The 57396-nt window shown below is 67.8% G+C and carries 46 protein-coding genes (1 of these 46 only partly in view); 23 read left to right on the plus strand and 23 right to left on the minus strand.

All coding sequences use genetic code 11. The annotated features are described in order from the left end of the window. Positions 1-177 precede the first annotated feature (177 nt). From AC1RQC_RS32625 to AC1RQC_RS32665, 9 genes are all read left to right on the plus strand, one after another. Complete coding sequence (locus tag AC1RQC_RS32625; RefSeq protein WP_492375713.1) at positions 178-1776, plus strand: 3'-5' exonuclease family protein; 1599 nt, start codon at positions 178-180, stop codon at positions 1774-1776. Positions 1777-2063: 287 nt separating this feature from the next. After that, positions 2064-3587 carry an amidase gene (locus AC1RQC_RS32630; RefSeq protein WP_492375714.1) on the plus strand — a complete coding sequence of 508 codons (1524 nt, stop codon included), beginning with the start codon at positions 2064-2066 and terminating at the stop codon, positions 3585-3587. Between the two features lie 62 nt (positions 3588-3649). Continuing rightward, positions 3650-4993 carry an MFS transporter gene (locus tag AC1RQC_RS32635; protein ID WP_492375715.1) on the plus strand — a complete coding sequence of 448 codons (1344 nt, stop codon included), beginning with the start codon at positions 3650-3652 and terminating at the stop codon, positions 4991-4993. 82 nt (positions 4994-5075) lie between these two features. After that, a complete protein-coding gene (locus AC1RQC_RS32640) occupies positions 5076-5507 on the plus strand; it encodes a hypothetical protein (RefSeq protein ID WP_492375716.1) in 432 nt (143 codons plus the stop codon). A gap of 468 nt (positions 5508-5975) precedes the next feature. Further along, complete coding sequence (locus AC1RQC_RS32645) at positions 5976-6971, plus strand: ABC transporter substrate-binding protein (RefSeq protein WP_492375717.1); 996 nt, start codon at positions 5976-5978, stop codon at positions 6969-6971. A 49-nt stretch (positions 6972-7020) separates the two neighbouring features. Then, on the plus strand, positions 7021-8058 hold the full coding sequence (locus tag AC1RQC_RS32650; RefSeq protein ID WP_492375718.1) for an aromatic ring-hydroxylating dioxygenase subunit alpha: 1038 nt from the start codon (positions 7021-7023) through the stop codon (positions 8056-8058). A 45-nt stretch (positions 8059-8103) separates the two neighbouring features. Further along, positions 8104-9030, plus strand: coding sequence for an ABC transporter ATP-binding protein (locus AC1RQC_RS32655; RefSeq protein ID WP_492375719.1), 927 nt, complete (start codon positions 8104-8106; stop codon positions 9028-9030). 42 nt (positions 9031-9072) lie between these two features. Next, the gene (locus AC1RQC_RS32660) at positions 9073-9867 is read left to right on the plus strand and encodes an ABC transporter permease (protein WP_416051465.1); all 795 of its coding nucleotides are present in this window, start codon (positions 9073-9075) and stop codon (positions 9865-9867) included. Further along, a complete protein-coding gene (locus AC1RQC_RS32665; RefSeq protein ID WP_492375720.1) occupies positions 9864-11312 on the plus strand; it encodes an amidohydrolase family protein in 1449 nt (482 codons plus the stop codon). Before AC1RQC_RS32660 ends, AC1RQC_RS32665 begins: the two co-directional genes overlap by 4 nt. A gap of 118 nt (positions 11313-11430) precedes the next feature. Here AC1RQC_RS32665 and AC1RQC_RS32670 read toward each other — a convergent pair whose 3' ends face one another. Then, the gene (locus AC1RQC_RS32670; RefSeq protein WP_492375721.1) at positions 11431-12609 is read right to left on the minus strand and encodes a citrate synthase family protein; all 1179 of its coding nucleotides are present in this window, start codon (positions 12607-12609) and stop codon (positions 11431-11433) included. A gap of 133 nt (positions 12610-12742) precedes the next feature. On the opposite strand from AC1RQC_RS32670, the gene AC1RQC_RS32675 reads away from it, so the two are divergent. The 3 genes from AC1RQC_RS32675 (at position 12743) to AC1RQC_RS32685 (ending at position 14900) form a co-directional block, all read left to right on the plus strand. Next, the gene (locus AC1RQC_RS32675; RefSeq protein WP_492375722.1) at positions 12743-14143 is read left to right on the plus strand and encodes a CoA transferase; all 1401 of its coding nucleotides are present in this window, start codon (positions 12743-12745) and stop codon (positions 14141-14143) included. A gap of 95 nt (positions 14144-14238) precedes the next feature. Continuing rightward, the gene (locus tag AC1RQC_RS32680) at positions 14239-14511 is read left to right on the plus strand and encodes a type II toxin-antitoxin system Phd/YefM family antitoxin (protein WP_492375723.1); all 273 of its coding nucleotides are present in this window, start codon (positions 14239-14241) and stop codon (positions 14509-14511) included. Beyond that, entirely contained in the window at positions 14508-14900 is a 393-nt protein-coding gene (locus AC1RQC_RS32685) for a type II toxin-antitoxin system VapC family toxin (protein ID WP_492375724.1), read from the plus strand. The genes AC1RQC_RS32680 and AC1RQC_RS32685 overlap by 4 nt, the downstream gene beginning before the upstream one ends. Before the next feature lie 52 nt (positions 14901-14952). On the opposite strand, the gene AC1RQC_RS32690 is transcribed toward AC1RQC_RS32685, so the two are convergent. After that, positions 14953-15954 (minus strand): Bug family tripartite tricarboxylate transporter substrate binding protein, encoded by a 1002-nt coding sequence (locus tag AC1RQC_RS32690; RefSeq protein WP_492375725.1) that lies wholly within the window; start codon positions 15952-15954, stop codon positions 14953-14955. 276 nt (positions 15955-16230) lie between these two features. Here AC1RQC_RS32690 and AC1RQC_RS32695 point away from each other — a divergent pair, with 276 nt between their 5' ends. Both AC1RQC_RS32695 and AC1RQC_RS32700 read left to right on the plus strand, forming a co-directional pair. Then, the gene (locus tag AC1RQC_RS32695; protein WP_492375726.1) at positions 16231-17544 is read left to right on the plus strand and encodes an MASE1 domain-containing protein; all 1314 of its coding nucleotides are present in this window, start codon (positions 16231-16233) and stop codon (positions 17542-17544) included. Continuing rightward, complete coding sequence (locus AC1RQC_RS32700) at positions 17541-18776, plus strand: alpha/beta fold hydrolase (RefSeq protein WP_492375727.1); 1236 nt, start codon at positions 17541-17543, stop codon at positions 18774-18776. The genes AC1RQC_RS32695 and AC1RQC_RS32700 overlap by 4 nt, the downstream gene beginning before the upstream one ends. On the opposite strand, the gene AC1RQC_RS32705 is transcribed toward AC1RQC_RS32700, so the two are convergent. From AC1RQC_RS32705 to AC1RQC_RS32720, 4 genes are all read right to left on the minus strand, one after another. Beyond that, a complete protein-coding gene (locus tag AC1RQC_RS32705) occupies positions 18773-21100 on the minus strand; it encodes a patatin-like phospholipase family protein (RefSeq protein ID WP_492885799.1) in 2328 nt (775 codons plus the stop codon). The two genes, AC1RQC_RS32700 and AC1RQC_RS32705, sit on opposite strands and share 4 nt — an antisense overlap. Positions 21101-21474: 374 nt before the next feature. Further along, positions 21475-22947: an efflux transporter outer membrane subunit gene (locus AC1RQC_RS32710; protein ID WP_492375728.1), complete on the minus strand. Its 1473-nt coding sequence runs from the start codon at positions 22945-22947 to the stop codon at positions 21475-21477. Positions 22948-22953: 6 nt separating this feature from the next. Beyond that, positions 22954-24501, minus strand: a complete 1548-nt coding sequence (locus tag AC1RQC_RS32715; protein ID WP_492885751.1) for a DHA2 family efflux MFS transporter permease subunit — start codon at positions 24499-24501, stop codon at positions 22954-22956. Between the two features lie 55 nt (positions 24502-24556). Further along, complete coding sequence (locus tag AC1RQC_RS32720) at positions 24557-25714, minus strand: HlyD family secretion protein (protein WP_492827854.1); 1158 nt, start codon at positions 25712-25714, stop codon at positions 24557-24559. A 90-nt stretch (positions 25715-25804) separates the two neighbouring features. Between AC1RQC_RS32720 and AC1RQC_RS32725 the strand changes: the two genes are divergently transcribed. Next, positions 25805-26542, plus strand: a complete 738-nt coding sequence (locus tag AC1RQC_RS32725; protein ID WP_492813677.1) for a CerR family C-terminal domain-containing protein — start codon at positions 25805-25807, stop codon at positions 26540-26542. A 77-nt stretch (positions 26543-26619) separates the two neighbouring features. On the opposite strand, the gene AC1RQC_RS32730 is transcribed toward AC1RQC_RS32725, so the two are convergent. From AC1RQC_RS32730 to AC1RQC_RS32755, 6 genes are all read right to left on the minus strand, one after another. Continuing rightward, positions 26620-27618 (minus strand): Bug family tripartite tricarboxylate transporter substrate binding protein, encoded by a 999-nt coding sequence (locus tag AC1RQC_RS32730; RefSeq protein WP_492827856.1) that lies wholly within the window; start codon positions 27616-27618, stop codon positions 26620-26622. Beyond that, entirely contained in the window at positions 27615-28973 is a 1359-nt protein-coding gene (locus AC1RQC_RS32735; protein ID WP_492885753.1) for a DUF1254 domain-containing protein, read from the minus strand. Before AC1RQC_RS32735 ends, AC1RQC_RS32730 begins: the two co-directional genes overlap by 4 nt. Positions 28974-28997: 24 nt before the next feature. Further along, positions 28998-30299: a DUF1254 domain-containing protein gene (locus AC1RQC_RS32740; protein WP_492387291.1), complete on the minus strand. Its 1302-nt coding sequence runs from the start codon at positions 30297-30299 to the stop codon at positions 28998-29000. A gap of 27 nt (positions 30300-30326) precedes the next feature. Beyond that, positions 30327-31337 (minus strand): Bug family tripartite tricarboxylate transporter substrate binding protein, encoded by a 1011-nt coding sequence (locus AC1RQC_RS32745; RefSeq protein WP_255503236.1) that lies wholly within the window; start codon positions 31335-31337, stop codon positions 30327-30329. Between the two features lie 98 nt (positions 31338-31435). Continuing rightward, entirely contained in the window at positions 31436-33592 is a 2157-nt protein-coding gene (locus AC1RQC_RS32750) for an acetate--CoA ligase family protein (RefSeq protein ID WP_492885755.1), read from the minus strand. Positions 33593-33705: 113 nt separating this feature from the next. Beyond that, the gene (locus AC1RQC_RS32755) at positions 33706-34512 is read right to left on the minus strand and encodes an IclR family transcriptional regulator (RefSeq protein ID WP_150985276.1); all 807 of its coding nucleotides are present in this window, start codon (positions 34510-34512) and stop codon (positions 33706-33708) included. Positions 34513-34668: 156 nt separating this feature from the next. Between AC1RQC_RS32755 and AC1RQC_RS32760 the strand changes: the two genes are divergently transcribed. The 3 genes from AC1RQC_RS32760 to AC1RQC_RS32770 all read left to right on the plus strand — a co-directional run bounded on the left by AC1RQC_RS32760 (position 34669) and on the right by AC1RQC_RS32770 (position 37384). Next, positions 34669-35361, plus strand: coding sequence for a TetR/AcrR family transcriptional regulator (locus AC1RQC_RS32760; RefSeq protein ID WP_492374215.1), 693 nt, complete (start codon positions 34669-34671; stop codon positions 35359-35361). A gap of 134 nt (positions 35362-35495) precedes the next feature. Further along, entirely contained in the window at positions 35496-36494 is a 999-nt protein-coding gene (locus AC1RQC_RS32765; protein ID WP_492374214.1) for a Bug family tripartite tricarboxylate transporter substrate binding protein, read from the plus strand. 203 nt (positions 36495-36697) lie between these two features. Further along, positions 36698-37384 (plus strand): histidine phosphatase family protein, encoded by a 687-nt coding sequence (locus AC1RQC_RS32770; RefSeq protein ID WP_492885757.1) that lies wholly within the window; start codon positions 36698-36700, stop codon positions 37382-37384. A gap of 922 nt (positions 37385-38306) precedes the next feature. On the opposite strand, the gene AC1RQC_RS32775 is transcribed toward AC1RQC_RS32770, so the two are convergent. From AC1RQC_RS32775 to AC1RQC_RS32785, 3 genes are all read right to left on the minus strand, one after another. Continuing rightward, a complete protein-coding gene (locus AC1RQC_RS32775; RefSeq protein ID WP_416051448.1) occupies positions 38307-39485 on the minus strand; it encodes an acetyl-CoA C-acetyltransferase in 1179 nt (392 codons plus the stop codon). Positions 39486-39658: 173 nt separating this feature from the next. Further along, positions 39659-40123: a PaaI family thioesterase gene (locus AC1RQC_RS32780; protein WP_492374211.1), complete on the minus strand. Its 465-nt coding sequence runs from the start codon at positions 40121-40123 to the stop codon at positions 39659-39661. A gap of 12 nt (positions 40124-40135) precedes the next feature. Then, the gene (locus AC1RQC_RS32785; RefSeq protein ID WP_492374210.1) at positions 40136-41110 is read right to left on the minus strand and encodes an NAD(P)H-dependent flavin oxidoreductase; all 975 of its coding nucleotides are present in this window, start codon (positions 41108-41110) and stop codon (positions 40136-40138) included. Positions 41111-41295: 185 nt separating this feature from the next. On the opposite strand from AC1RQC_RS32785, the gene AC1RQC_RS32790 reads away from it, so the two are divergent. Further along, positions 41296-42183, plus strand: coding sequence for a crotonase/enoyl-CoA hydratase family protein (locus AC1RQC_RS32790; protein ID WP_492885759.1), 888 nt, complete (start codon positions 41296-41298; stop codon positions 42181-42183). A 39-nt stretch (positions 42184-42222) separates the two neighbouring features. Further along, the gene (locus AC1RQC_RS32795; protein ID WP_458764515.1) at positions 42223-42894 is read left to right on the plus strand and encodes a nitroreductase; all 672 of its coding nucleotides are present in this window, start codon (positions 42223-42225) and stop codon (positions 42892-42894) included. Positions 42895-43066: 172 nt separating this feature from the next. On the opposite strand, the gene AC1RQC_RS32800 is transcribed toward AC1RQC_RS32795, so the two are convergent. Both AC1RQC_RS32800 and AC1RQC_RS32805 read right to left on the minus strand, forming a co-directional pair. Then, complete coding sequence (locus AC1RQC_RS32800; RefSeq protein ID WP_492827866.1) at positions 43067-45838, minus strand: winged helix-turn-helix domain-containing protein; 2772 nt, start codon at positions 45836-45838, stop codon at positions 43067-43069. 218 nt (positions 45839-46056) lie between these two features. After that, positions 46057-47601, minus strand: a complete 1545-nt coding sequence (locus AC1RQC_RS32805; protein WP_492885761.1) for an AMP-binding protein — start codon at positions 47599-47601, stop codon at positions 46057-46059. 308 nt (positions 47602-47909) lie between these two features. Here AC1RQC_RS32805 and AC1RQC_RS32810 point away from each other — a divergent pair, with 308 nt between their 5' ends. Next, positions 47910-49055, plus strand: coding sequence for an acyl-CoA dehydrogenase family protein (locus AC1RQC_RS32810; RefSeq protein WP_492885763.1), 1146 nt, complete (start codon positions 47910-47912; stop codon positions 49053-49055). 47 nt (positions 49056-49102) lie between these two features. Next, positions 49103-50338 (plus strand): acyl-CoA dehydrogenase family protein, encoded by a 1236-nt coding sequence (locus AC1RQC_RS32815; RefSeq protein ID WP_492827872.1) that lies wholly within the window; start codon positions 49103-49105, stop codon positions 50336-50338. 6 nt (positions 50339-50344) lie between these two features. Here the strand turns inward: AC1RQC_RS32815 and AC1RQC_RS32820 are convergent, their stop codons facing one another. The 6 genes from AC1RQC_RS32820 to AC1RQC_RS32845 all read right to left on the minus strand — a co-directional run bounded on the left by AC1RQC_RS32820 (position 50345) and on the right by AC1RQC_RS32845 (position 55628). Next, positions 50345-50659: a DUF7696 family protein gene (locus AC1RQC_RS32820; RefSeq protein ID WP_492374204.1), complete on the minus strand. Its 315-nt coding sequence runs from the start codon at positions 50657-50659 to the stop codon at positions 50345-50347. A 27-nt stretch (positions 50660-50686) separates the two neighbouring features. Next, positions 50687-51397: a helix-turn-helix transcriptional regulator gene (locus AC1RQC_RS32825; RefSeq protein WP_492813655.1), complete on the minus strand. Its 711-nt coding sequence runs from the start codon at positions 51395-51397 to the stop codon at positions 50687-50689. Positions 51398-52188: 791 nt separating this feature from the next. Then, the gene (locus AC1RQC_RS32830) at positions 52189-53766 is read right to left on the minus strand and encodes a fatty acid--CoA ligase (protein ID WP_492885801.1); all 1578 of its coding nucleotides are present in this window, start codon (positions 53764-53766) and stop codon (positions 52189-52191) included. 64 nt (positions 53767-53830) lie between these two features. Next, a complete protein-coding gene (locus AC1RQC_RS32835; RefSeq protein WP_043357193.1) occupies positions 53831-54613 on the minus strand; it encodes an SDR family NAD(P)-dependent oxidoreductase in 783 nt (260 codons plus the stop codon). Between the two features lie 321 nt (positions 54614-54934). Further along, positions 54935-55180: a GlsB/YeaQ/YmgE family stress response membrane protein gene (locus AC1RQC_RS32840; protein WP_441639843.1), complete on the minus strand. Its 246-nt coding sequence runs from the start codon at positions 55178-55180 to the stop codon at positions 54935-54937. A 31-nt stretch (positions 55181-55211) separates the two neighbouring features. Beyond that, positions 55212-55628, minus strand: coding sequence for a signal protein (locus AC1RQC_RS32845; RefSeq protein ID WP_492374202.1), 417 nt, complete (start codon positions 55626-55628; stop codon positions 55212-55214). Between the two features lie 395 nt (positions 55629-56023). On the opposite strand from AC1RQC_RS32845, the gene AC1RQC_RS32850 reads away from it, so the two are divergent. Further along, a protein-coding gene (locus AC1RQC_RS32850; RefSeq protein ID WP_492885803.1) for a mechanosensitive ion channel family protein crosses the window boundary here: on the plus strand, positions 56024-57396 show its 5' portion. It continues 907 nt past the right edge of the window; the window shows 1373 of its 2280 coding nt (coding positions 1-1373); its start codon is at positions 56024-56026; the stop codon falls past the right edge of the window.

A 57396-nucleotide genomic window follows, 5' to 3' on the forward strand; every position in this document is an offset into this window, starting at 1 on the left:
GTCTGCTTTGCAGCGGTGTTTCGTGTTGCGAGGGGGCGAATCATAGGGGACCCCCTCGGCCTTGGCAAGCGTTTTCTTGAATTTGTTCAGAACGGTCTGTGACACGGTGATGAAGCAGGCTTCCATGCCCCGGCGCAGGGTCGCGCAGTTGCTATCTCTATCTATTAGAATCGACGGATGCCTGACCTTCCTATCTACCAGCCATCGCACCAGCCGGCGGATATGCCCCGGTATCTGGACGCGCAAGCGCTGGCAGCAGCACTTTCACGCCCGATTGTCTTTGTCGACCTGGAAACGACGGGCGCCGACGGCACCCGCGACCGTATTACCGAGATTGGCGTCGTGGAAGTGGGACCGGACGGTATTGTCGAATGGGACACCCTGATAGACCCGGGCATTGGCATCCCGCCCTTTATCCAGCAACTGACCGGAATCACTGACGACATGGTGCGCGGTCGGCCAAGCTTTGAGTCACTAGCGGAAACGCTCGCGGAGCGGCTGCAAGGCAAGCTCTTCGTGGCGCACAATGCACGTTTCGACTATGGCTTCCTCAAGAATGAGTTCCGCCGTGTCGGCGTCACCTTTCGCGCCGATGTCCTGTGCACGTTACGGCTCTCGCGCTCGCTGTTTCCCTCGGCCGCGCGCCACGGGCTGGATGCGCTGATCGCCCGGTTCGAGTTGCAACCCAAGGGCCGGCACCGGGCTCTCGCCGATGCCGAACTGTTGTGGCAATTCTGGCAGAAGGTCCACGAGCTCTACACGATGGACCTGGTCGAATCCGCAGTGCAGTCGCTGATCAAGCGGGCGAGCCTGCCCGCCGGGCTCGAAGAAACCGCACTGGACGACGTTCCCGACACCCCTGGCGTCTATCTCTTTTATGGCGACCAGGACATGCCTCTCTATATAGGGAAGAGCATCCACCTGCGCCAACGCATTGGCGCGCATTTCTCCGGCGATCATCGTGCCGCCCTGGAAATGCGGCTGGCGCGCGCGGTGCGCCACGTCGAATGGCGCGAGACTGGCGGTGAGGCTGGCGCACTGCTGCTGGAAGCGCACCTGATCAAGACGATGCAGCCGCTGCACAACCAGATGCTGCGCCAGAATGCAGGACTCTACGCGTGGGAACTGCCCCCCGGGCTGAGCGCGCCGATACTGCGCTCGGATCGCCACACCGATTTCAGCCGGCACCCTAATCTATATGGCGCCTTTCCCAGCCGGGCCAGCGCCCAGGCCCGGCTGGCAGAACTGGCCCAAACCCATCAGCTCTGCCAGGTCGCCCTCGCCCTGGAAAAAACCGCGCGGCGCGGCCTGCCCTGCTTCGCGCGTCAACTGCACCGCTGCCTGGGCGCGTGCACCGGCGACGAGTCCCTCGCAGCTCACCGCGAACGGGCGGTCACCGCATTGGCCAACCTGGCGATCCAGCCCTGGCCGTTCGCGGGTGCAGTGGCATGGCGCGAGCAGCACGGCGCCAAGGCGTGGTGGCATGTCCTGGAAGACTGGTGCTACCTGGGCTCGGTACCCACGCTGGAGGAGGCGCCAAGCTTGCTGTCCTCGCCCGCGCGCTTTGACCTGGACACCTATCAGATCCTGGCGCCACGGCTGCCGGCCTTGCTCGCCGCTGCCGTTCCGCTGGAAGCGGTGCGGCGATTCGAGCTGCAACCACCGGACGCGCCCCGGTCGAAAGCACAGCCGCAGACTGCATCGCCCACCCCGGCGCCCCACCGGCGCAAGCCACCAAGCCCAGACCAACAGACCTTGTCTTTCTTCGACCGCTAGGCGAGGCGACTGCTGACCAGCTAGCCCACAGATCACAAACGGTATACCAAATACCTCACAACTCGCGCACCGCCAAGGTGCGCGACGTCTAGCAATCCCTTCCCATGAGCCGCGAGTTTGTGCCGAAACCTGCTGCATTGCACCAGAACACGGCGAATTGCGGGCGCTCGAACATTTGCCTTGCTCTCGGCAATTCAATGAATATAGTATACCGATTCTAACGAAAAGCCCGATTCACCCCCAACCCTGGCGCCATAGCAACGGCCCCCACAATACGGAGCGAATGCGTGACGCGGCAAGACACAGCAAGCACCGACACCCAGCCGCCAGAGACGTGCTTCCTGCCAGTGTGGGAAGCCGCGGCGCTATTGGCCAAAGGCGACGCCAGCGCGCAGAACCTGGTGAACTGGTGCGAGGCAGCCTATGCCGCCTCGCATCGGGAGATCAACGCCCTCATCCTGGCGGATTTCACCGCCGCGCGCGCAGCAGCCGAGGCCAGCGACCAACGCCGGCGCCGCGGGGAGCCGCTTGGCTTGCTGGACGGTATTCCCTTCTCCATCAAGGAATCCTTCGACGTGGCAGGCTGGCCCACCACGTGCGGCAACCCGGCGCAGCGCCACAACATTGCCGCCAGCGACTCGGCCGTGGTCGAGCGCCTGCGCGCGGCCGGCGCGGTCCTGCTTGGCAAGACCAACGTGCCGATCGGGCTGCGCGACTGGCAAAGCTACAACGCCATCTACGGCACCACCCGCAACCCGCGCGACCTCAGCCGCACCCCGGGCGGTTCGTCCGGCGGCAGCGCCGCAGCGGTCTGCGCGGGCATGAGCTTCTTTGACGTGGGCTCCGACATCGGCTCGTCGCTGCGCAACCCGGCGCACTACTGCGGCGTGTTCTCGCACAAGAGCAGCCACGGACTGGTGCCGCTGCGCGGCCATGGCATCGGCCACGGCTACGGCGAGCAGGACATCAACGTGGCGGGGCCGCTGGCGCGCAGCGCGCACGACCTGGAACTGCTGCTGCGAGCGCTGGCTGGCCCGGACGGCATTGAAGCGCAGGCCTATCGCCTGACGCTGCCGCCCTGCGACAAGCGCGCGCTTGCCGACTTCCGCGTCGCCGTGCTGCCGAGCCATCCGCTGTGCGAGGCGGACGGGGAAGTCAGCGACGAAATCGAAAAGCTCGGCAGCTGGCTGGAGGGACAAGGCGCCCAGGTACGCTGGAACGCGCGCCCGGACTTCGATGCCTCGGCTCTCTGGCACACCTACGTGCTGATGCTGCGGGCTACCACGTCGATCCATATGGATGACGCTGGCTTCGATGCCGTGCTGGCCCGCGCCGCAGGCGCCGCGCCCGACGACCACGGCTACGCCACGCTGCAATTCACCGGCGCCGCCATCCGGCACCGGCAATGGCTGCAGTTGCAGCAAGCCCGGGCCACCTTCGCGCAGGCTTGGCAGCGCTTTTTTGGCGAGGTTGACGTGTTGCTGTGCCCGGCAGCCGCGACCACCGCCTTTGTGCTGGATGAAGCCGGCGAGCCGTGGCAGCGCATGCTCCAGGTCAATGGCCGGGCGCAACCGCTCACCAGCCAGTTGTTCTGGGCCGGGCACTCCGGCCTGTGCGGCCTGCCCTCGACGGTAGCGCCGATCGGCCCGGGCCGCAGTGGCCTGCCGGTGGGCGTGCAGATCGTCGCCGGAAGGTTCGAGGACCTGACCGCATTGCGCTTTGCCCAGTTGCTGGAAGCCGCGGGTTTTGCCTTCCGGCCACCGCCGGCCTCGGCTCAGTCCCAATCCCAATCCCGGTCCGACCCGGTGTAACGCGCACCGGCGCCAAAAAAACCAGCGCACCGCCCCCGAAGCAAAGACACGAAGGAGAGATCATGTTCACCTGGTTCAAGGATTTATCGACAATGGAGCGCAAGGGGTTTTACGGCGCGTTCCTCGGTCATGCGGTCGACGTGTTCGACTTCATGATCTATTCCTTCCTGATTTCAACGTTGCTCACCCAGTGGGGCATGAGCAAATCGGCCGCCGGCGCCATTGTCACCTGGACCTTGGTGTCCTCACTGGTGGGCGCCATCGGTGCGGGCGTCCTGGCTGACCGCTATGGCCGGGTGCGCGTGTTGCGCTGGACCATCGTGGTGTTCGCCGTTGCCTGCTTCCTGTGCGGGCTGGCCAACACCCCCGAGCAACTGCTGGCCTTTCGCATGCTCCAGGGCCTGGGCTTCGGCGGCGAATCCTCGCTGTGCATGGTGCTGGTGACGGAAATGATCCGCAACCCGGCGCACCGCGGCAAATACTCCGGCTTCACCGCCAGCAGCTACTCCTTCGGCTGGGGCGCGGCGGCCATTGCCTACGCCATCACCTTCAGCATCTTCCCGGCCGAAACCGCCTGGCGCGTCTGCTTCTTCATGGGCATCCTGCCGGCGCTGGTGGTGATCTACCTGCGCCGCAACCTGGAGGAGCCGGAAGTTTTCACCAAGAGCCAGGCCGAACGCGCCGCCGGTGGCGCCGGCAGCGGGCCCACCGCCTGGCAGCAGCTGGCGCGGCTCGGCCGCAGGCCGCTGCTGGGCAAGACCGTGCTGTGCAGCCTGCTGTCGGGCGGCATGCTGGGCGCCTACTATGCGATTGCCACCTGGCTGCCGACGTTCCTCAAGACCGAGCGCGGGCTGTCGGTGTTCGGCACCAGCTCCTATCTGGCGATGACGATCGTTGGCTCGCTGGTGGGCTATGTGGCCGGCGCCTATGCCACCGACCGTTGGGGCCGCCGCCTGACCTATATCGCCTTTGCCGCCGGCGCCTTTGTCATGGCGCTGGTCTATATGGTGATCCCGGTATCGAACACGTCGATGCTGTTCCTGGGCTTCCCGCTGGGCGTGCTGATGCAGGGCGTCTTCGCCGGCATCGGCGCCACCATCTCGGAGTCTTACCCCAATGACATCCGCGCCACGGGTTATGGCGTCTCGTACAACGTCGGGCGCGTGATCGGCTCGCTCTTTCCGCTGACGGTAGGCTGGCTCAGCACCGGCCGCACCTCGCTGCCACTGGCGATCGCCATCGTGGCCGGCGTCGGCTACATGATGGTGATGGGCGCCGCCTTGCTGCTGCCGGAAACCAAGGGCATGGACCTGGGCCAGGCCGGCGGCGATGACGACGGCGCGCACGAGCTGTCCCGGGATGCCAACAAGGCCGTGCTGGCGCCGACTGTGGGCAAGCCCGCATAAGGCGCCTGCGGCCGCTTGCGGCGAGGCCGGCGGCTAGGCTAGGCTGCACGGAGGGAGCATGCCTGCTCCCCCTGGAGTCGCCATGTCTGTCGTTCGCCGTCTCTCCATCTCCCCTCGCCTTTGGTTGACCCCACTCGCCGCCATCGCCCTGGGCGGCTGCGCAAGCGTCGAGCAATCCGCCATGCAGCGCATCCTGGATTCGTGGCAAGCCGCCCCGATCGAACAAGCCAAGGCACAGTGGGGCCCGCCGCAATCCGTGCAGGCCGTGCCGGGCGGCACCGCCTACTTGTGGACCGAGGAGGTGCCACCAGCGCGTGCGCCGGGCGGCGGCCCGCGCGATGCGCGCGCGCCCACGTCACCGGAGCCCCTGCTGGTGCCCGGCCTGTGCCATCGCCGCCTGATCGCTGGTCCCACTGGCCTGGTGATCGGTGGCGACTGGTCCGGCAACGCGTGCTGTGTCACCACCGCGCTAGGCCGCTGCAGCGGGCTGGTCAGGACCAGCACCAGCCCCTGATCGCACCGGCCACCGCGCCACTCACCGAATTGGTGCACATCGCGCGTCGAAGCAGGGGATCATGCACCAGTGCCACTCAGGGGCTTGCCACGATCCGGCGCATTTGGGGCGCGGCGTTCACCGCTGCCGTTGGCACACCTCTTGCTGAACAAACTATCGAGTAGAAGCGGTTAGCGCCGATGCGCCTCCCCCAGTGGGCAGGCGCATGCCGGCGCGGGACATTGCTCTCGCGACCATCCGGTCGCACGCCTGGCTGACTCGCATCGCGAGGCATCCGGGCGTTTGGATCCGGCCACCAGGCCGGGCACGAGAGAAAAGAGAGCGCCCACGATGTCCCCCATCTTCACGCCCTTATTCCATTTCGCGGACACATCTGCCGGCCATGGCGCCGCTTGCGTCCCGCGTCGTCGCCCGCCTGTCGCCGTGCCCATCCTGGTTTCCCCCGCAAACATCCGCACAGGAGCCCCCATGAAGACGCCTTCCCCATTGCGCCGCCTGTTGATTACCGGCGCCTGCGCCGCGCTGACGCTCGCCGCCATCCCCGCCCCCGCGCTAGCTGCCGATAAGGTGACGTTCCTCACCTCCTGGTATGCCCAGGCGGAGCATGGCGGCTTTTATCAGGCGGTAGCGAAAGGCATCTACAAGAAGTACGACCTCGATGTCACCGTGCGCATGGGCGGCCCGCAGGTCAATGGCATGCAGATCCTCACCAGCGGCCAGGCCGATTTCCTGATGGGCTATGACCTGCAGGTGCTCAAGAGCGTGGAGCAAGGCGTGCCGGTGACCACCGTGGCAACCTCCTTCCAGACCGACCTGCAAGGCATGATGACCCACGAGGACGTCAAGAGCCTGGCCGACCTGAAGAGCCGCACGGTGCTGGTCTCCACCTCGGGACGCACCACCTGGTGGCCGTGGCTCAAGGGCAAGTACAAGCTGGAGGAATCGCAGTCGCGCGTCTACACCTTCAACCTGCAGCCCTTCTTTGCCGATCCGCAATCGGCCCAGCAGGCGTATGCCTCTTCCGAAGTGTTCTCGGCCAGCAAGGCCGGTGCCAAGACGCGCTTCTTCCTGTTCGCCGACGATGGCTATCCGCCCTACGGCACCACCATCGTCGCCATGCAAAAGATGGTCAAGGAGAAGCCGGACGTGGTCGCGCGCTTCGTCAAGGCGAGCATGGAAGGCTGGAAGAGCTACCTGGCGGACCCCGCCCCGGCCAATGCGCTGATCAAGCAGGAAAACCCCAACATGAAGGACGACCAGCTCGCCTGGGGCGTGGACAAACTCAAGGAGTACCACATGGTCGGCGGTGGCGATGCGGCCCGCTACGGCATCGGCGTGATGACCGATGCACGCTGGCAGAAGACGCGCGACTTCATGGTGGGGGCCGGGCTGCTCAAGGCCGATACCGACTGGAAACAAGCCTACACCACGCAGTTCGTGAAAGACCTGAAGGTCATGCCCTGAAGCGCGCAGCTTCACCGTTCAAGCTCAACCCCATACAAGGATATTTGACATGCTGGTCACCCAACAGCCCGTATTGCGCCGTTTCTGGTATGCCCTGATGCCGATCTCGATGCTCGACGACGGCCCCAAGCCCTTTACCCTGCTGGGGGAGAACCTGGTGCTTTGGAAAGGCATCGACGGCAAGCCCGCGGCGCTGCAGGACCGCTGCTGCCACCGCACCGCACGCCTGTCCAAGGGCTGGGTCAACGAGCGCGGCGACATCGTTTGCGGCTACCACGGCTGGGAATACAACTGCTCGGGCAGCTGCGTGCGGATTCCGCAGGCGCCGGACAACGCCATTCCTTCTGGCGCGAAGGTGCAGGCCTATCACGTGCAAGAGAAATACGGCTACGTGTGGGTGGCGCTGGACGATCCGCTGCAGCCCATCCCCGATTTCCCCGAGGATGGCGACCCCACCTACCGCCGCATCTTCCAGTTCTACGAGAAGTGGAACACCAGCTCGCTGCGCGTGATGGAGAACGCCTTCGACAACTCGCACTTCAGCTTCGTGCACCGCGCCAACTTTGGTTTGTCCGAGCAGCCCAAGCCGCAGAAGTACGAGCTGCAGCAGCGCGAGTGGGGCTTCGAGGCGGAGACGCTGGTGCCGATCCGCAATATCGAGGCGGGCCACCGTGTTACCGGCACCACCGAGCCGATCACGCATCGCCATATGTTCAACCGCTGGGACCTGCCGTTCACGCGCCGCTTCGGCTGCACCTATCCGGCCAGCGGGCGCCATCACATCATCTACAACTGCGCCACGCCGATCGACGACAAGAGCGTGATGCTGTCGCAATGGCTGTACCGCAATGACAGCGAGGAAGACTGCTCGACCCAGGAGCTGATCGACTGGGACGCGCCCATCGTCGCCGAGGACCGCGACATCCTGGAAGCCACCGACTACGACGCCTGCGTGGACACGCGCCGCCGCGCTGAATTCCATATGGAATCCGACAAACCCGGCTTGCTGATGCGCAAGATGCTGATGGAACTGTTCACCCGGCATGGCGAGAAGGAGACCTTCCGCATTCCCGTGGTTCGCGCTTAGGCCGGACTTCGGATAGTCCCCGAACCATTCCATACGGAGACAGCCATGAGCGTCCTCTTTCGCAGTGCCACGCAAGCCCGCGCTGCAGCCCCGAGCCCCGGCGGCCTTGCGCCCAACGCCGGCGGCGAGCCCGCTGGCACCAGCCGGCGCGATGCCGACGCGCCACTGCTGTTCGCCAACCAGATCGAGAAGACCTATCCCAACGGCACCGTGGCGCTGGAGCGCGTCAAGCTGGCGATCAAGCCCGGCGAGTTCGTCTCGCTGCTGGGGCCGTCCGGCTGCGGCAAGAGCACCTTGCTCAAGCTGTTTGCCGGATTGGAGGCGCCGTCGGCGGGCCATATGCGCTGGTGGGGCAACCCCGCCCTTCCGAGCGGAACGAACGCCGGAACGAACGGCGCCACCAACAGCGCAGGCCGCACGCTGGCGATGGTGTTCCAGGAGGCCACGCTGATGCCGTGGGCACGCGTGGCCGACAACGTGCGGCTGCCGCTGGACCTCGCCCGCATGCCGCGCGCCGACGCCGACGAACGCGTGCGGCGCGCGCTGGCGCTGGTGGGGCTGGGCCGCTTCGCCGCGGTCTATCCGCGTGAGCTGTCGGGTGGCATGCAGATGCGCGTGTCGATCGCGCGGGCGCTGGCGACCAACCCGGACCTGCTGCTGATGGACGAGCCCTTCGGCGCGCTCGACGAGTTCACCCGCAACAAGCTCGACGCCGACCTGCGCGCGCTCTGGGCCGAGCGCGGCCTGACAGTGGTCTTCGTCACCCACAGCATCTATGAGGCGGTCTACCTGTCGAGCCGCGTGGTGGTAATGGCGGCGCGGCCGGGCCGCGTAATTGCCGACGTGGCCATCGAGGGCCCCGAAGTCCGCGATGAGGCCTTCCGTGTTTCGCCCGCCTTCATGCAGTACTGCGCGCAGTTGTCGGCGCTGCTCGCGCAGGCCAACACCGGCGTCGACCCCAACGAGCACTGAGCCCGGCAGCAGCATCGATCCCACAAACAACAAGGAGCCCCCATGAATCCCCCGCTACTGTCGCGCCCCGCCGTACAGCGCGTGGCCGCCCCGCTTGCCGTCGGCGTGCTGCTGTTGCTCGCCTGGCAGGCGACATGCACTGTGCTCGCCGTGCCCGCGTACCTGGTGCCCACGCCCACCGCCATCGGCCATGCGCTGGTGGAAGACTGGAGCCTGCTATGCGGCTCGCTATGGGTGACGCTGCGCATCACCATGCTGGCCTTTGCGCTGGCCGTGGTAGTTGGCACCGCCGCGGCGTTCATCTTCGTGCAGAGCCGCCTGATCGAAGCCAGCCTGTTTCCCTACGCGATCCTGCTGCAGGTCACGCCGGTGGTAGCGATCGCGCCGCTGATCATCATCTGGGTCAAGCAGCCGACGCTGGCGCTAGTGATCTGCGCCACCATGGTGGCCGTGTTCCCGATCATCTCCAACACGGTGCTGGGCCTGCGCAGCGTCAACCCCGGCTTGCTCAACCTGTTCCGCATCAACCGCGCGAGCCGCTGGGATACCTTGCGCCGCCTGCGCATTCCCAGCGCGCTGCCGTATTTTTTCGGTGGCCTGCGGATATCTTGCGGCCTCGCGCTGATCGGCGCGGTGGTAGCGGAATTCGTGGCGGGCACCGGCGGCACGGGCGCGGGGCTGGCTTACCAGATCCTGCAGGCGGGCTTCGCCCTCAATATCCCGCGCCTGTTCGCCGCGCTGTTCCTGATCACGCTGACCGGCGTCGCATTGTTCGGCGCCATGGTGGTGGTATCACGCATGGCACTGTCCCATTGGCACGAAAGCGAGCTGGCATGACGACCAACACCATCCTGATCCGCAATGCCACCGCCATCCTGACCGGCCTTCCTGGTAACGATAAGGGTGGGGGCGAGGGTGAAGGCGAACGCCATGCCGGCCCGGACCTGCGCGTGGCCGGCGGCACCATCGAGGCCATCGGCAAGCTGGCGCCGCGCCCCGGCGAACAAGTCATCGATGCCACCGACTGCGTGGTCTACCCGGCCTGGGTCAACACCCATCATCACCTGTTCCAGTCACTGCTCAAGGGCGATCCGCCGGGGCTGAACCTGACGCTCACGCCGTGGCTTGGAGCGACGCCTTACCGCTTCCGCGCCGCCTTTGACGAAAGCACCTTCCGGCTTGCCGCCCGCATCGGCCTGATCGAACTGGTGCGCAGCGGCTGCGGCACGGTGGCTGACCACAACTATCTCTACTATCCCGGCATGCCCTACGACAGCTCGGCCATCCTGTTCGAGGAAGCCGAGGCGCTGGGGCTGCGCTTTGTGCTGTGCCGCGGCGGCGCCACCCGCACGCGCCAGCTGGAGAGCGAACTGCCGCAGGCGTTGCGCCCCGAAACGCTCGACCAGTTCCTGAGTGATTGCGAACGGCTCACTGCGCGCTACCACCAGCCCGCGCCGGATGCGATGCGCCGCGTGGTGATGGCGCCCACCACGCCGCTCTACTCCATGTCGCCCGAGGAGTTGCGCACCTGCGCGCGCACCGCGCGCCGGCTTGGCATCCGGCTGCACAGCCATTTGTCGGAGACCGTGGAATACCAGAACGCCGCGCGAGACAAATACCAGACGACACCCGTGGCCTTCTGCGGCGAGCACGAGTGGCTGGGCCGCGACGTTTGGTTCGCCCATCTGGTAAAACTGGGCACGGACGAAATCCGCCAGCTCGGCGCAACCGGCACAGGTATCGCGCACTGCCCGCAGAGCAACGGCAGGCTGGGCAGCGGCATTGCGAACATCCCGGCGCTGGAAGCCGCTGGCGTGCCGGTGTCGATCGGGGTGGACGGCGCCGCCTCCAACGAAGCGGCCGACATGATTTCCGAAACGCATGCGGCGTGGCTGCTGCAGCGCGCGCGGCGAGGCCATGGCGCCCGCCCACGCGCCGAGGGTGGCGACCATGAGGGCGGCGCCGACGCCGCGCGTGTGGAAGACGTCGTGCGCTGGGGCACGGCGGGCGGCGCGGCGGTGCTTGGCCTGGATGCGGTGGGCACGTTGCAGCCGGGCAAGGCGGCCGACCTCGCCATCTACCGGCTCGACGACCCGCGCTGCTTTGGCCTGCACGATCCGGCCATCGCCCCCGTGGCCAGCGGTGGGCGGCCGGCTCTGCGCGCGCTGCTGGTGGCTGGCCGCGTGGTGGTGGAGCATGATGCGATTCCGGGGCTGGACCTTGGCGAGCTTGGCGCTGCCGCGCGCGACGCAGTGCTGCGCTTGCAGCAGCGCGCCGCATAGCCCGCGGCGCCACGTCGTTGATGCAGGAAGGCGCGAACCGGCAGCGGATTTTTTCTTGAGCCTGGCGCTCGTGGGGCTGATCGGCCTGCGGTTCGCCGAAACTGAGGCTTGATCCAGGCTAGCCGGGGCGCGGGCCGACGTACGCGGCACGCGGGCGGATCAGCTCGGCATCGGCACGCTGCTCCAGCGCGTGCGCGATCCAGCCGATGGAGCGGCCAAGCGCGAACATGCCGAAGGCCGCGCCGGGCGGCAGCCGCAGATGCCGGCGCAGCGCCACCAGTGCAAAATCGATCGATGGCCGCTGCCCCAGCAGCGCGAAAGCGTCGTCGATGATCGCTTGCCATTGCGGGTGATGCGGGAGTATCCGCGCCAGCAGGCCGGCGGCGCGGATGTCGCCGGCGGGGTAGAGATGATGGCCAAACCCCGGCAGGTTCTCGCCGCGGGCAAGCCGCTCGCGCAGCTTCGATGCGGGCGGCGCCTCGCCGAGCTCGTCCCAGAGAGCCTCCACGCGGGCGGTGGTCCCGCCATGCAGCCCACCGGTCAGCGCGGCCAGGCCCGCGACCACGGATGCGCGCAGGCTGGCGCCGGTGGACGCCACGCAGCGGGCCGTGAAGCTCGACGCGTTCAGCTCATGGTCCGCGCAGAGCACCAGCGCCATGCGGATCAGGTCCGCGCCTTCTTCGCCCACCTGCCAGGCGCTGGCGCATTGTCGATGGACCGGCGCGCTGGCGGGCGCCGTGTGCAGCAGGCAGGCCGCCAGCAGACGCACCAGCACGCCGCAGCCTTCGGCAAGGCGTTGCGGTGACCTTTGCCACTGCGCCGTGGGGTCGTCTTCGCTGGCGATGGTAAACAGCGGCAGCAGCGCCGCCTCGCTGCGGCGCCCGGAGAAGGCCGCCTGCATTGCCGCGAGGTGCGCCGGCGCAAGCGGCGCTGCGCCAAACGCCGCGTCCTGGGGGCACTGCCACAGCAATGCGGCCACCGCTTCCACGGTGTCCGACGCGGCCAACGCAACGGCATCCATGCCCCGGTAGTAGAGCCGCCCGTCCTCAATCAAGGTGATCCCCGATTCCAGCACCGGCAGACCCCAGCTCAGCGTGGCCTTGGCCACCTCGCGAGGCTTGCGGCCGCGCGTGCGCTGGCCAGCCAGGCGCGCAACGTCGTCGGCGAGATAGCGGCTTTCGCGGTGGGTTTCGCTATCGTGCGCGTGCAGCAAGCCACGGCTGACATAGGCATAGAGCGTCTGGCGGGACACGCCAAGCTGGGCGGCGGCTTCGGAGGAAGTCAGGTAGCGGGGCACGGGCGACGAAATCGATCAATAGGTTGATTAAGTTAATCAATATTGACTATTAAAACAAGGAGCCTATGCTGCAAAGCACGAATTCCCGACCCACCCCAACGGAGAACGCACCATGCCCGGCCCCGGAGAATCCATGCTTTCAGCCACGAGTCCCACGACAGCCGTCACCCCTTTCCTTGGTGAGATCTGGCGCAGCGTGCACGGGGACGCCGCGTGGCTCGAGCACATTGCCGTGGCCGGCACCGGTCACTTGCCCGCGGTCTTCCCCGTCACCGCCCTGGCCACCGCCGCCGTCGGCGCAGCCGCCCTGGCCATTGCCGAGTTGATCCACCGGGCCTGCGGGCATGCGCCGCATGTCCAGGCAGATCAACGTCTCGCTTCGCTATGGTTCGGCACTTCGCTGCGGCCACAGGGCTGGGAATTGCCGCCGCAATGGGATCCCGTTGCCGGCGACTACCGGGCCAAGGACGGCTGGATCCGTCTTCACACCAACGCCCCACATCACCGCGACGCTGCCCTCGCCGTGCTTGGCGTGGCGGCGCAAGCGGACAAGGCCGCCGTTGCCCGGGCCGTATCCGGATGGGAAGCCAGCGCGCTGGAAGCCGCCATCGTCGAGAACGGCGGCTGCTCGGCGGCCATGCGCACCGAGGCCGAATGGGCAGTCCATCCGCAGGGGATCGCCGTCAACAGCGAACCGCTGATGCACTGGACGACGTGCGCTGCTGGGCTTCGGCCAGCCTGGGCCATCACCCCGGATCGCCCGTTGCGCGGCATCCGCGTGCTGGACCTGACCCGGATCCTGGCGGGTCCGGTGGCCACCCGCTTCCTGGCCGGCTTCGGCGCCGATGTGCTCCGCATCGACCCACCCGGCTGGGAAGAGCCAGGCACAGTGCCGGAAGTGGTGCTCGGCAAGCGCTGCGCCCGGCTCGACCTGAAGAGCGCGGCGGACCGGCAGGTGCTGGAGCAGTTGCTGAGCCAGGCCGACGTGATGGTGCACGGCTACCGTCCCGAAGCCCTGGCGCGGCTTGGACTGGACGCGCGGCGGCGCCGCGAGATCAATCCCGCGCTGGTGGATGTGTCGCTCGATGCCTATGGCTGGAGCGGGCCGTGGAAGGGCCGGCGCGGCTTCGACAGCCTGATCCAGATGAGCACCGGCATTGCCGATGCGGGCATGCGCGCCGCAGGCCTGGACCATCCCAAGCCGCTGCCGGTGCAGGCCATCGACCACGCGACCGGCTACCTGATGGCAACAGCGGCCATCCGCGGGCTGGCGCAGCGCCTGGCGACCGGCGCCGGCTGCGAGGTGCGGGCCTCGCTGGCGCGCACGGCGCATCTTTTGGTGACGGGCGCGCAAGACGAAGCATCCCTGTTCCCGCCTGAAGCCCCGGCGGACCTGGCAGAAACGATTGAAGCGACTGCCTGGGGACCTGCGCGACGGCTCAGGTCCCCAGCAACTGTGCAGGGTGCGCCAATGGTGTGGGACCGTCCAGCGGACAGGCTGGGCGCGTCGCTTGCGCAGTGGTCCCTAAACTAACTGCTGGCCTGTGGCCGACCTTGATAGGGGCGTTGCCTTGCCTTGTCGGCCAGACTATACTTAGCCAACTGAATTAGCTAAGTCAGGATGACCACATGCTCACGATCAACATGCACGAGGCCAAAAGCCAATTGTCACGGCTAGTGGAGTCGCTGGAAAGCGGGGCGCAAGATGTCATTGTCATTGCGCGCAATGGCAAGGCCGCCGCCAAGCTGGTGCCCATCGGCGAGCCGGACGTTTCCAGGAGAATCGGCGGCGGGCTTGCGCTGCTCGGCCAGTTTCCGTCTGTCAGCCTGGAAGAATGGAATGCACTCGATGCAGACGTGGCATCGCTCTTTGAGAACGGGACAGAGAGTGACCACTCGTGAAGGTGCTGCTCGACTCGCATATCGCTATCTGGGCGAGCCTGAACGATCCACGTCTGTCGGCCAAAGCCCGGTCGATGATCGCGGAGCCTTCCAATGAGATTTATGTGAGCGCTGCCAGCGTGTGGGAGATATCCATCAAGGCAGGGTTGGGAAAGCTGGACATGTTCAACGGTGGCCAAGCCGCCGCTGTTTTCCGCTTGTGCGGCTACAAACTCCTCGACGTCACTGCCGCCCACGCGGGTGCGGTGGACAATCTGCCGGCCTTTGCCAACCACAAGGACCCATTCGATCGCATGCTGGTTGCACAAGCGCTGCAGGAGGCCATGGTGCTGCTCACCGACGATGCCAGGCTGCCGCAATACCACCCGATCCTGATCGTCGCCGCCTGAGCCCAGCCGCGCATCGGCCTTTTGCCACACCGGCCGATGCGTCAGGGCGCGCTTAGTCGATCTTCGCGCCCGAAGCCTTGATCACCTGTCCCCAGCGCTTCTGCTCGGCGGCAATGGTCTGGCCGAAGGCCTCCGGGCCCTGCCAGGCTGCCTCGGCGCCTTGCTGCTCCAGCTTGGCGCGGGTATCGGCCTCGCCCAGCACGGCCTGCAGCGCGCCAGACAACTTGGCCACCACCTCCTTGGGCGTGCCCGCGGGCGCCAGCATGCCGTAGAAGCCGACCACCTCGAAGTTCTTCAGCCCGGCCTCTTCCATGGTCGGCACGTCAGGCAAGGCGGGCGAGCGATGCTTGGATGTCACCGCCAGCGCGCGCACCTTGCCGGCCTTGATGTATTGCGTGAACAGCGGGATCGAGTCGGCCATCATCTGCGCCTGGCCGCCCATCACATCGGTCAGAGCCGGGGCGCTGCCCTTGTAGGGAATGTGGACGATAAACGTGCCGCTGGCCTGCTTGAACATCTCCGGCATCAGGTGGGAAATGCCGCCGTTGCCGCCCGAGGCAAAATTCAGCTTGCCGGGATTGGCGCGCGCATAGCCAATGAATTCCTTGAGGTTGCGGGCCGGCACGTTGTTATTGACCACCATGACCAGCGGAATCAGCGCGGTGCGGGCCACCGGCGCAAAATCCCGCGGCATCACGTACGGCAGCTTGGGATAAAGCGCGCCATTGATGGCCATCTGGCCGGTATTGGCCAGCAGCAGCGTGTAGCCGTCCGGCGCGGCTTTGGCGACGGAATCCGAGCCGATGTTGCCGGCCGCGCCAGCCTTATAGTCCAGCACCACTGACTGCCCCAGGATCGGCTGCAGCTTCTCGGCGAGGAGGCGGGCGTGAGTGTCGACCGGGCCACCCGGCGGGAAGCCCACCACCAGGCGGATCGGCTTTTCCGGCCACGCGGCGGTGGCTGGGGCTGCGCCCAGTGCCAGCGGCAGCGTGGCGCAGGCCAGCAGCACCGGCAAGCCGGGCAGGAATCGGTTATTTAATGTGTACTTCGCCATCAGGTCTTTTCTCCTCGTTTATATTGCGGCCTTGCGTTGCCGGCGTGCGCCGGGGCGAGTCCTGGCCGGACTCGTGGCCGGACACCCGCGAACACCCTTAATTGTGACGATTTTATTACATGGCGCCATGCTAGAAATCCCTGTGCAGGCTTATGATGCCCCTGCCCGGCCGCGCCATTGCGTCAGCCGCTTGCCGGCCTGGCGCGTTCAGATAACGGCTGGCCGCTGCGCGCCGGCCTCGCATCCGTGCCCGGGCATCAGCCAAGGAAAGCCAACGTGAAACCAACCAACCGAGCCGTCGTCCTGTTTTTGTGGGCGGCACTGTACTTCTGCTCCGGCTACATCTCGCACAAGCTGAACGGCCCGTTCTCCGCCACTGGCTATATCTGGCTGCCGGCCGGCGTGACCGTGGCCGCGTTCATGCTGACGCCGATGCCGCGCTGGCTGCCAGTAGGGCTGGCGTTCTTCGCCGCGCAGATGCTGCTGGGCTGGGTGGAGGGACGCGACACGCTGCGTCTGATGCTGTTCTCGCTCGACGAGATCGGCTTTGCGGCAGTAGGCGTGGCGCTGGTCAGGCGCACGCACTTTTCGCTCGAAGGGCTGGCCTTCGTGCGCGGCTTGCTGATCGCCGGGGTGGTCAGCAGCGCAGCCAGCGCCGCGGTGGGCGCGGGCTGGTTCACGATCATGCAGGACGTGCCGTTTTGGCGCACCGCGCGCGTCTGGGCCGCGGCCGACCTGGTGGGCGTGCTGATCGTCACGCCGGTGCTGGCGGGCTGGTCGCGCTTTCGCGCCATGCGCTCAGGCGGCATGAGCGGCGGCGATTTCCTGTTCGGCCTGGGCGCGTTCGCCGCGCTGGTGCTGACCACCTTCTTTATCTTTGACAACAAGAGCCTGGGCCCGCTGCCTGCCGGCGTGGTGTTTGCGCTGACCTATATCCCCCTGTTCTTCGCCGCTGTGGTGACGCTGCTGTGGGGGGGCCGGGGCGGCTCCGTGGCGGTGGCGATCCTGGCGCTGTTCGTGCTGGTCAATACCGGCCAGGGCGATGGCCCGTTCGCCGAAAGCGCGGCCCACCATGGCCGCTCGCTGATGGAGGCCCAGCTATACCTGGCCGTGGCCGCCTTGCTGACGCTGCTGATCAGCACGCTGCGCACCAGCCGCGAGCAACTGCACCTGCAGTCGGCGCAGCGCCAGAACGATGTCAAGCTGGCGCTCGCGGCCAGCGGCCAGCTGGTCTATTGCCTGGACCCGCGCAGTGGCACGCTGCGCTGGAGCGGCGACGTGGAGCGCTCGCTGGGGGTGCGAGAAGATACCTTCGGCAATCTCGACAATGTACTGGCGCACGTGCATGCCGACGACCGGTCCCGGGTGCGCGACCGCTGGCTGCGCGAAAGCGACGGCGACGGGGGTGGCGACGGGGGTAGCGCAGCCCGTACCGACCTGCTCTTTCGCCTGATGCTGCCCGCGGGCGACTGCACCATGGTGCTGGATATGAGCAGCCCGCTGCTGGACGGCGACGAGACCGTGGCGGTCATTGCCGGCGCATGGCGCCTGCAAGGCGCGGCTGTGATCGAGGAGCGCGACGCAGCATGACGGCTCTCAAGGGCAGCGGCACGGGGGCCCTGCTCATCCATGGCTTGGGCGGCACGCAGTTCGACCTCGGCCCGATGCACAAGGCCCTGCGGCGCGCCGGGGTGGAGACCCACGCGGTGACGCTGCCAGGACACGCAGGCACGCCCGAGGACCTGGTGCCCGTGCGGGCCGAGCAATGGCTCGACACCGTCACGCAGGCATACGATGAGCTGGCCGGGCAGTACGAAACCTTTCACATCATGGGCATGTGCCTGGGCGGGCTTCTGGCCCTGGCGCTGGCCGAGCGCCGCCAGCACACCAAGGGCCGGCTGATCGCGCTGGCGGCCCCGGTCTACATCGACGGCTGGTCCACGCCCTGGTACCGCGCGCTGCGGCACCTGGTCTATCACATCCCCACGCTGCCAGCGCGCATGCGGGTGGAGGAAGACGAGCCATTCGGCATCAAGAATGACCTGGTGCGCGCCATCGTCAAAGCCAAGTTCGAACGCGGCGACAACTTCCACTACCGCTGGGTGCCGCTGGCCTGCATCCGCCAGGTGGACCGGCTGCGCGGCTGGGTGCTCAACGGCGCCCACCGCATCGCCTGCCCCACGCTGGTGGTGAACGCGCGCGAGGACGAGTTGACCAGCCTGCGTTCGGCCGACTTCCTGGAAGCCACGGTCCCCGACGTGCGCAAGGTGGTGGTGGAAAACAGCTATCACATGATCTGCGTGGACAACGACCGCGAGCAGGTGGTCAGCAACGTGCTCGAGTTCCTCGGCTTCGACCCCGCGCAGGCGCGCCGCCCGGCGCGGGCCAGGGTGGAGGTGCCGATGACCGAGGAAGCCGTCGCCACCGTGGTGAACGAATACCTGCAAGCCCTCACCAGCGGACAGTTCGAAGCGCTGTTCCCGCTGCTGGAGCCCGGCGTGCGCTGGCGCCACCAGGGCGAGCATCCGCTGGCGGGAAGCTATGACGACCGCGACGCCGTCATCGACATGTTTGCCAAGCTGGAAGCAATCGCCGGCAAGACGGTACGCATCGCCGTCACCGCACCGCCGCGCATCGAGGGCGCCACGGCGCAGATCGACGTCGCGGCCTCCTCCGTCATGCATGGCGAGGCCCGGCACAGCCAGGGCACGCAAACCCTGCGCATGCGCAACGGGCGCATCTCCGCAGTGACCTTCCGGCCGGCCGACAGCGCTGATAACGCGGTGAGCGCCACCGAGCCCCTGCCGGCGCCCGCGGGCTAGAACACGCGGCCTAGCTGCAGGTACAGGTTCCACACCCCGTTCGGCGCTGCGGCAAAGCCGAAGTACAGCGGGCCAATGGCGCTGTTGCCGCCGATGAACAGGCTGGCGCTGGTCTTGAACGGCCCGTTGCCGAAGTTCTTGCGCCGCAGCCAGACGTCGCCAGCCTCCAGGCTGGCGCCCACCACGGTGGTGCGCAGCCCGGGCAGGATGAACTCGCGCAGGTCGTTCAGGTATGTCATGCGCCCGTACAGCAGGTAGTTGCCGGAGAACTGGTCCTGCGCGTAAGCGGAAAGATGCTGGAAGCCGCCCAGCGTGAAGCCAAGCCCGCCGCTGACGCTGTTGTCGCTGCGGTGATCGCCATAGGTGGCCGCGGCCTCCGCCGCCAGGTTCAGCGTGTGGCGGCCGTAGCTGGTGGCCCAGAGCGCCTTGGCGTGGGCATCGTTGAAGCGATTGTCGGTGCCACCGAAGGCCAGCTCGTTGGTCGCCAGCAGATAGTAGCCGGTGCGCGGGAAGAGCGGATCGTCGAGCTGGTCGATGGTGAGCTGGGCACGCATGGTGGGCTGGCGCACACGGGCCTGGGAGAATAGCCGGCCGGTACCGATGGGCAGGTTATAGACGGCCGAGTAGTTGACCTGCTGGTAGTTCACGCCCGCCCGGAACTCGCCCAGCCGGCCCAGCGGCACACCCAGGTCCAGGCCCGCGACGGCCGTGTCGATCCGAAAGGCGGTGATCGGGTCGGTATTGCGGTTGGGCGCGGTGTCGCCATAGAGATCGACGCGCTTGCGCCCGTATTCCACATAGGGCGCGACATAGAAGCCAAGCCGGTCGAATACCGGCTGGCGCAGCTCGGTGTGCCACTTGGCCTGGGTGCTGCCCAGCACGATGTCATTGCGCCACTCCAGCCCGCCGGGTGTGATCCACGGATACCGATGCCCCAGTTGCAGGTTGAACCCGCCCTGGCCATTGAAGGTGTTGGACACGCCGAAGCCGAACAGCAGGAACTGCGGGCCCCAGGATTTCTGCTGCGCCTCGACCTTCAGCACATTGCGCCCGTCCTCCGTGACCATCTCCTGCGTCACGCTCTCGAAATCGCCCGAGGTGGAGAGCTGCGCCATCTCGCGGTTAAGCGTGACCGCGTCGTAGGTGTCGCCTTCATTTACGCCCAGGTACTTGCGCACGAAGCTGGCCGGAATGCGGCCGTGCGACCGGATCTGGATGGCATCGATGCGCACCGGGCCCGCCACCGCCTGGCTGCCCTTGCGCGCCGCCAGGTAGCTTTGCCAGGCGTCCGCCGGCAGCGTCAGCGACGCGAGCTTGGGCTCGGCCGCCAGCACGGCGTTCCAGCCGCCCTGGATGCCGTCGTTGGCGCGCGAGAAGTCGGTGAAGGACAAGTCACCCAGCTGGGGCTCGATCAGCACGTCGCCCGGCTTGAGCAGCGCCTTTTGCGTGGCCACGTTCTGGTTGGTCAGGATGGTGACCATCTGCTGCGTCACCGCCGCCGGCGAGTCCAGGCTCTCGGGGTCATCCAGCGGCGAGGCAATATTGACGGCGATGATCACGTCGGCACCCATGTCGCGTGCAAGCTGCACCGGCAGGTTGCTGACCAGCCCGCCATCGACCAGCACGCGCCCGTTCACCTTGATCGGCGCGAACAAGCCCGGCACGGCCACGCTGGCGCGGATGGCGCGCGGCAGCGAGCCGTGGTCCAGCACGACGGGGGCCCCGGTGCCCAGGTCAGTGGCAATGGTGCGAAACGGCGTCGGCAGCTTGTCGAAGGCGCCGTCGGCCGGCAGATGCGGGGTCAGGTTCTGTAGCAGCGCCAGCAGGCGGTTGCCCTGTACCAGGCCGGTGGGCAGCTTGATCTTGCCGTCACCGTAGCCGGCCGAAATGCCGATTGGATATTGGAGGTCATCCTCGCGCTGCGCCTGCGGCAGTTCGGCGCGTTCGTTGCGGTCGAAGGCGATATCGCTCAGGTTGGTATGCGACAGCTTGGCCTCCAGCTCGCCCGCCGACAAACCGCTGGCGTATAAGCCACCCACCACGGCACCCATGCTGGTGGCCGCGATGCAGTCGATCGGCACGTGCATTTTCTCCAGCGCCCGGATCACGCCGATATGCGCGTAGCCGCGCGCGCCGCCACCGGACAGCACCAGGCACACGCGCGCTCGCTTACCCGGGACGGCTGGGGGGGCGGCTTCGTCGGCAACATCGGTGGCAACTTCGGTGGCAGCGTCGGCGGCGGATTGCCTGGCCGGCTGCGCAGGGTGATCCGCGGCCCTGGCGGGCTGCGGCGCCAAGGCTAGCGCCGCCAATGCAAGCAGCATCGGCAGCACCTGACAACCGGACACCAGCGTGCGCAAGCGGCGCGCGATGCATGATAGAGAGCGGGACATGGACAAACCTGGACAATCCGCGGCAAGACGGGACAAGACGGTGAAATCGCCGCGCAGAGTTGGCGGGGAAGGTCGTCACGATAGGGCAATTGCCCGTCCTTGAATAGCGGCGCATGCACCGGCGGAGTGCCGGTTGCCTAACCTGCGGGGCTGTCGCTGCCCCGTGCGCCAAGCGGCCGCGCGGGTTATCCGTGCAAACCCTCGGCGCAGAGCAGTTTGATCCACAATTTGCCAGGGTGGGTAAACGTATGCTGAATACAACAAAGGGAACGTGGCGGACTGAAACGCCACGGCCGCCGTCCGTCCTAGCCCTCGTTCTGCCAACCCAGTCCCAGTGCCTTTTGCAACGACACGAAGTCCTTGATCAGGTTGGCATCGCCGGCGATCCGATCCTGCTGCGCACGTACCCGGGTGCGTTCGACATCCAGCCAGTCAAGCATGCTGGCCGTACCGGCGCGGTAGCGCTGCTGGGTCAGCACGGCGGCGCGCTCGGCGGACGCCTCCACCCGGCGCAGCAGGACCACGTTCTCGCGCTGGTGCCCGTAGCGGGACAAGGCCACATCGGCATCGCGCAGCGCCTTCAGGACCACGCTCTCGTACCTTGCCTCGGCATTGTCGCGTCCTGCCTGCGCACCGTCCACGCTGGCGGCAACCCGGCCGAAATCCAGCGCGTTCCACTGCAGCCGCGGCAAGGCGAGCCAGGTGGCGTTGTCTTTGCGGACCAGGTGACCGGGGTCCATCGCGCTGTAGCCCAGGGAGCCGAACAGCGACAGCTTGGGGAACCAGTCAGCCTTGCTAGCGCCGATCTGCGCGTTCTGCGAGGCCAGGGTACGCTCCGCCGCGCGGATGTCCGGCCGCGCCTTGAGCAGTGCGGCTGGGTTACCGACGGACACCGTAGCCGGCAACGTGGGCAATGGCCGTTGCGGGCCGAGTTCGCCATCCAGTGCGCCGGGGGCGCGCCCCGTGAGTACGGCGAGTTCATCGAACGACTCCGTGATCTGCGCCTCGATGGGCGCGATCTGCGAGCGGGTGCCCTCCACCTGGGTCAGGAGCCGCTCCACTTCCAGCGCCGATGCCACCCCGCGTTCGCGCCGTTGCTGCGTCAGCTCCAGCATGTCGGCTTCGAGCTTTTCCGAGGCGCGCAGGTGTGTCAGGCGCGCCTGCTGCTCGCGCAGGCCGATGTAGGCTTGGGCGACCTCGGCTGCCAGTTGCACGTGGGCGTCCGCGAGCTGTTCGGCGGAAGCGTCCGCCTGCGCCGCGGCCGCCTCGATGGCACGCCGCGTCCCGCCAAACAGATCGATCTCCCAGCTGGCATCGAAGTTGGCAAGATAGAGCGCCAATGGTCCGCGGCCGCCAGACGTCGCGCCACCGGAAAACGACGACAAATTCGGCGAGCGCGTGCGCAGCGTGGCGGCGGTTGCCCCCACCTTGGGGAGTGCATCGGCTTGCTGCCCGCGCAGGCCGGCACGCGCCTGCCGCACGCTGGCCTGCGCTGCACGAATGTCCGGGCTATGCGCCAATGCGGTTTCTATCAGTGCATCCAGTTGGGGATCGCCCAGCGCGCGCCACCAGGTTGCGACGCGCGGCGCGGCCGGCTCGGTACTGTGCGGGGCATGGGGAAATGCCGTGGCGCGCATGGCGTCGGCCGCGACTTCAGGCGCGCCGTGATAGTCAGGCCCGACCGCGCAGCCACTCATGGCAAACGCCAGCGCGGCACTGAGGGAGACCGTGCGCAGCCGGCCAGGGCCCGGCAGCGTATTTGATTTGATGTCGTGCATGATCGATCAATGACCGGAGGACACCGGCGTGCCGGCACCCGGTTGCTTGAGAAGGAAGGCCAGCGGCACGCATAGTAGCAGCGCGATGCCCAGCACAAAGAAGGTCTCGGAGAAGGTGATGACGGCCGCCTGCCTGGCGATCTCCCCGGCCATCTGTGCCATGGCCTGGAGCTTCGCATGCGCCATATCGCCGTGCTGCGCGAAAAAGCCCGCCGCGCTGGACGAGATGTGTTCCTGCCCGATCGCGCTGTTGGCGCTGACCGATTCACGGATCACGGCGTCGTGATACGTATTGCGGCGGTCGATCAGCGTGCCGAGCAGCGCGAGCCCGACCGAGCCGCCCAGGTTGCGGGCCATGTTGTACAGGCCAGCCGCGTCGCCCGCCTCATGGGTGGCGACAGCCGCCATCGATGCCTGGTTGAGCGGCATCATCGCCAGGATCTGCCCGAAGCCGCGCAGGATCTGCGAGCCGATGAAGTCGTGCCCGACGCTTTGCGTGGTGAGCGAGATATCCAGCATGCAGCTGCCGAAGAAACACAACAACCCGGTGATCACGAGCCAACGGCTATCGAGCTTGCCAAGCATGCGGGGCAGGATCGGCATCATCAGGAATGCCGGAAGACCGGAGAGCAGCATGATCGAGCCCGCCTGCTCCGCGTTATATCCAGCGATGGTGGCGAGGAACTGCGGCAGCAGGTAGGACACGCCATAGAGCCCGGCGCCGACGGTTGAGACAATCAGGATGACGCTGGCGTAGTTTTTGTTGAGCAGCAGCCGCAGCCGCACGATCGGCGTGTTCGCCGTGAACTGGCCAACGACCATCATCAGGATGCCGGCTGCGGAAAGCAGCGATAGCCATGCGATCGTCGGCGATTCAAACCAGCGCTCGCGCTGCCCCTCCTCCAGCACCACCGTGAGCGAGCTCAGGCCGATGGCCAGCCCCGCGATGCCGAGCCAGTCCGCCTTGACGAACGCCTGCAGGTTCGCGCGCTCCGGCTTCAGGCCAAGATAGAGCAGCGTCACCAGCGCCACCGAGATCGGCAGGTTCAGGAAAAAACACCAGCGCCAGTCGGCGTTCTCGGTCAGCCAGCCGCCAACCACCGGGCCGAGCAATGGGCCGAGCAGGACGATCAGGCCGAACGCCGACATGCCGATCGGCATCTGGTGCCGGGGCAAGCGCGTGCGAATGATGGTCTGCGCGGTCGGGATCATGGCGCCGCCGGCGAAGCCTTGGCCGATGCGGCCGATGACCATCGCGGCCAGGCTGTGGGATAGCCCGCACATCATCGAGAACGCGGTGAAGAGGATCGCGTTCCACATCAGGAAGCGCCGCAGCCCGAACACGCGCGTGAGCCACGCGGCGAGCGGGATGATCACGATCTCCGACATCAGGTAGCCCGTGGAGATCCACGTGCCCTCCGTGCCCGCGGCGCCGATCTGCCCCTGGATCTGCGGCAACGCCGAGTTGGTGATCGAGATATCAAGCGTGGCGAGCAGCGCGCCGAGCGCGCCGGCCGCAACCGCGATCCAGTCAGCGGTGGAAGCGTTGGGCACTGCGGGCGCGGATGCCGGGTTGCCCCCGGACACGCCGGCACCGGACCGCGGCGCCTTAGCCACGCGCGCCCCCGGCCGCAGCGTGCGCTTGCGTGGGCGCCGCGTGGCGCGTGTCGACCTCCACCGTTACAGACAGCCCCGGCACCAGCGCCCTGCGCGCCTCGCCAGACACATCCAGGTGAATGCGCACCGGCACGCGCTGCACGATCTTGGTGAAATTGCCGGTGGCGTTCTGCGCGGGCAGCAGGGCGAACTGGGAGCCCGTGCCGGGCGACAGGCTTTCGACGGTGCCGTGCAGATCGGCATCCGGCAGCGCGTCGACATGGATTGTCACGGGCTGGCCCGGCACCATGTGGCCGACCTGCGTTTCCTTGAAGTTGGCGCTCAGGTAGAGATCCTGCAGCGGCACGATCGTCAGCAGGCGCGTGCCCGGCTGCGCGAACTGCCCGACGCGCACGGCGCGATCCGCGACGCGGCCGGCCAGGGTGCTGCGCACCAACGTATCCTGCAGGTCGAGCTGGGCGCGGCGCGCGCTCGCCTCGGCCACCGCCAGTTGCGCGCGTGCCTGTTGCAGCTTTGCCTGCAGCGTGAGCGTCTGGCTCTGGGCCGCGCGCAAGGCGGCCTCGTTCGCTTGCTGCGTCGTGGCGGCACGTGTCTGCGCGTTGCGCAACTCCGCGGTCCGCTCCTCCGTCTCGGCGCCCGACTTGACCAGCGGCGCATAACGATCCACCTGCGATGCCGCGTAGCGCACATTGGCCCGCGCTCCGTCGAGTTCGGCACGGGCCTGCGCGATAGTGGCCTGCTGCTGTGCAAGGTCCGCCTCGCTACGCGCCACGTCGGCCTGGCGCGAGGCAACGGTCGCCGTGGCCTCGTCCAGCGCTGCCTGGTACTGACGGCTGTCGAGCCTTGCCAACGCCTGCCCGACAACGACCGCCTGGTTATCGCGCACCAGGACTTCAGCCACATAGCCGCTCACCTTCGGCGCCACCGTCACGCTGTCGGCCTGCAGATAGGCGTCGTCGGTGGTTTCCATAAAGCGGCCCACCGTCCACCAGTGCCCGCCCCAGGCCGCCGCCCCCGCCAGCGCGCTGCCAGCCAGGAAAAGCAGCACCGTGCGGCGGCGATGGCGCACCGCAGGCTTCGCTGGGGTTGACGTGGCTTCGCCTCGCAACAGAGGGTCGGCTGGCGAATCGGCGGGCGCGGCGGTAGACATGGGGGCTCCAAATTATTCCAAACGGCACAATTATTCCAGTCGGACAAATTGTGTCAAGTGATATATTTCTCCCCTGGCACGATCTCAAGGATGGCGACGAATCCCATGGCACGACACCGACCGGCCGCCGAAGGCGGCTACCAGCGAGGCGAGGAAACGCGCCTGCGCATCGTCGAGGCGGCGCTGCGACTCTTCGGGGAACGGGGATTCGAGGGGGCGTCGACGCGCGACATCGCGAAAGAGGCCGGCGTCAATGCGCCTGCGCTGCAGTACTACTTCGACAACAAGGAAGGGGTCTACATTGCCTGCGTGGAGCACTTCGTCGCACGCGTCTGGGAGTACCTGGCCGCGCCGGTGAGCGCGGCGCAAGCGACATTGGCCAACCCCGACGCCGATGACTCGGACTTGATCGAAGCCTACATGGGACTCCAGGGCTGCTTCGTCTCGTTCCTGAGCGACTCACCCGAGGCGCGCGACTGGCAACTCTTCATGGCGCGCGAACGCGCGGGCCTTGGTCCGCCGTCGGCCTTCGCGGTGATCGACGAACGCCTCAACCGCCGCTTGTTCCCCGTGACCGCGTCGATCATCGGCCGGCTGACCGGACGCAAGCCGACCGATGATGTGACCAAGATCCGGACCATCGCGATAGACAGCCAGGTTGCCGTGTTCCGCATGTTTCGCCGGAACGTGCTCAGCGCCCTCGAATGGGAAACGATTGGCCCTAAAGAGATGGCCCAGCTTGGAGACGTGATTTTCGAGCAGACGAGGGTGCTGCTGCTGGCCTTTGTCGCGGCGCGCGACGCGCAGCAAGGCGCCGTCCGCGGCTAAATCCAGCAGGCAGCGAGCGGGCCGTTGCGCGAAAGCCGGTAGCGAACGCCGGAAACGAACGCCGCGCGCTACCCTATTCATTCCAGCTTGATCCCCGCCGACTTGATCAATGGCCCCCACTTGGCCACCTCGGCGTCGACGAAGCGCGCGAACGATGCACTGTCGCCCGCCTCCGGCTGCAGCCCGAGGCCGATCAGCTTGCTGCGCGTCTGCGCATCGGCCAGCACCGCGTTGGCGTCCCGGTTGAGCTGCTGCACGATGGCCGGTGGCGTGCCCGCCGGCGCCATCAGCCCGAACCAGCCGTAACCCACCACGCCGGGATACCCTTGCTCGCCGAACGTGGGCGCGTCCGGATACACCGGCGTGCGCTGCTCGGCGGACACCGCGATCACGCGTAGCTTGCCGGCCTTGATAAATGGCAGCGCGGTGGTGATGGCGGTCAACGTCGCGTCGACCCGCCCAGCGAGCAACTCAGTGTAGGCCGTGGAGTCGCCGCGGTAATGCACGTTGAGGCCCTTGAATTTCGCCTGGGCGGCGAATAGCTCGGCGGTCAGGTGCGGCCCCGAGCCGATGCCCGGCGAGGCGAAAGTCACGCCGTCCTTCTTATCACGCGCCATGCGCACGAAATCCGCCACCGTGCGCACCGGCGAATCGGCGTTGACGATCAGGAATATCGGCCCGAGCACGCGTGGCCCTACTGCCACGAAGTCCTTGTGGATGTCGTAATGCTGGGATAGCCCTGCTGCCGCGTTGATGGCAAACGGCGCCGCCGCCCACAACAGGGTGTAGCCGTCCGGCGTGGCGCGCGCGATCTGCTCGTTGGCCACGCGCGTGCCAGCGCCGGGCTTGTTCTCCACCACGAACTGCTGCTTGTACTTGCGGCTGAGCCCCTCGCTGAGCAGGCGCGCCGAGATGTCGTTGGAGCCGCCCGGGCCGTAGGGCGATACCAGGCGCACCGGATGCGACGGAAATTCCTCGGCCTGCACCGGCGCCAGCGCACCGCAGCCCGCGGCCAACAGCACGGCGTTGCCGGCCAGGCGCAGCACTTGCCTGCGCTTGTGCGAATTCAATGTCATGACAGCTCCTTGACCGAAGCAGCCGCAGCTGCCAGCGGGCGGATCGGCGGATAGACAAAGGTCTTGTCGAGATGCGCGGGCTGGGGCACGTAGAGCCGCAGCGTCACGTAGAACGGGCCTGCGGGCGCGGGCAGCCAGTTGCCTTCGTCCGCCGGGTCGGCCGGCGGCGTGGCCGACAGGCGCAGCCGCAGGCTGCCGTCCGGCCCGTAGCGCAGGCTCGGCGAGCGATCGCCCAGCGAGTAGCGCCCCAGCACGTTATCGACCAGCATGCAGTCGGCCTTGCCATACATGGTGAGCGACCAGAACGCACCCACCTGCGGCAGCCCATCGGCCGGGAAGACCAGCTCGTAGCCGGCGCGGCCATCGAGCGGCGCGCCTTCGCTGTCGCGGTCGGCCATCACGTACATCGCCTCTTGCACGCCGAGCGCGCCGATATAGTTGCGCGCCACCAGCGCGCGCTCGGCGAAACGCGTGCCGAACGATTCGCGGATTTCCACCGGCAGGGTCCAGCCGCCGCCGAGGTCGGACGGCAGCGGCGTCGCCAGTTCGGCAAGCACTGCCCGGATGGCGTCGCCCAGGCGGGCAAGCGCATCGTCGCCAAGCGCGGCCGCATCGCAATCCGCGCCAATGCCAAAAGGCGCAAAGGCTGCCACCAGCCCTGCCTCAGCCGGCGGCGGCGGGTTCTCGCGCAGCGCCTGGTTGACCACCTCGGCATAGCGGCGCGGATCGCCCAGATGCTCGCCAGGCTGCATGCGCACATCGAACGCCCGCGCGGCGCTCGCCCCGGCCAGCGTGCTCAGGCGGAACTGGTCCTGCAGCGCGTGCACGGCCGGCAGGTCGGCTTCGCCATCCACCAGCACGCGGCCGAGCAGCCACACCGCGTCCGTGGGGCAGGCGATGGCGGTAGCACCAGCCGGCACGTCGCCCTGCCAGCGCGGGCCATGCAGCAAGAAGCGGCCGCGCCCGTTGCCCGTGGTGCGGGTGCCGATATAGCCAAAGGGATTGGTATAGAAATCGAGCAGGCCGAGCACGTAGTAGCGGCCCAAGCTGTCGGGCACGTCCAGCAGCAGCGGCCCTTGCGACAGGTCCATCCAGGCGTTGCTGTAGAGCGTGTCGTTATTGGGCGTGACCACCTGGCGATGCTGCGGGCCAAGCAGCTGGCGCGTGTGAATGAAATGATTGATCCAGCGCACCGGGGCATCGGGCTGCTGCGCGGCAAACACACCGGCGCTATTGCGGCGCGGGCAGGTGGCGGCGCGCATGCGCGCCATTTCGTAGAGGGGCAGCGTGTAACGGATGGCGTCGAGGGCGGGCGCGGCGGGCACGGCGGGCACGGCGGATATGGTCTGGTACATGGTGGCTTCCATAATTTGGTTGACTCAATCGACGCGGCGCACGGCCGGGATGGTGTACTGGCCTTGCAGGAAAGACGGCGCGGGATGGTAGAGCCGCAGGATCAGGTAGAACGAGCCAGCGGGAGCGGGCAGCCAGTTCTCCTGCTGCTGCGCTCGCGCGTGCGAGATGGGGATCACCAGGCTGCCATCGGCCTCCATGCGCAAGCCCGGCGTGCGGTCGCCCACGGCGTAGCGGCCGATCTCGTTGGCGCTGAAGTAACGATCCTCGCCGTACAGCGACACCGACCAGAAGGCTTGCGCGGGCGGCAGCATGCCGGGCGCGAAGCGCAGCTCATAACGGCGACGGCCATCAAGCGGCGCGCCGTCGGCATCGAAATCGGCCATGGCGTAGATCGCCTCGTCCGCGCGCAGGGCGCCCAGGCCCTTCATCGCGGTGCAGGCGCGCTGCAGCCAGTCGTCGCCGTACATGCCCAGCTTCAGGCTGTAGCCCCAGCTCTTGCGGCCCTGGCTGCGGGTATGGGCCTCGATCACCGCCATGCCTTGCGCGTAAGCGCTTTCCAGCCCGGCCACGATGGCCGGGCGCAGCGCCGCGAAATCGGTCTCGTCTTCCAGCCGGATGCCGGCCTTGCGCAACAGCGTCAGGATCCCCAGTTCCTCGGCCGCCGGCGGGAACTCGCGCAGCGCGTTGAAGAGGTTGTGGAAGAAGTCCAGCGCGGGCCGGCCGCTGTCGTGCCACTGGTCCACGCAGCGCGGACGCGCCGCGCCCGGCGTGCGGGTCAGCGCGAAGCCCTGCTCAAAGGCACGCGCCACCGCCAGGTCATCCGGCCCCTGCACCAGCACGCGGCCGAGCAGCCAGACCAGTGAGCTCGGGCATGACACCGCATGCGCGCCGCTGGCCTTCTGGCCCGGGCCGACCAGCTCGATCTCGCCGCCTTCGGCAGCGACATTGCGTGGTCCCAGGTTCTCGAAGTTGTTGGTGTGCACGTCGAGCAGCTCGATCACGTAGTAGCGGCCCGCGTCGGGCAGCGGCGGAATGCGCAGCGTCACCGGGCCATCGGCCAGGTTGACCCAGCCGCAGAAGTACAGCAGGTCGTTGGCCGGGGTGACGATGTCGCGGTCCTTATGCGTCCACTGACGCTCGCTCGCCGACAACGTGTTCATCGGCGCGCGGCCATAGCCGGTGGCAGCGGCAACCGAGGTCTGCAGGCGGCAGGTGCGCAGCGTCTCGATGAGCGCATAGCCGTAGATCACCAGCGGCAGCGCTGCGCCGGCGACCAGCGCCTGCTGGGGGCTGGCGTGCGTGACGGGGGCGGCGGGAGGGTTCATGTTCATATGTGTTGGCTCCTGGCGGGATTATTCGAGGGCGGCGCCGCTCGACTTGACGAGGGCGGCCCAGGCACGGACGTCGTCCTGCATCTGGGCGGCAAAGACGGCGCGCGGCTGTGGGGTGAAGCGCATGCCCAGCGTGGCGGCCTGCGCCTGCATGGCGGGCTCGGCCATGATGGCGTCGACAGCGCGCTCAAGGCGATCGAGGATGGGGGCCGGCGTGCGGGCCGGCGCGAACAGCGCGTACCAGCTGTCGATGCGCAACGGCACGCCGGACTCGGCGAAGGTGGGCACATCGGGCAACGCCACCGAGCGCTCCGAGCCGGTCACCGCCAGCGCCCGGACCTTGCCGCTGCGGATCAACGGCAAGGTGCCGGCTAGGTCGGACATGGCCACCGGCAGCGTGCCGCCCATCACATCGGTCAGCATCGGGCTCACGCCTTTGTAGGGAATGTGGCGCAGATGGATGCCGCTGCTGACATTGAGGCTCTCGCCGGCCAGGTGGCCGCCCGAGCCGGGGCCCCAGGAACCGTAGGTGAGGTCAGCGCCTGGACGCTTGGCGGCTGCAATCAGCGCCGGCAGGTCCTTGCCCGTGAACGCCGGGCCTGCCACCAGCACGTTGCCGCCGTAGGCCAGCCGGCCCACCGGCACAAAATCGCGCACGGGATCGTAGGGCAGGCGGGGGAAGATCGCCGGCGCGATGGCATGCGTGGCGGAGATGCCGAGCAACAGCGTGTAGCCGTCCGGCGCGGCGCGCGCCACCTGGGCCGAGCCGATGGTGCCGGTGGCACCCGCCACGTTTTCCACCAGCACGGTGCCGCCCAGCGCGGTCGACAGCTTGGCGGCCACCAGCCGCCCGATGACGTCGGTGCCGCCGCCTGGCGGAAAGGGCACCACCAGGCGGATCGGCTTGTCAGGATATTTCGTGGCTTGCGGTGGTGCGGCGTGCGCCGGTGTGGCGGCCAGCGCCGTCAGCATGACGACGGCGAGAGCGCCTGCCGCCGGCGCGCGCGCGGTCCTTGCAGCTTGTAAATGCATGATGGTTGTCTCCAGTTGTGGTTCCCCATCCGCGCGTCCGGTCTGTGCCGGTATCGGATTGCGCGGTGGGGTCAAGCTTCGTTACTACGCCATCGCGGTCATGCCCTCGGCCCGCCCGTCGGCAGCAAGGTGATCACGGCGTCCGCAGCCACCGCGCCATCGGCGCCGATGATGAACGGGTTGATCTCCAGTGTGTCGAGCCGGGGACCCAGCGCCGCGGCCACCTTCGACACGCGCACCAGCAGGTCGGCTGCCTGTGCCAGCGGCAGCACCGGGTTGCCGCGATGGCCGGCGAACAGCACCGCCGCGCGGCTGCGCTCGAGCATGGCGCGGGCGCGCTCGGGCGACAACGGCGCCAGGCCGAAGGCCATCTGCCGGAAGATCTCCACCGCGGTGCCACCGATGCCGGCCAGCACCACCAGCCCGAAGACCGGATCGCGCCGCACGCCTACCATCAGCTCGCCCCAGCCGCGCACCATGCGGGCCACCAGCACGCCCTCGAAGGGCAGGCTGGCGTCGGCCCGGGCCAGCGCCGCCTGCATCGCGGCAAAGGCCTTGCGCACCGCGGCGTCGTCCGTCAGGTTGAGCGCCACGCCGCCTACGTCGCTCTTGTGCAACACCTGTGCCGAGCACAGCTTTACCGCCACCGGGTAGCCGATGCGCTGCGCCAGCGCCACGGCTTCATCGGCGTCACGCGCGAGTCCGTGCGCGGCCACTGGCACGCCGGCGTCCGCCAGCAGGCGCATGGCGTCGAACTCGGACAGCGCGCTGGCATCGTCCGGCACATCGCGCAGGAGCGCGGCGACCGGCGCCGCGGCCTCGGCAACCGGCGCGCTCGCGGCGGCTTCCCACGCTGCCGCGCGGGCCAGCGCGGCCACGGCCTCGATGGCGTGGGCAGGTTCGCGGAACACCAGGCAGCCATGCGCCTCCAGCCACGCCCGCTTGTCGTCGTCGACCACGCCGGAAAGCAGCAGCGGCGCGGCGCGCTTGTCCTCATGCAGCGCGCCGATGGTGCGCTGCAGTTCTTCCCACAAGCGCGGCGCGTTGGCGCCACCGGCGAGGAAGGCCACCACGCTGCCGTACTCGCCGCAGGTGGCCACGCCGGCCATCGCGTCGAGCAGCACGGCGGGCTGGGCCACCACCTGCCCCGTCACATCGATCGGGTTGGCGGTGCTGGCAAAGGGGATGCTCGTGCGCAGCGCCTTGGCGGCTGCCGCGGGCATGGGCGGCATGGGCATGCCAAGTTCTTCGGCGCGATCGGCCATCATGATGCCGACGCCGCCGGACACGGTGACGATGGCCACCGGCGCCACCGCGTCGGCCATCAACCCGCTCGGGCTGTCCCAGCGCGCCGGCCGGCGCCCGCGCGACAGCGTGTAGCCGAGGCGGAAGAAATCCTCGAGCGTATGGGCACGATGCACGCCGTACTCGTCGAACACCGCCTGATACACCGCGTCTTCTCCTGCCAGGCTGGCCGTGTGCGACTGCGCCGAACGCGCGCCTGCCTCGGTGGTGCCCACCTTGGTGATCACCACCGGCTTGCCGGCGGCACGCGCGGCGGCCAGCGCCTGGCGCAAGCGCGCGCCATCGCGGCAGCCTTCCATATACGCCAGGATCACGCGGGTATCTTTGTCCTGCGCCATCCACTCGATCACATCGGCCACCTGCAGGCCGGCCTCGTTGCCAGTGGTCACCCAATGGCTCAGGCCCAGCCCGGCCTCGCGCGCCAGCGCAAAGGCGTAGGCGCCAAACGCGCCGCTCTGGCTGACCAGTCCCACGTCGCCCGCAGGCGGCACGCCAGTCAGCGGGATCGGCGAGAAAGTGGCAAACATGCGCTCGCGCAGATTCATCACGCCCAGGCAATTGGGGCCGAGCAGGGCCACGCCGTGGCGGCGCGCGCTCTCGGCCAGCGCCACTTGCATGGCCAGGCCCTCATCGCCCACTTCGGCAAAGCCCGAGGTGAAGAAGATCGCGGCGCGCGTGCCGTTTCGCGCCAGTTGCGCCATCACGGATTCCGTCGCCACCGCCGGCACCGCCACGATGGCCAGGTCGACGGGCTGGCCAATCGCGGCCAGCGTCGCGTAAGCGGGCAAGCCCTGGATCTCGCTGGCGGTGGGATGCACGGGAAATATTCGCCCGGCGTAGCCGAGCTCGCGCAGCAGGCGAATCGGCATGCCGCCGACCTTCTCGGGCTGCGTGGATGCGCCGATGACCGCGACCGAACGCGGTTTCAGCAGGAAATCTAGATTGGGCATGGCGTTGTCTCCGGATGGCCTCGAATGGCTTGTCTTGTTTGCGCCTGTACCGGCGCTGTGTGTGGCTTCGTATGCGTTCGTGTAGCTTCGTGTTTCTTGCTCTGCCGGCGCTGCTATTGCCGCAGGCCCGTCATGGATTCGATGGTGCGGGTCATCTCCATCAGCAGCGGCGCGATCTTCTTTTCCAGCATGCCGCGCCGCATTTGCGAGCCGGCGATCGCGCAGTTGAACAGCAGCGGGCGGTTCAGGTAGACGATGCGCGAGTACACGCCCACGCCATGCACGCCGCTGCCGGCGTCGCCTTCATTGATGGCAAAGCCGCGCTTGGGGTAATGCGCCACGTTGTGGCAAATGGTGTCGTAGCAGGCGGCATACTCCTCGGCGCGTTCGTGGCGCGCGGCCTGCATCAGCTGCTCGAACTCGCTCTTGGAAAGCGTGCACAGGAAGGCACGGCCCATCGCTGTGCTCAGCACCGAGCGCACCGCGCCCACGCCGGGGCGTGCCGCCGTGCCCTCGTGATGCGTGCAGCTCTGCAGGTAGGTCACGTCGAGCCGATGTGCCACGCCCATCGATACGGCACCCTCGATACGATCCGCCAGCGCCTGCATCAGCGGGCGTGCCACGTGACGCACCGGCAGCCCGGCCAGGTAGGGATAACCCAGGGCCAGCACCTGGGCGCCGACGAAGTACTTGTCGAGCTTGGGATCCCAATCCAGGTAGCCCAGCTCGAACAGCGTGCGGCAGATGCGCGACACCGTGGCGCGTGGCATCTGCAGGCGCTCGGCGAGCTCGCCGTTGCCAAGCGGACGCGGCTCGTCGATGAAGCAGCGCAGCAAGGCAAAGCCCTTGGCCAGCAAGCCACCGAAGGACGGGTCCTCTTTCCTGCGCTCGGCTATGAACTGTTCGACCGACGTGTTCATCTTGTCTCCTTGCACCGCAGTGTGGGCGGCGTCATTTTCTGTGTCAAAGAACGGAATGTATTTCCACATATTGGAAATGTAGACCGTTTCTTGACGAAACGCCGTGGTAACCATATGGTTCACAAAACCGAATCAGAATTCGCATACGGAATTAACATGCCCCTCTCGTCCTCTGCCGCGTCCCCCGCCAAGCCGTCCAAGGGGACTTCCGCATTCCCTACCGTAGCGACCCCGTCGATCCTGCAGCCACCGCGCCAGCGCCGTGCGCGCGAGACCGAGCAGGCTCTGCTGGACGCCGGCCGCGAACTGCTGGCGCAGCGGGATTTCTCCGCGGTGTCGGTTGCGCAGATCGCCTCCGCCTGCGAAGTGTCGGTCGGGGCCTTCTACGGCCGCTTCCGCGACAAGCAGGCGTTCTTCGAATCCCTGCGCGCGCTGGTGATGCAGGAAACCGGCGATTCCGTGGCGCGCTACCTGCGCGTGGAACGCTGGGAAGACGTGCCCACCGATGTGATGCTGGAAAAAATCATGCGCTACGTGGTGGTCGGCTGCCACGCCAACCGCGGCGTGATCAAGGCATCGCTCAAGCACGCCTCCGTCCGCCCGGAAGAGTGGCTGCCGCATCGCGAAAGCGGGCAAGACGTGGTGGAACGCATGGTGGCGCTGCTGGTGCCGCGCATGCCGGTGCCGCCGGAGCAGGCGGAGATGCGCGTGCGCTTTGCCATGCAAGCCGTGTTCAGCATCGTGGTCAATGCCATCCTCAACGACGCGGGCCCGCTGCCGCTCGACGACGAACGGCTGCCCGGCGAGATGACCCGGCTGGTGGCCGGCTACCTCGCGCTGCCGGCCTGACGCCGTAACATCACAACACACAACGCGCGGTCCCGCGCGTGGTTTCCCGCCGTCATCAAGCCTTGCCCAATATCGGCGCGCGCATTTTGCTCGGAGCGCGCGCCGAATTCTATAAAACCCCGAGGAGACAAAACATGACAATACGCAGCCCGTTCTGCGGGAAGGCGGCCGTCCTGCTGGCCTGCGCCTGCGCGGCACTACTGCCGCTGGCAGCCCAGGCGCAAGCCAGCTATCCCACCAAGCCCCTGCACCTGATCGTGCCCTACCCGGCCGGCGGCCTCACCGACACACTCTCGCGCACGCTGGCCGAAGGCCTGGGCAAACGGCTGGGACAAACCGTGGTGGTGGAGAACAAAGGCGGCGCCGGCGGCATCATCGGCACCGACTACGTGGCCAAGTCGGCGCCCGATGGCTACACGCTGCTGCTGACCATCCCCGGTCCCATCACCGCCAATCTCGCCCTCTACAAGAAGCTGCCCTACGACCCGCGCACCGACCTGCGCCAGGTGTCCGACATCGCCATGGCGCGCACGGTGCTAGCCGTCAACGGCACGCTGCCGGTGAAGACCGTGGCGGAACTGATCGCTTATGCCAAGAAGGAACCCGGCAAGCTGCGCATGGGCTCCTGGGGCCCGGGCACGCAGCCGCACACCATCCAGGCCTACCTCGACAAAACCTACGGCGTCGATATCCTGCACGTGCCGTATCGCGGCGAAGGCCCGATGGTGAGCGACCTGCTCGCCGGCCAGGTCAACATGACGGTTGGCTCGGTAACCTCGCTCAAGCAGCACTTCGCCAGCGGCAAGCTGCGAGCGCTGGCCGTCACCGGCACCCGGCGCGCCAAGGCCTTGCCCGACGTGCCAACCTTTGCCGAAGCCGGCTATCCCGACGAGCCGTACAAGCTGACCGGACCCATCACGCTGCTGGTCCCGGCACGCACGCCCAGCGACATCGTCGAGCGCCTGGGCCGCGAGGTGAGCGCACTGGTGAAGACGCCGGAGATCAGCCAGCGCATCGAGGACATGGGTGCGGAGCCGATCGGCAACCTGCCGGCAGAAGCCGTGGCTGCCTACAAAGCCTACCTGCCGGGCGTGCTCAAACTGACCGCGGACACCGGCGTCACGCTGGACTAAGGGCGAACTAAGGCTGGACTGACCCTGCCGCTATGCAACGGAATAATGCAGCGCGGCAATGACCGCTATGAATCCGGCGCGGCTTAGCTTGGCCGCCGCGCCCGGCACTCATACAATGGCTGCACCCCGCGCGGCGCCCCCGCGTTCGCGTGCCGATTCCCGTTTTACCGCTTCCCGGGTGCCCACCGGCGCCGACATCACGCATGGCAACGCTCTTCCTGGTACGGCACGGTCAAGCCTCGTTCGGCGCCGCCAACTACGACTGCCTCTCCGACACCGGCCGGCAACAGGCCCGCTGGCTGGGCGAATATTTCCGCGAGCGCGGCGTCGCGTTCAAGCGGGTGGTGGCTGGCTCGCTGGTGCGCCAGCAGGACACCGCGCTGGAAATCCTGGCCGGCATGGGGGCCGGCGATGTGCCGGTCCAGACGAACATCGAAACCCACCTCGGCCTTAACGAATACGATGGCGAAGCGCTGTACCGCAGCCATACCGGCGGGGCGGATCATCGCGCGCACCAGAACGCTGACTACAACGACTACTGGCGCACATTCCGCGCGGCGTATCAGGCCTGGACGCTGGATCAGCTGGTGGGCATGCCGGAGTCGTGGGCGGAGTTTGGGGGACGGATCCGCGATGGTTTGCTGCATGCCACGGAAGGGGCTTCGCGAGAGGATGCGGTGTTGGTTGTCAGTTCTGGCGGGGCGATCGGACGGGCTACCGCGGATTTGCTGGGTGCGCCGGCGCAGACTGCGATCGAGTTGAATTTGCAGTTTCGGAATACGGCGTTTTGCGAGATTATTTCTGGGCGTGGGATGCAGAGGTTGCTTAGTTTTAATAGTTTGCCGCATTTGGATCGGGTTGATCGGCGGGATGCTATTACGTTTGCTTGAGGGGTGCCGGGCTGGGGTTGGCTAGCGTTTTCTGGTCGTTTTTGCAGCGGCGTTGGCTTTTGCACCCAAAAGCTGTACGACATTGCCCTGCGGGGTTGGTTGCTGTTTCTTTAAGCGGCGTTGGCTCTTGCACCCAAAAGCCATACGACATCCCCCTGCGGGGGCTGCCGGTCACTCTTCTTTGCGTCGGCAAAGAAGACTAACGAGAAGAAAGCCGACCCTGCCGGGAGCAGAGCAATCAGGCTCTCGAATATCGGTGGTTTCGTCGTATGGCCCGGAGTGCCGCCGGGCTTCTGCCGGTACCGGCTTGACCGGCCACGAACCTGCCGGCCTCCGGGATGCGTGGTGCGGCCCCCGGTAGCAGACATCTCTTGCTTCAAGCCGTCTGTCGCTCGCGGCGTGACCGGCCACGAAGTTGCAAGCGCACCGGTTCCGTCGTGGGCGCGGTGGCACCGCCTTGATTAGCCCAAGGCCTTGACCACCGCGCCCGCCCCACCACGAAACCATTGGCAGGCGATGTATCGTGGTGGCGCACGCCGGTAACGGCAGATTGGCGAATGGGCACAGACTCCACTACCGGGGGCCGCACCACGCATCCCGGAAATCGGCAGCGTCGTGGCCCTTCAAACCGGTACCGGCAGATGCCCGCAGAACTGAGGCCATACGACGAAACCAGCGTCCCTCGCACCCGCGATTGCTCTGCGCCCGGCAGGGTCGGCTTTCTTCTCGTTAGTCTTCTTTGCCGACGCAAAGAAGAGTGACCGGCAGCCCCCGCAGGGGGATGTCGTATGGCTCTTGGGTGCAAAAACCATCGCCGATGAAATAAACAGCGACACCCCCGGCAGGGCAATGTCGTACAGCACTTGAGCCCAAAAGCCAACGCCGCAACAAATGCAGCGAAGGCACCCCAAAAACCACAACCCTACAACCTCTCAACAATAGTCACATTCGCCATCCCCCCACCCTCACACATCGTCTGCAACCCATACCGCTTCCCCTGCGCATGCAGCGCATGCACCAGCGTAGTCATCAGCTTGGCCCCCGATCCACCAAGCGGATGCCCCAGCGCAATCGCCCCGCCGTTCACGTTCATGCGCGCCGGATCGGCGCCCGTGGTCTGCAACCAAGCCAGCGGCACTGGCGCAAACGCTTCATTGATCTCGAACAGGTCGATATCGCCGATCTTCATGCCGGCCTTCTGCAGCGCCCGCAGCGTTGCCGGCAACGGTGCTTCCAGCATGATCACCGGGTCATGGCCCAGCACCGACATATGGTGAATGCGTGCCAGCGGCTTGACGCCCAGCTTCTTCAGGCCGGCTTCGTTGACCACCATCAGCCCCGCCGCGCCATCGCAGATCTGGCTGGCGCTGGCGGCGGTGACGGTGCCGCCTTCCTCGATCAGCTTGACGCTGGCGATGGATTCCAGGCTGGCTTCAAAGCGGATGCCTTCGTCCACCGTATGCAGCTCGCCGTTGGCGCTGCCGTCCGCGGCGCGCACGGCGACGGGCACGATTTCGTCCTTGAAGCGGCCTGCCTGCGTGGCGGCGATGGCGCGGCGGTGGCTTTCCAGCGCGTAGCGGTCCAGGTCGTCCCGCGTGAGGCCGTACTTGCGCGACATCATCTCGGCGCCGGTGAACTGGCTGAACTTCACACCGGGATAGCGTTCCTGCATGGCCGGGCTCATCGAGCTGCCAAAGCCGTTCTTGAAGGGCAACGTGGAGGGCAGGCCCATCGGCACGCGGGTCATGCTTTCCACGCCGGCGGCGATCACGATGTCCATGGTGCCGGACATCACCGCCTGCGCGGCGAAGTGCAGGGCTTGTTGCGACGAGCCGCACTGGCGGTCGACCGAGGTGCCGGGCACGCTTTCCGGCAGCTTCGAGGCCAGCACGGCGTTGCGCGCCACGTTGCCGGCCTGCTCGCCGGCCTGACCGACGCAGCCCATGATCACGTCGTCGATCAGCGCCGGATCGGCGCCGCTGCGCTCAACCAGTGCGTTCAGCACCTGCGCGGCGAGATCCGCCGGATGCCAGCCTGCCAGCTTGCCGCCCTTGCGCCCGCCCGCGGTGCGCGCGGCCGCTACGATGTATGCCTCTGCCATGTCGTCTCCTCTTGTCGTTCCGGGGCGAACCCGCCCGTAATGGCCGTGTCCTGGGAAGGGCACGGCCAAGCCTCGTTATCCTGTTGCGGATTCTGGCCCAGCAGCGGGGCGCCCGGCGTCGTCGGAAGCGACGATTGCGCGGCGCGGCCGACGCCCCAAGCGGCGGCGGCGCATCACGCGCGCGGCGTGAGCACCGAGAAGATGGCGGTGGCGCGCAGCAGGCAGCGCTCCCCGGCCATCAGGCGGCAACCGCCGAAGCGCAGCCGCGAGCCCAGCTTGTCGAACTCGACGTGCGCCTCCACCCAGTCGCCCACCCGCGCGGCATCGAAGTAGTCCATGCTGAGGTTGACCGTCACCGCCGGCTGCTTGCGGTCGGTCTCCAGCGCCATCATCATGCCGATGGCGGTGTCGGCCAGCGTGGCCAGCATGCCGCCGTGCGGGATGCCAAGCGGGTTAAGGTGATGCGGCCCAATGCGGATGGCCACTACGCGCCGTTCCCGATCCACGTAGATCTGCCCGAAGTTCTCGAGGAAGCCCTTGGCGCCACGCAACGCGACAAAGCCCGGCGGCGGCGCCTCGGCCACTTCGGATTGCCCTGCGCCCGGGCCGGCATCGGAAGGTTGACTGGCTTCAGCCATGGCTGCGCCGCCTTATGCTGCGAAGTAGCGCGAGGCCACCCCGAGCTGCTCGCGGCATTCGGCCACCATGCGCTCGATCAGCTCGGCGCAGGTCGGGATGTCGTCGATCAGGCCCACGCACTGGCCGGCGCTGATGATGCCGCCGTCGGTCTCGCCGGCGGCGAGCGCGGCCTTGCCGCGTACGCCCGCCACCAGGTGCTTGACGTCCTCGAACTGGGCGCCGCCCGGCTGGCGCTCGATGGTGACGACCTCATCGGAGACGGCGTTCTTGAGCACGCGCGCGGTGTTGTGCAGCGTGCGGAAGATCAGGTTGGTGTCGCGCTCGCTGGCGTCCACCAGGGCCTGCTTGACGTTGTGGTGGATCGGCGCCTCGCGCGTGGCGCAAAAGCGCGTGCCCATGTTGATGCCCTCCGCGCCCAGCACCAGCGCCGCCGCCATGCCGCGCCCGTCGGCAATGCCGCCCGAGGCAATCACCGGAATGCCCAGCCGGCGCGCGGCCAGCGGGATCAGCACCATGCCCGGGACGTCGTCCTCGCCCGGGTGGCCCGCGCACTCGAAACCGTCGATGGACACCGCGTCCACGCCCAGGCGCTCGGCCGACATCGCATGGCGGATCGCCACGCACTTGTGGATCACCTTGATGCCGGCCGCCTTGGCGCGCGCGATGTGCTCCTTGGGATTGTTGCCCGCCGTCTCCAGCACCTTGATGCCGCTTTCGATGATCACGTCGAGGTAGCGCGCGTACGGCGGCGGGTTGATGGAGGGCAGCAGCGTCAGGTTGACGCCAAAGGGCTGGTCGGTCAGCTCGCGGGTGCGGCGGATCTCCGCGGCCAGCGCTTCCGGGGTGGGCTGGGTCAGCGCGGTGAGCACGCCAAGCCCGCCGGCGTTGGAGACCGCGGCGGCCATCTCGGCGTAGCCAACCCACTGCATGCCGCCCTGGATGATGGGGTAGCGGGTGCCCAGCAATTCGGTGATGCGCGTCTTCATGATGTTCCTTCTGGCTTCTGGTCTTTGTGTTCTATGCTCGGTCTTCTGCCTGGCTCAGGCCGCCAGGCGTCCTGGCGCCAGTCTACGGCGGCGCTGCCGTCCCTACCTCGTCGGATTCGACGATTGCAGGCGCCCGATTCTGCACTACCTTACCCACACCCATTTCGAGAGAGCCAAGGCCAGCCATGAGCACCCCGAACCCAGCCGTCCCCCCCAGCTTCGAGACCCTGCAATACGCCGTCGACAAGGGCGTCGCCACCATCACCCTGCACCGCCCGGAAAAGCTCAATGCCTTCACCCCGCGCATGATGCAGGACCTGATCGACGCCTTTGACGCCACTGACGCCGACGACGACGTCCGCGCGGTGATCGTCACCGGCTCCGGGCGCGCCTTCTGCGCCGGCGCCGACCTGTCCTCCGGCGGCTCCACCTTCGATTACGAGAAGCGCTACGGCGCCAGCAAGCAAGCCGCCCACCGCGATGGCGGCGGACGCGTGGCGCTGCGCATCTTCCGCAGCCTCAAGCCGGTCATCGCGGCGGTCAACGGGCCGGCGGTGGGCATCGGCGTGACCATGCAGTTGCCGATGGACATCCGCCTGGCCGCAACCGATGCCAAGTTCGGCTTTGTGTTCGCGCGCCGCGGCATCACGCCCGAGGCGGCATCGTCGTGGTTCCTGTCGCGCGTGGTGGGCATTTCCACCGCGCTGGAATGGTGCTACACCGGCCGCGTGTTCTCGGCGCAGGAGGCGCTGGAGCGCGGGCTGGTGCGCTCGCTGCACGCGCCCGAGGACCTGTTGCCAGCCGCGCAGGCGCTGGCCCGCGAGATCGCCGACAATGCCGCGCCGGTATCCGTCGCCATCTCGCGCCAGCTGATCTGGCGCATGGCCGGGGCCAGCCACCCGATGGAGGCGCACCGCCTGGACAGCCGCGCGATCCAGTCGCGCGGCCAGTCGGCCGACGTCCAGGAAGGCGTCAGCGCCTTCCTGGAAAAGCGCCCGGCCAGCTTCCCCGAGCGCGTGTCGCAGGACATGCCGGACTTCTTCGACTGGGGCAACGAGCCGCCCTTTATCTGATCCCCAATTGATCCCCTGCCAAGCCCCAAGGAGAGCCGCGTGAAAGTCAGCATGGCAGTCCAGAGCCGCAAATCGGTACGCGGCTTTCTTCCCACGCCGGTGCCGCCGGAGATCATCCGCGACGTGCTGGAGCAGGCCGCGCGCGCGCCATCGGGCGGCAACCTGCAGCCCTGGCACCTGCACGTGGTGGGCGGCGAGCCGCTGGCGCGGCTCAAGGCCACCATGCGCGAGCGCGTCGCCGGCGCGCCCCGCGGCGAAGGGACCGAATACGACGTCTACCCGCGCGAGCTGGTCTCGCCTTATCGCGAACGGCGCTTCCAGGTGGGCGAGGACCTCTATCGCTGCCTGGGCATCCCGCGCGAGAACAAGCCGGCGCGCCTTGCCCAGTTTGCCAATAACTTCACATTCTTCGGCGCGCCGCTAGCGCTGTTCTGCACCGTGGACCGCCGCATGGGCCCGCCGCAATGGTCGGACCTGGGCATGTACCTGCAAACGGTGATGCTGCTGCTGCGCGAGCATGGGCTGGACAGCTGCGCGCAAGAATGCTGGGCGATGTATCCGGAAACCATTGCGGGCTTCCTCTCCCTGCCCGCCGAACGCATGCTGTTTACCGGCATGGCGATCGGCTACGAGGATCCGGCAGCGGCGGTCAACCAGCTGCGCGCCACGCGTGCGCCGCTGGCGGAGTATGCGGAGTTCATCGGCATCTGAGCGGGTGAACCGGTGAACGGGTGAATGGCTGAACGGCTAAGCGCCATGACCATGCCGATTCCGTTATCGGCTTGCGCGAAAAGCCACAAGCCAGCGGCACGTCCGAGTGCCCTTTGCAGGGGTTTCCATCCCCCCGGACGCTGCCTGGGCTCGCTTAATCGCCCGCGCTTCCTTACAGCAAACCCAGTTGCCGCGCGATGGCAACCGCCTGCGTGCGGTTGCTGGCCCGCAGCTTGGCGCTGATATTGCGCAGGTGGGTGCGCACGGTGGTCTCCGAGACAAAGAGCCGATCCGCCATCGCCACGTTGGAGAAACCCTCGGCCAGCAGCTGCAGCACTTTCTGCTCCTTGGGCGTAAGCGGTTCCAGCAGCCCATGGCGCGCCTGCATGGCGGCCGGGTCCACCGGCTCCGGCGCGCCGCCGCAGGCTTGCAGCAGGCGCTCCACGTACCCCGCGGGCAACGCGCTGCCCTGGCGCAGGCAGGCTTCGGCCACCAGCCGGCGCACCTCCGCGCTTTCGTCAGCGAAGATGCGGATGAAGCCTTCCGCCGCGCCGAAGCGCAGCGCTTCGCCCATTGCCTGCAACGCCTGGGCGGCTTCGCCGCTGCGCTGGCAGGCCAGCGCCAGCAGGATGCGCAGCTTGAGCGCCCTGCGCATCAGTTGCGCGCGCTCGGTGGCGGCGAGTTCCGTCTCGATGGCCTCGCGCGTGCGCACGCAGGGCTCGGTGAACAGCGCCAGCCGCAGGCGCCCCATGACCACGTCTTCCAGGTCGTTGGCAAAAGAGCTGACCGCGCTCAGGCCGGGACGCGCGCGCCATAGCGCCGGGTCGGCTGCGTGCTGCAGCGCTTGCTCGGCGGCATGCTGATTGCCTTGCAGCAGCGCCAGGCGGGCGCGCTCGAGCATGGCACCCAGCACCAGCCGTGGCAGGCCGCGATGATGGCCAAGGTGCTCGAGGGCGGCCAGCCATTCGTGCGCGCCGTCCACGTCGCCGCGGTCGCAGGCGATGCGGGCCAGCACGGTATGGCCGGTGATGATCTGGTCGGGCAGGCCGAGGTCGCGCGCAAGCGGCACGTACACTGTAAGCAGGCGCTCCGCGCGCTCGCGCTCATTGATCTCGTAGAGCGCATCGGCCAGCAGGATGCCGGCCATGGCGTTGCCGTTGGTAGGGCCGTAGCGGTTCGGCAGCATGGTGCTGGCGGCAATGCGAAACCGCGCCAGCGCCTGCTGCAGGCGGCCCTGGCGCAGATCGATCAGCCCCTCCACCGATTCCGAGAAGATCTTGTTGAAGTTGCTGTCGGAGCCGCGCACCACCTGCCGGGCCACGCCCAGCAGGCGCCGCGCCTCGCGGTAGTCGCCGGTGACGGCGGCCATGCGCGCCATCGAGGTGGCAAGGATGGAGTCCGGGAACGGATAGCCCATGGGCAGCGGCAGCGGATCGTCGCGGCTGCAGGCGCGCGCCTCGTCGAAGCGGTCCATCATGTTCAGCAGCATATGGCGCAGCGCGCGCACATGCGCCAGCAGGTCGCCCTCGGCGCCGGCCAGCGGGATGGTCTGCAGCAGCGCAATGGCGTCGGCCGGGCCGCGCGTAAACGACAGCGCCCACACATGGGCGATCTGCAGCTTGGGCCACGCAGCCAGCGCGTCGGCCGGCACCGCATCCAGCCAGCGCGTCAGCAGGCGCATGCGGCCCTGCGCCAGCAACTCGTCCACCTTGCCCGCCAGCAGCGGCAGCGCGTGGTCCACCGCGCCGGCCGCCAGCGCATGCTCGATGGCCGGCACCGGCCGGCCCTGCTGCTCATACCAGCGCGAGGCGGCCATCTGCAAGGCGGGCACTTCGTGCGGCATGGCCTGCTGCAGCTGCGCGCGCAGGAAGCTGGAGAAAAGGCTGTGATAGCGGTACCAGCGCGCATTGGGCTGATGGGCCTGAGCAGGCGGCTCCGCGCCGCCGTGGCGCTCGCCATCCAGCGGCATCAGGAACAGGTTGGCCCGCTCCAGCCAGGCGAGGATCTCCTCGCTGTCGGCGGTGCCGCTCACGGCATCGCACAGCGGCCCGCTGAGCTGGTCGAGGATTGACGTGCGCAACAGGAATGCACGCACCGCATCGGGCAGGTGCAGGTAGACGTCCTCCACCAGGTAATCGGCAATCGCGGCGTTCGAGCCGGAGAAGCCGGCGATGAAGGCGTCCGGCTGGCCACGCCGCTCCAGCGCCACCGACGCCAGCCACAACGCGGTGGCCCAGCCTTCGGTGCGCCGGTGCAGCGTGGAGATAGCCGCGGGCTGCAGCGCCAGGCCGCGCGCGCGGCGCAGGAAGGAATCGGTCTCGTCGGCGGTGAAGCGCAGCTGGGCCGGCTCGATCTCCAGCAGCTCGCCACGCGCGCGCAGCCGCGCCAGCCCGGACTCCGGCACCCAGCGCGTGCCCACCACCAGGCGGGCGCCGGGTGGCAATTGCTCCACCACCTGCCAGACCAGGCCGGCCACGGCGGGGTTCTGCAAGGCCTCGAAGTCGTCCAGGAACAGCGTGAAGGGGCGGTCGTGGGCCGCCATGCGGTCGATCAGCGCAAGCGCGTGCTCGCCTGCCGACTGCGGCGCGGGCTGGGCCGCGGCGAGCGGCGCGCCGCCCTTGCGCAGCACCAGCTCGAAGGCGGCTTCGAGCGAGCCCAGAAAACGCGTGGCGTCATTGTCCGCGCGGTCCAGCGTGAGCCAGGCGGTGGCCACGCCTTCGGCGTCCAGCCGCGCCCGGCATTGCAGCATGGCGGTGGTCTTGCCGAACCCGGCCGGCGCGCGCACCAGCACCAGCTTGACGAAGCCGGCCGCGCACACGGCGTCGCAAATGGCGCGGCGCTCCACCTGGAACGGGGTCAGCATGGGCGGGCGCAGCTTTGCCACCAGCGTGGCGGCGCGGGCGGCGCCCCGATGGCCCGCGCTGGTCTCCTCGATTGTTGCCATTCGCCGTGTCTTCCTGTTGGCGGCGGCACCCACGAGCGGTGGATGCCACGCGATCGGCGCCGGCTTATGGTTGCCGGCTGCTGGCGCCACATGCGCCAGGGATCGAACGGCTGATTATGGCGTAAACGCCCGCCCGGCATGCGACGCGGCCGCGATGCCGGGCGGGCGGCCTCGATGCCGGCCACAATGCCTCCCCCCATGCCGGCCACACAAGCAAGCTATACCAGCTTGTTCTCCCGCCCCGCCCAGTAGCGCTCGCGCAGCAGCCGCTTGAGCAGCTTGCCGGTGGGCAGGCGCGGCAGCTCGGCGGCAAAGTCCACCGAGCGCGGGCACTTGATGGCGGACAGATGGGTGCGGCAGAAGGCCAGCAGCTCGTCGGCCAGGGCCGGGCTGGCGCGCGCCATGTCGAGTGGCTGCACCACCGCCTTGACCTCCTCGCCAAAGTCCTCGTTTGGCACGCCGATCACTGCCACGTCCATGACCTCGGGATGGGTCATCAGCAGGTTCTCGGCCTCCTGCGGATAGATGTTGACCCCGCCCGAGATGATCATGTTCGCCTTGCGGTCGGTCAGGTAGAGAAAGCCCTCCTCGTCCACATAGCCGACGTCGCCCAGCGTGGTCCAGCCGGCGTGCACCGGGTGGCGCGATTGCGCGGTCTTGTCGGGATCGTTGTGGTAGACGAAGCTGCGCCCCTCGGCGAAGTAGATGGTGCCGGGCTCGCCCGGCGGCAGCAGCGCGCCGCTGTCGTCGCAGATGCGCAGCTGGCCAACGGAGGCGCGGCCCACGGTGCCTTTGTGGGTGAGCCAGTCGGCCGAACCCACGGCGGTGGAGCCGTTGCCCTCCGTGCCGGCGTAGTACTCCCAGATGATCGGCCCCCACCAGTCGATCATCTGCTCCTTGATGGCCACCGGGCAGGGCGCAGCGGCATGCACGGCAAAGCGCAGCGAGGACACGTCGTGGCGCTGGCGCACCGCCTCGGGCAGCTTGAGCATGCGCGAGAACATGGTGGGCACGACCTGGGTATGCGTGATGCGGTGCTCTGCCAGCAAGCGCAGGAATGCTTCCGCGTCGAAATGCTCCATCACCACCGAGGTGCCGCCGAGTTGCTGCACGGCCATGTTGTAGCGCAGCGGCGCCGCGTGATAGAGCGGCGCGGGTGAGAGGTAGCGCGTGTCTGAGCCGAACTGGTAAAGCGACTGGCACATCAGCACCAGCGAGCCAGGCACGTCGATCTGCTGGTTGGCCGGCGGCGTGAAGACACCCTTGGGGCGGCCGGTGGTGCCGGAGGAGTACAGCATGTCGGTGCCAGCACATTCGTCGTCGATGCGCCACCCGGGGTACTGGGCCAGCGCCGTCTCGTAGGCGGCAAAGCCCGGCACCGCGCCGTCCATCATCAGGCGCGCAACCAGGCCTGGCACCTTGGCCGCCACGCCCTGCGCCACGGCGGCCTGCGCATGCGAGGTGACCAGCATCCTGGCGCCGCTGTCGGCCACGATATGCGCCGCGTCGTCCACGTTCAGGCGCGTGCTGATGCACACGTAGATCAACCCCGAGCGTTGCGCGCCCCAGCACAGCTCGAACAGGCGCGGGTGGTTCTCCAGCAGGAAGGCCACGCGGTCGCCCGGCTGCAGCCCGTGGTCGCGGAACAGCCGCGCCGCCTGGTTGGAGCGCTCGTCAAGCTCACGGTAAGTAACGACGGTGCCGCCGGCCATGATGATGGCCGGCTTGTCCGGGGTGCGCTGCGCATGAACATGCGGGTGCATGACTGACCCTCCTGGAAGTGGGTGTGGCCGAACTGGGTGACTCGATGACTGGGTGACTGGGTGCGTTGGAAACTTCGGTATCGCGGAACCGGCAGGGATGGCATTGCGTGCGGCACATTGTCGGGACAGGTACCCCGGGCGGGCATCGTCGGATGCGACGAACGCGCCTTGGTGCAATGCCGCAAACGCCGATGTGGCCGCCCGTGCGGCGCGCCGCGCGCCAAGGCGATTCGTCGCATCCGACGATGCGAACCGGCGGCCTCTTCACATAATGGCAAGTGCCCCAGCAACCGCGCCAAGGAACCACCGTGGATTTCCAATTCAGCGAAGAACAATCGATGTTGCGCGACACGCTCGCGCGCTACCTGGCCGACCACTACAGCTTCGAAGCCCGCCAGGCGGCAATCCGCTCGCCCGCTGGCTGGCGGGCGTCCTGCTGGCAAGCCCTGGCGCAGGAGCTAGGGCTGCTGGGCGCCGCGTTCCCGGAACGCTTTGGCGGGCTCGGCGGCAATGCCGTCGACCACACGATCGTGATGGAGCAGTTCGGCCGCCACCTGGTGGTCGAGCCCTACCTGTCTACCGTTGTGCTCGGCGGCGGGGCCTTGCTGCATGGCAGCGAGACGCTGGCCGCCAACTGGCTGCCTGCCATCATCGGCGGCGAGGCCACCGTGGCCTGGGCGCACGCCGAGCCGCGCAGCCGTTACTGCCTGCACGATGTACAGGCCAGCGCCGCCCGCGTGCAAGGCGGCTGGCGCCTTGACGGCCACAAGGCCGTGGTGGTGGCCGCGCCGTGGGCCACGCACCTGGTGGTGAGCGCGCGCACCGGCGGCAGCCGGCGCGACCGGGACGGCATCAGCCTGTTCTGGATCGCGCGCAACGCGCCCGGCGTGACGCTGCAGGAATACCCCACCGTGGATGGCTCCCGGGCCGCCGATATACGCCTGGACAACGTCTTCGTGCCGGATGGCGGCTTGCTGGGCGCCGAGGGCGAGGCGCTGGCGCTGATCGAGCGCCTGAGCGACGAGGCTGCGGTGGCGCTGTGCGCCGAAGCCGGTGGCGCCATGAGCCGCATGCTCGGCGACACGGTCGACTACGCGCGCCAGCGCAAGCAGTTTGGCGTACCGATTGCCACCTTCCAGGTGCTGCAGCACCGCATGGCCGACATGTACGTGCAACTGGGGCAAACCGTGGCGCTGACGCAAGTCGCCGCCATGCAGGCTGGCGCGCAGCCCACGCAGCGCGCGCTGGCGGCCAGCGCCGCCAAGGCGCAGGCCGGGCAGGCCGGCAGGTTCGTCGGCCAGGCCGCGGTGCAGATCCATGGCGGCATGGGCGTGACGGAGGAGCTGGCGGTTGGCCATTACTTCAAGCGCGTCACCGCGATCGACCTGCAGTTTGGCTCCGCCGAACACCACCTGCGCCGTTACGCCGACCTGCTGTATCCGGCTGCCGCGTGAGCCCGCGCATTCCTGCCCCGCACTGACGAACATCCCGAGGCCCATCGATGAATCTCGATTTCTCCCCGCAAGAGCTGCAGTTCCGCGACGAGGTCCGTGCCTGGATCAAGGAAGCCTTCGACCCCGGCCTCAAGGCCCTGATGGCACGCACCAAGAATGGCTATCTCGACAAGGAGGGCCAGGTGCGCTGGCAGAAGAAGCTGTTCGAGCGCGGCTGGGCCGCGCCCAACTGGCCCGAGGAATATGGCGGCCCGGGCTGGTCCCCGGCGCAGCGCTACCTGTTCCAGGCCGAGACCGCCGCCGCCGGCTGCCCGACCGTGTCGCCGATGGGCCTGAAGATGGTGGCGCCGGTGATCATGAAATACGGCAGCCCCGAGCAAAAGGCGCGCTTCCTGCCGCCCATCCTTCGCTCCGACATCTGGTGGTGCCAGGGCTACTCGGAACCCAACTCCGGCTCCGACCTGGCCTCGCTGCAGATGCGCGCCGAGCGCGGCCGCGACCAGGATGGCGAGCACTACATCCTGAACGGCTCCAAGATCTGGACCACGCACGCGCAATGGGCCGACTGGATGTTCTGCCTGGTGCGCACCAGCCGCGACGCGCGCCGCCAGGACGGCATCTCCTTCGTGCTGGTGGACATGCGCACGCCCGGCATCACGGTGGCGCCGCTGCCCACGCTGGATGGCCCGGTCGAGGGCCAGCAGGAAGTCAACCAGGTCTTCTTTGAAGATGTGCGCGTGCCGGTGGAAAACCGTATCGGCGAGGAGGGCCTGGGCTGGACCTACGCCAAATACCTGCTTGAGTTCGAGCGCGGCGGCAGCTACGGCCCGATGCTGCGCCAGCAACTGGCCAAGGTGGCGCGCATCGCGGAGAAGGAGCCCGGCGAGGATGGCGGGCGCTTGCTCGACGACCCGGGTTTTCGCCGCAAGCTGGCCGAGCTGCACGTGCGCGCGGCCGCGCTGGAGGCGAGCGAGCTGCGGCTGTTTTCCAACGTGACGTCGGGCACCTCGATCGGCGCCGCCTCCAGCATGCTCAAGCTGGTGGGCACCGAGACCATCCAGGCCATCAGCGAGCTGGCGGTGGAAGCAGCCGGCCCGTACGCGCTGCCCTTCGTGCAGGATGGCTGGGGTGAATTGCAGGGTCGCGCCACGGGCCCGCAAGCGGGCCCCGACTACGCCGCGCCGCTGGCGCCGCGCTATTTCAACTACCGCAAGGCATCGATCTACGCCGGCTCCAACGAGATCCAGCGCAACATCATCGCCAAGCTGGTGCTAGGGCTGTAAGCCAGGTCAGTGCAGCAGCCCGCCAGCCGGGCTGCGCTCCTGGCCGGCGTCCACCTCATCGCCGGCTTCCAGCGCCTCGGTCACCGTGGCCCGGATCGATTCCGCCTTGAGCAGCAGGCGCAGGGCGATGTCGGCGCCACGGCTGGCCGCCACGCGCGCAATGAAGGCCCGGCGCGCCGGTTCGCCCAGCGTGGCGACGTGTGCGGCTTCGCACAGCACATGCCATGCGGCTGGCTGGCCGTCGAACTGTTGCCGGCGGCGCAGCAGGGTGGCGTCGATGGCGGCGGCGATGTCCGCGTCCCTCACGGTCTGATTGCGCATGGTGCTCTCCTGAACGGGAAACTGGGGTTAGGGCCAGGCGCGGGCCGTGCCACGATCGTTGCTGCCGTGGCTGCTGCCCGTCTGGAACCTGGCGCCGCGCTGGCGCGCGGCATGGATGGCTTCGCTCTTGTTGCTGACCTGCAGGCGCTGGTACAGCAGCGCGACATGGCTCTTCACGGTCGCCACCGAGATATTGAGCAGGCGGCTCACGGTCTTGAGCGCATAGCCCTGCGACAGCAGGACCAGCACCTCGTACTGGCGCGGCGTGAGCTTCAACATGCGCGCCTCGTCGCGCAGCAGGTCGATGCGGGCGCGTTCCGTCGCCAGAACCTGCAAGGGCGCGGAGGGGTGCGGGGCCGGCTGGCGCCAGCGCGCGTCATCGGCCAGTACCAGCCGGATCGCCGCCTCGATCGCCGCCAGCGATGACGCCTTCGGCAGCCACGCGCAGATGCCCCAGGCCAGGTCCGGCGGCAACACGGGCGGTAACGTGCCATCGACCAGCAGCAGCAGGTACTGCGCCGATAGCACGGTGCGTGCGGTCTCCAGCAACGCGCGCGCGCGATCCTGCACCGGCGGCAAGCTGAGGATCACCAGCCCGATGTCGTTCATCTGCCCCTGCAGCATGGCGAGATCGGCCGGATCCACGCAGATCACGTGGCCCAGGCCCTCGACGCCACCAAGCATGCGCAGCAGGCCGAGCCGCAAGAGCGGGTTGTCTTCAAGCAGGAGTGCATTCATGACAGCGTGCCTCCGTGCGAGCTGCTGCGTTCCGGTTCCATCTGCTCCCCCTTTGGCAACGACGTGCCCATCCGGCTTGGCTGGTATTCGCGGCAGCGTTGTCACAGGCAATACCGCAAGCCGCGTGCCAGCGGCAAGGCGTTGAGCGCGGCGGGTGCGAAGGGGATTGCGGCAGGGGTGGCGCCGGCCGGGAAGGCAGGCGCCATAACGGCTGGCGGGAGGGCATGCCAGGCAGGAGGGACCTGGTGGCGCCCCTTGCCAGCAGCGAATGCGCGAGCGGCGGGCCGGCTGCGTGTTACGCGTTACGTAACGCGTTCCGCGGGGCAGGTGGGGGCATTCAGGGAGAATGTCAGCTTGCTGACAAAGCCGGCTCTGCGTTGTCGCGCTGGAAAACACCACGGGCTTCGCTTTGAGTGGCTCCTAGCTAAGCCACCCCTCTCCCCGGCCCTCTCCCCATGAGGGGAGAGGGAGTAACAGCCGTCGTCATTTCAAGCGGCGTTGGCGCACTCGTCGGCTTCGACCGATGCTGCCGGTTTGCTCCCCTCTCCCACTTGTGGGAGAGGGGACGGGGGAGAGGGCGGGCGCTCGTTATGCCGTCGCGGTGGAATAAACCACTGGCTTCGCTTCCCGTGGCTCCTAGCCAAACCGCCCCTCTCCCCAACCCTCTCCCCATGAGGGGAGAGGGAGTAACAGCCGTCGTCATGGCGCGCGGCTTTGGCCCGTTCGGCGGCTTCGGCTAGTGCTCCTGGCCTGTCGGCGTACCGAGCGTCTTGCATTGCTGTGCGCCAACCTCAGTTGACGCGCCGGTTGTACCCTTCCCAATATGGCTCGCGCAGCTTCCTGCGCAGCAGCTTGCCGGAGGGGTTGCGCGGCAGCGCATCGGCAAACTCGATGCTCTTGGGGATCTTGTAGCCGGCCAGCCGCTCGCGCGCCCACGCCACGATGCTGTCGCGATCCGGCGCCTGCCCGGGACGGGGCACGACGATGGCCTTGACCGCCTCACCCCATTTGTCGTCGGGCACGCCGATCACGGCCACATCCGCCACCTGCGGGTGGCCGTAGATCGCGCTCTCGACCTCGGCGGGATACACGTTCTCGCCGCCGCTGATGATCATGTCCTTGACCCGGTCGTGGATGTAGACATAGCCCTCGGCATCGAGAAAGCCGGCGTCGCCGGTGCGCAGCCAGCCGTCGGCGTCGATGGTGCGCGCGGTCTCGTCGGGCTGCTTCCAGTAGCCCGCCATGTTCTGCGGCGAGCGGATCATCAGCTCGCCGACTTCGCCCGGCGGCAGGCGCCGGCCTTCCCAGTCCACCACCACCACTTCCACGCCGGGCAGCGGCTTGCCGGCGGCCCGCATGCGCGGCACGTCGTCGGTGGTGTGGTCTTCCGGCGCCAGGGCCACCACCGTGCCGGTGGTCTCGGTCATGCCGTACTGCTGCGCAAACCCGCAGCCGAAGACTTCGATGCCCTCGCGCAGCAAGGCTGCCGGGATCGGCGCCGCGCCATAGAGCAAGGTCTTCAGGCGGGAGTAGTCGATGCGGCGCGCGCGCGGATCGCGCAGCACGAACTGCATCGCCGCGGGCACCAGGAACAGCTTGCTGATGCGCTCGCGCTCAAAGAAGTCCAGCACCGCGCCGGGATCGAAATCGCGCGCCACCACGCCCTTGGCCCCCGCAAGCAAGCTGCGCAGGCCCCAGCCCGAGCCGCCAATATGCGCCACCGGCATGGCCACCAGCGAGACATCGTCGTCCGTCCAGCGCGACCACGAGATATCTTCTCGCTCGCTGGCCTCGGTGCCGGCGGTCAGGTTGCGGTGGGTCAGCATGGCGCCCTTGGGGCGGCCGGTGGTGCCCGACGTATAAAGCTGCAGCACCACGTCGTGCGCGGCGCTCTGGTGCGCCGGTGGCGTGGGCGCATGCGCGTCGCGCCACGTCACATAGGCGGGCCAGTCCGGCTGGCCGCCTTCCATGGCGATCACCCCGCGCACCAGCGGCAGCGTGGGCAACAGCTTGCGCACCAGGTCTGCCGATTCCGGCCCAACGAACAGCAGCGCGGCATCGGAGTGGCCAACGATATAACCCACCTCCGGCGGCGCCAGGCGCCAGCTCGCGGGCGCCATCACAGCGCCCATCTTGGCTGCCCCCAGCAGCAGCTCGAAGTAGTGATCGCAGTTCTTGCCGATATAGCCGATGCGATCGCCGGGCCCGACCCCGGCTGCCACCAGCGCCTGGGCGACACGATCGCTTTGGCGGTCCAGCGCCAGATACGTGGTCAGCCTGCCTTCGAAAGCATAGGCCACGGCATCAGGCCGCCGCAGCGCGAAGTGGCGCAGCGCATGCGGCAGTGTGGTCAGATAACTGAAATCCACCAGCGTCTCCTTCTCTCGGTCCTGCTGCATGCGCGCGTCCTTTTTATTGTTGTGAACTGCCGGATCAGCGCGGGGCCATGCGGATGGCGCCATCGAGCCGCACCGCTTCGCCGTTGAAATAGCTGTTGCGGCACATTTCCAGCGCGAGCGAGGCAAACTCTTCCGGCGCGCCGAGCCGCTTGGGGAACGGCACCGAGGCGGCCAGCGCAGCCTTGACGTGTTCCTGCGCGCCTTGCAAGAGCGGCGTGTTGAAGATGCCGGGCATGATGGTATTGACCCGAATGCCTTCGCCGGACAGGTCGCGCGCGATCGGCAGGGTCATGCCGACCACGCCGGCCTTGGAGGCGGAGTACGCCGCCTGGCCCATCTGCCCGTCCTGCGCCGCCACCGAGGCGGTATTGATGATGACGCCGCGATCGCCGTCACGCGCATCCAGCGTGAGCATGCCGGCGGCCGAGCGCGCCAGGCAGCGGAAGGAGCCGATCAGGTTGATCTGGATGATGCGCTCGAACGCGTCCGAGGCGAAGAAGCGGATCTGGTCCGGCGCCTCCTTGGCGCGCGATGCGGTCTTGATGGCGTTGCCGGTGCCGGCGCAATTCACCAGGATGCGTTCCTGCCCGAGCGCTGCGCGCGCCTTGGCGAAACCAGCTTCGACCTCGGCTTCCGACGTCACGTTGACCTGGCAGAACACGCCCCCGAGTTCACGCGCCACGGCCTCGCCCTTTTCCGCGTTCATGTCGAACAGCGCGACGCGCACGCCATGCGCCGCCAGCGCCCGCGCGGTGGCTTCGCCCAGGCCCGACGCGCCGCCCGTGATCACTGCCGTTACCGATGCATTGAGTTCCATCTTGTCTCCGCGTTGTCTTGATGTGTGTTGATGATGTGTGTTGAATCTGTGCTGAACCATTCCCCGCATTCCCCGTTCCCCGTCGGCGCGCAGCGCTACGCCTGGGCGGAATGCCTGAGTCCGGCGAGCCGAATAAACGGGCTTGCCAGCGTGGTATGGAGATTCAGGGATGACGGCGCGCAACGCATCGTCCGAAGCGACGAATGCATGAAAGCACATCAAACACGTGAAGCGCATGAAAGCGTGAGCACGCCAGCGCGCGGCGCGAATGCTGCTGCCTGCGGGCAGCAGCATTGGCCATTTGAAGAATCCGCGGCCTGTCTAGCGCCGCGTTGCCAGGTGATACAGCGCCAGCAGGATCACAGCGCCCAGCACGGCGCCGATAAAGCCGGCGGACTGGCCCTGGCGGTACCAGCCCAGGGCCTGCCCAAGGAAGGTCGCAGCGAGCGAGCCGACGATGCCCAGGCCGGCTGTCAGGAAGAAACCGCTTGGCCCGCGCCCGGGCGTGAGCATGCGCGCCACCAGGCCGGCGAGAAAGCCGATGAGAATGATCCAGATCAGGTGCATGTCATGCCCTCCCGGCGGCGCTTCCCGCGGCTCACTTGCATGCCTTGCCGTGATCCGCGTGGAAACCTTGCGCGGTGGCGTCGGCTTCACTCATGTAGGCGCCGTTCTTGGTCTTGCCGTAGTACTTCGTGCCAGGGCAGTGATAGACCTTGGAAGACTTGTTGGCCCATACCTGCCCAGGGCCGCCACCCGGAGCCGCGGCGGCGGCGGGCGCGGCCGGCTTGGCCATCGGCATGGAAGCTGCGGGCGCGGGCGCGGCAGGCTTGGCCATCGGCGCGGCAGCGGCGGGAGCGGCTGGCGTGGCTTGAGCGCGCGCCAGGTGCGGGACCGAGGCGATGAGCGCCGCGGCCAGCAGCATAGGCAAGCCGACGCGCCGGCCTAACGAGGCGGGCGAGGCAGGCAAAACGGTAACGGCGGTAATAGCGTTCAAGGCTTTCATAGCATTCATGACAGGCTCCTGCGGTAACAATGCCATTGGGACAACGAAACGACAGGGCTGCATACAGCCGCAACCCGACCGACACGCAATACCTCACTCAACGGCCCGCACCGTCACTCCGTTGACCGCAACCAGCCAGCACGGGCTTGCTGCCATGGTACGCCTGCTGCACGCCACCCGCTGCTGCGGCCATGCGACACGCGTTGCCGGGTGCCCGGCGCGAGCGGCAACACCGATTGCGGCGCCGCACGAATCCGCGGCGTGTGCGGTATCCGCAATGCGCTACAGTGTCAGGCATCCCCCGGGATTGCCCGGCACCCTCTATCTACCCGCATGAGATGACGCTCGTGATCAGGTCCCAATTCACATTGCCGGCTGCATGCCGGCCAGGCGCACTGCTGCCGATGCTGACGCTGATGATCTGGCTGGCGCTGGCCACGCTGGCAGCGCAGCCGGCACTGGCGGCGCCGGCCGGACTGGCCTCGCTGGCGGCGGTCGTCAAGGCCGAGTCCGCGCCGGCCTCGCAGCCCGCGGCCAGCGAGCCACTCGCGCAGTCGCTCGACCAGGTCATTACCACGCTGCAGAGCGACAAGGACCGCAAGGCCCTGGTCGACCAGTTGCAAACGCTGCGCAAGGGCATAGGTGGGGCCAGTGCGGCGTCAGCGCCACAGCCCGGCCTGCTCGGGGCGCTGGCTGAGGCGGTCGACCATCTCGATGCGTCGCTGGGCAAGGACAAGGGGCCGTGGCACTACTGGCGCTGGCGCATCGATTTCGCGCGCGAGGAGTGGCTGGCCGCACTGACCATCAACGGGACGCGCTCGCCCTGGCAATCGGCACGGGAGTTCTCCGCCGTGCTCGCGGCCTGGTTCTGCGCCGGATGGCTGTTGCGGGAGGCGGTGAGACGCGTGCGCAACCGGCGCCTGCAGCCAGCGGTACGCTATGAGCTGCCCGCAGTGCCGTCCTGGATGGACGTCGGGCTTTACATGCTGCGCAGGGTGGCGCCGTGGGTGGTGGCCTTCGCCCTGGCGATGCTGCTCTCGAGCAGTATGTTCGGACGCTCGCCCGCCAGCATGGCCGGCATGGTGATTGCCTACTCGGTGGTGGCCGGCGCCGTGATGGGCGCGGTGTGCCAGGTCATCTTCGCGCTGTTTACCTCGGCGCACCGTGCGCACGCGGTGCGCGACCTGCTGCTGCACTCCCGCAGGCTGCTGTTCGCCACCGGCGCGCTGGCGGCGCTGGGCGACGTCACGACCGACGCGCGTGTGATCGCCTCGCTCGGCACCAACCTGTCGGCGCTGACCTCCACCGTGGCCAACATCGCCGCGGCGCTGCTGATCGGCGCCTTCACGCTGCGCTTTCGCCGGCAGATCGGCCAGATCATCAGCAACCGGCCGCTGGTTTTCCGTCAGGAGCATCCCGCAATCATGGACCTGTTGCGCCTGGTAGGCGCGAGCTGGCACCTGCCGGTGCTGGCGGTGGTGGTGGCCTCGGTGGCCGGCACGCTGCTGGCCACCGGCTACGCGGACATCTTCCTGCGGCGCACGGTGGGCTCGGTGGCGCTGTTCGTCGCCGCGCTGCTGCTGACGCTGATCACCGGCCGCTCGCCCAAGGCCACGCACCGCGCGCCGCGCTTTCGCGACCGCCAGCGCTCGGCCTACCTGGCGCGCTTCGGGCGTTTCGCGGTAGCGCTGGTGCGGGTGGTGATCTGGTTCGCCTACTTCGAGCTGGCCAGCCGGATCTGGGGCGTGTCGCTGCTCTCGGTGATTGAATCCACCAC

Source organism: Cupriavidus sp. GW822-FHT03E04 (genome assembly GCF_058801495.1).

What these genes read in the sequence shown, in the direction of transcription:
- AC1RQC_RS32720 (WP_492827854.1), bottom strand. Translation starts at nt 25,714, where the DNA reads ATGTCTACCGCCGCGCCCGCCGATTCGCCAGCCGACCCTCTGTTGCGA.
- AC1RQC_RS32745 (WP_255503236.1), bottom strand. Translation starts at nt 31,337, where the DNA reads ATGCATTTACAAGCTGCAAGGACCGCGCGCGCGCCGGCGGCAGGCGCT.
- AC1RQC_RS32750 (WP_492885755.1), bottom strand. Translation starts at nt 33,592, where the DNA reads ATGCCCAATCTAGATTTCCTGCTGAAACCGCGTTCGGTCGCGGTCATC.
- AC1RQC_RS32840 (WP_441639843.1), bottom strand. Translation starts at nt 55,180, where the DNA reads ATGCACCTGATCTGGATCATTCTCATCGGCTTTCTCGCCGGCCTGGTG.
- AC1RQC_RS32780 (WP_492374211.1), bottom strand. Translation starts at nt 40,123, where the DNA reads ATGGCTGAAGCCAGTCAACCTTCCGATGCCGGCCCGGGCGCAGGGCAA.
- AC1RQC_RS32835 (WP_043357193.1), bottom strand. Translation starts at nt 54,613, where the DNA reads ATGGAACTCAATGCATCGGTAACGGCAGTGATCACGGGCGGCGCGTCG.
- AC1RQC_RS32625 (WP_492375713.1), top strand. Translation starts at nt 178, where the DNA reads ATGCCTGACCTTCCTATCTACCAGCCATCGCACCAGCCGGCGGATATG.
- AC1RQC_RS32640 (WP_492375716.1), top strand. Translation starts at nt 5,076, where the DNA reads ATGTCTGTCGTTCGCCGTCTCTCCATCTCCCCTCGCCTTTGGTTGACC.
- AC1RQC_RS32805 (WP_492885761.1), bottom strand. Translation starts at nt 47,601, where the DNA reads ATGCACCCGCATGTTCATGCGCAGCGCACCCCGGACAAGCCGGCCATC.
- AC1RQC_RS32645 (WP_492375717.1), top strand. Translation starts at nt 5,976, where the DNA reads ATGAAGACGCCTTCCCCATTGCGCCGCCTGTTGATTACCGGCGCCTGC.
- AC1RQC_RS32675 (WP_492375722.1), top strand. Translation starts at nt 12,743, where the DNA reads ATGCTTTCAGCCACGAGTCCCACGACAGCCGTCACCCCTTTCCTTGGT.
- AC1RQC_RS32660 (WP_416051465.1), top strand. Translation starts at nt 9,073, where the DNA reads ATGAATCCCCCGCTACTGTCGCGCCCCGCCGTACAGCGCGTGGCCGCC.
- AC1RQC_RS32820 (WP_492374204.1), bottom strand. Translation starts at nt 50,659, where the DNA reads ATGCGCAATCAGACCGTGAGGGACGCGGACATCGCCGCCGCCATCGAC.
- AC1RQC_RS32815 (WP_492827872.1), top strand. Translation starts at nt 49,103, where the DNA reads ATGAATCTCGATTTCTCCCCGCAAGAGCTGCAGTTCCGCGACGAGGTC.
- AC1RQC_RS32735 (WP_492885753.1), bottom strand. Translation starts at nt 28,973, where the DNA reads ATGTACCAGACCATATCCGCCGTGCCCGCCGTGCCCGCCGCGCCCGCC.
- AC1RQC_RS32680 (WP_492375723.1), top strand. Translation starts at nt 14,239, where the DNA reads ATGCTCACGATCAACATGCACGAGGCCAAAAGCCAATTGTCACGGCTA.
- AC1RQC_RS32655 (WP_492375719.1), top strand. Translation starts at nt 8,104, where the DNA reads ATGAGCGTCCTCTTTCGCAGTGCCACGCAAGCCCGCGCTGCAGCCCCG.
- AC1RQC_RS32825 (WP_492813655.1), bottom strand. Translation starts at nt 51,397, where the DNA reads ATGAATGCACTCCTGCTTGAAGACAACCCGCTCTTGCGGCTCGGCCTG.
- AC1RQC_RS32785 (WP_492374210.1), bottom strand. Translation starts at nt 41,110, where the DNA reads ATGAAGACGCGCATCACCGAATTGCTGGGCACCCGCTACCCCATCATC.
- AC1RQC_RS32790 (WP_492885759.1), top strand. Translation starts at nt 41,296, where the DNA reads ATGAGCACCCCGAACCCAGCCGTCCCCCCCAGCTTCGAGACCCTGCAA.
- AC1RQC_RS32765 (WP_492374214.1), top strand. Translation starts at nt 35,496, where the DNA reads ATGACAATACGCAGCCCGTTCTGCGGGAAGGCGGCCGTCCTGCTGGCC.
- AC1RQC_RS32700 (WP_492375727.1), top strand. Translation starts at nt 17,541, where the DNA reads ATGACGGCTCTCAAGGGCAGCGGCACGGGGGCCCTGCTCATCCATGGC.
- AC1RQC_RS32775 (WP_416051448.1), bottom strand. Translation starts at nt 39,485, where the DNA reads ATGGCAGAGGCATACATCGTAGCGGCCGCGCGCACCGCGGGCGGGCGC.
- AC1RQC_RS32725 (WP_492813677.1), top strand. Translation starts at nt 25,805, where the DNA reads ATGGCGACGAATCCCATGGCACGACACCGACCGGCCGCCGAAGGCGGC.
- AC1RQC_RS32730 (WP_492827856.1), bottom strand. Translation starts at nt 27,618, where the DNA reads ATGACATTGAATTCGCACAAGCGCAGGCAAGTGCTGCGCCTGGCCGGC.
- AC1RQC_RS32690 (WP_492375725.1), bottom strand. Translation starts at nt 15,954, where the DNA reads ATGGCGAAGTACACATTAAATAACCGATTCCTGCCCGGCTTGCCGGTG.
- AC1RQC_RS32760 (WP_492374215.1), top strand. Translation starts at nt 34,669, where the DNA reads ATGCCCCTCTCGTCCTCTGCCGCGTCCCCCGCCAAGCCGTCCAAGGGG.
- AC1RQC_RS32650 (WP_492375718.1), top strand. Translation starts at nt 7,021, where the DNA reads ATGCTGGTCACCCAACAGCCCGTATTGCGCCGTTTCTGGTATGCCCTG.
- AC1RQC_RS32845 (WP_492374202.1), bottom strand. Translation starts at nt 55,628, where the DNA reads ATGAATGCTATGAAAGCCTTGAACGCTATTACCGCCGTTACCGTTTTG.
- AC1RQC_RS32665 (WP_492375720.1), top strand. Translation starts at nt 9,864, where the DNA reads ATGACGACCAACACCATCCTGATCCGCAATGCCACCGCCATCCTGACC.
- AC1RQC_RS32710 (WP_492375728.1), bottom strand. Translation starts at nt 22,947, where the DNA reads ATGCACGACATCAAATCAAATACGCTGCCGGGCCCTGGCCGGCTGCGC.
- AC1RQC_RS32800 (WP_492827866.1), bottom strand. Translation starts at nt 45,838, where the DNA reads ATGGCAACAATCGAGGAGACCAGCGCGGGCCATCGGGGCGCCGCCCGC.
- AC1RQC_RS32740 (WP_492387291.1), bottom strand. Translation starts at nt 30,299, where the DNA reads ATGAACCCTCCCGCCGCCCCCGTCACGCACGCCAGCCCCCAGCAGGCG.
- AC1RQC_RS32755 (WP_150985276.1), bottom strand. Translation starts at nt 34,512, where the DNA reads ATGAACACGTCGGTCGAACAGTTCATAGCCGAGCGCAGGAAAGAGGAC.
- AC1RQC_RS32635 (WP_492375715.1), top strand. Translation starts at nt 3,650, where the DNA reads ATGTTCACCTGGTTCAAGGATTTATCGACAATGGAGCGCAAGGGGTTT.
- AC1RQC_RS32770 (WP_492885757.1), top strand. Translation starts at nt 36,698, where the DNA reads ATGGCAACGCTCTTCCTGGTACGGCACGGTCAAGCCTCGTTCGGCGCC.
- AC1RQC_RS32705 (WP_492885799.1), bottom strand. Translation starts at nt 21,100, where the DNA reads ATGCTGCTTGCATTGGCGGCGCTAGCCTTGGCGCCGCAGCCCGCCAGG.